The organism is Mycobacterium neglectum, from assembly GCF_002591975.1.
Lineage (GTDB): Bacteria > Actinomycetota > Actinomycetes > Mycobacteriales > Mycobacteriaceae > Mycobacterium > Mycobacterium neglectum.
The window spans coordinates 1-54841 of the sequence record NZ_NVQE01000012.1 but is presented as its reverse complement, the minus strand read 5'-3'; the positions used below and the strand labels follow the sequence as shown (position 1 = coordinate 54841).

Below are 54841 nucleotides of genomic sequence, written 5' to 3'. Positions count from 1 at the left end.
AACCGTTTGGGCCCACATGGGATTGCACCTCGTGTTCGTAAGACTCCCAGTCCGGGTACAGCTTGCCGATAGCGTCGATCGGCACCGGCTCCCGGCCCACGTCGTCGAGAACGGCGTCGACGAGATCGTCGAAACGCTTTGTGCTTCCATAGCGCAGGCGGACCCCGTCGAACCCAATCGTCTGCGGCTCAGATGTGGACATGATTGGCCTCCTCGGTGATGATGTCGTGTGTGTAAGACGCAGGGCTACGGTCGATCCTGAGACTGAGCAGTTCAGGACGGCCGTAATGCCCGCGCGCATCCATCTTCGCTTTCCGTTGATCGATCAGTGAGAAGTCGAGATCGGCGATGACGTCGCCTTCTCCGGAAACTATTGGTTCGGCGAGCAATTCGCCGTGTGGCGATACGATCGCAGTGAACGAGCCCGCCGAAATCGGGCCAATCGGCCCTCCTGTGTCCGTGACGATCTGCGCCTGCTGATCGGCATCGAGCCAGCCGGTGGCGTTGACGACGAAGCTGCCCGACTCCAGCGCGTGATTGCGGACGGCGATCTCCGTCTGCTTGGCGAACAGTGGCCCGCCGAACGAACCGGGCCACATGGCGGAGTGAATCTGCTCCCCGTCCGCGATCAATGCGTATCGGAATAGCGGGTTGTAGTGTTCCCAGCACGCCAGTTGGCCGATTCGTCCGACGGCACTGTCGACCACTTGCAGACCCGAGGCGTCGCCTTGGCCCCAGAGAATTTTCTCGTGATAGGTGGGGGTGAGTTTGCGGCGCCGCTGAAGCAGCGTGCCGTCGGCATCGAACAAGAGTTGCGTGTTGTACAACGTGCCGCCGTCACGTTCGTTGACGCCGATCGAGACCACGACTCCAGCCGACCTGGCCGCATCGGCGATCGCATCCGTCGCCACCGACGGGATGGTCACAGCCTGATCGAGCAGGCGTAGATGCTCCTTGCCGAGTTCGTATGGCGCCTGCAGAAACGTGAAATACGGGTAGTAGGGGACGATCGTCTCCGGGAAGGTCGCGAACTGCACACCGCGGTCGCCGAGTTCGGCGATCTTGGCGACGATCTTCTCGATGGTGCCATCCCTGCTGTAGAGCACCGGACTGATTTGTACCGCTGCTGCTTTGACGACAGTCATGGCGTTCACCTTCCAAAGATTTCGACCTCACTACGTGAAAGCCGCCAAGTCGCAAACCTATTCCTAAGTTTAGTGGCCAATACCTAGGCCCACCTGAGTGTCTTTTGGAATGGCCCAGGAACTGGTGGTGAAAATGGACCGTGATTCAGGCCAATCGCTGGGTAGCGTCGATAGTCAGACACGACTGATCGAGCTCAGATGAAGGAGTGAACGTAATGGCCGAGCGCATCTTTTTGGCAGGGGCCACTGGTGTCGTCGGCAGCCGACTCGTACCACTGTTGGTCGACTCCGGTCACACCGTTGGCGCGATGACGAGATCGGCGGGCAAGGCCCCGCGGCTGTCGTCACTCGGTGCCGAGCCGATCATCTGCGACGTTTTCGACCGGGCCGGCCTGATCGCGGCCGTCAAGTCATTCTCTCCTGACGTGGTTCTGCATGAGCTGACGGACCTGCCCGACGCCTTCGAGGACATCCCGAAGACTCAGCTGCTCAACGCCCGGATCCGCGAAGAGGGCACACGTAACCTCATCGACGCGATCGACGGTTTGAGTCAGGCTCGGATCGTGGCCCAGAGCATTGCGTGGGCAACTGATCCCGGGCCTGGTGCCGATGCGGTTGCCTACCTTGAGGAGGCCGTGCTCGCGGTGGGCGGCGTCGTGCTCCGCTACGGCGCGTTCTATGGGCCTGGCACCTACTATCCGAACGAATTGCCTTCGGCACCAAGGGTGCACATCGATACCGCCGCCGCCCGGACAGTCGAAGCGCTCGACGCACCGACGGGCATTCTGACCATCGTAGACTGATCTGGTGAACGTCTGCGTCTTTCTCTCCGCCGCCGACCTCGACGAGCGATACACGCGGCCGGCCCGCGACTTCGCCGAGCTGCTCGGCAAGGGCGGCCACACTCTGGTATGGGGCGGATCGGATCTGGGATTGATGAAGGTCGTCGCCGACGGCGTGCAGGAAGCGGGCGGACGTATCCGCGGAATATCGGTGGACTTCTTGCGCGAGTGTGCCAGAGAGGACGCCGACGAGATGGTGTTCGCCGCAGACCTCGCCCAGCGGAAGGCGTTGCTGCTGGGGCGTTCCGATGCGATCGTGGTGATGGCCGGGGGACTCGGGACACTCGACGAGGCGACGGACATCATGGAACAGCGCAGGCACGGTCTGCACAACAAACCGGTGGTGCTGCTGAACACGGCGGGTTTCTACAGCGGTCTGGTCCTGCAGCTGCGCCGGATGGAAGAGGAGGGCTTTCTGCCGGTACCCCTCGAGCACCTGGTCTTCGTCACCGACGACGGCGCGCGCGCAATCGCCTATCTGGAGCAGGTCATCGCTACCAACTGAAATGGGTCAGCAGGTCAGCACCATGCAGCCGGCGATCGGGCCACCGCCGGCGGCGGCGACGGCGACCTCGGGCCGCCGCGCGAGCTGACGATCATCCGCCTGCCCGCGCAACTGCAGACACGCCTCGTGCAACAGCCAATAGCCGTGCAGGCGGCCCGCGGACAGTTGCCCGCCATACGTATTCAGGGGTAGCTCACCGTCGAGCGCGATCCGCGTAGCCCCTTCGACGAATGGCCCGGCTTCGCCGTCGCCGCAGAATCCCAGCGCCTCTAGCCACGCGAACGTGAGAAACGTGAAGCCGTCGTAGATTTCGGCGACCTGTACATCAGAAGGCTTGAGGTCGGTGCGCGACCACATCTCGTTTGCGGCTTCACTGGATGCCATCTTCGGGAAGTCGTCGCGATGGAACCATCCGTCCGAGCCGTAGGCGCCGCCGATCGCCTCGACCTTCACCGCGGGATTCGGGCAGTCGGCGGCGTAATCGGCGTGCGAAACGATCAGGGCGACGGCGCCATCGACCGGAACGTCGCAGTCGAAGAGGCCGAACGGCGTCGAAATCGGACGTGAGGTCAGGTAGTCATCCATGGTCATCGGCTCGCGGAAAGCCGCACGAGGGTTGAGACCCGCATTGCGCCTGCTGTTGATTGCGAGCCAGCCCAACTGCTCTTTGGTGGTTCCGTACAGCTCCATATGCCGGCGGCAATGCATCGCGACCCAGTTCGCCGCCGAATACGCGTGGGCTGCCAGCAGCGCGTTGATGTCTTCGAACGGCTTGAGCTTCCGGCGGGTGCCCGGCAGTCGGGGCTCGAGCGGCGGGTCGGCCAGCGGGGCGAGGAGCGGCGAGGCGGAGGACTGCCCGGTCATCGAACCGCCGAGCATCTGCACCGTCCGATAGACCAAGACGTGTCGCGCCCGTTTCTCCGACACGGCGACCAGTGCGGACATGAACGGGGTCAGCACTCCGCCGGTGCCGAAGCCAACGCCGACGTCGGCGGCTTGATTGCCAAGGGCATCAACTACTTCGGAAGGCAACGTGTCGCCGAACGTTGCGATGCCGTCGATGTCGTCGGGGGTCAGGCCGGCGTCGGTGATCGCGGCCCGCACCGCCTCCATGGTCAGGTCCAGGCCCGGGATCCCGGTCTTGCGACCGATCCGGGAGATGCCGAGGCCACTGACAATCGTGTCCTTCTCGAAGTAGCTCATCGACACCCATCCGTCTATTTTTGTAATGACAGCCGATAGGAATGTACTTTGCTACTCATGGCCGACGACGCCCCACCCTCAACGCGGATGCTGCCCGCGCTCGACGATCACAACCGGGCGTTCTGGACTGCGGGAGCCGATGGGCAGCTCAGAGTCCCATTCTGCACCCGGTGCGGGGTGTGGGTTGTTCCCCTGGCCGCCGAATGCCCGGATTGCGACGGCGTGCTGGAATCCCGCGCAGTGTGCGGCCGTGGAACGGTGTTCACGTATACGGTCAATCATCAACCATTCAATCCGGCAGTACCGGTGCCGTATGTGATCGCGATCGTCGAGCTCGAGGAACAAACCGACCTGCGTATTGCATCTAATATCGTTGACTGCGAACCGGACTCGGTCCGTATCGGCCTCCTCGTCGAGGTTCGTTTCGAACGCCAGGAAGTCGGCGATGAAAGCGTCTACATGCCGGTCTTCGCTCCGAGGGTTGACTAGTCTTCCTGCCAAGCTACGAGCGACTTTGTCGCGCATGCTCGGTGCTGATGTAGTAGATGGGCGACACTGTCGCTCATAGCTTGGCAACATCGCATCATGGTTCGGCGAGGTGTCAGGCCGAGGCGGCCAAGGTTTTCCTGTCCTCGTCAGCGAAGGTGTCCTCCAAATGCACCGGCGAGTAGTCGACGTCGATCTCGGCGAGCTCTCGTCCCCGCGCACTGCTGATGGTTCCGAGCCGGCGCATCCCCTTGTCGGTGGCGTACGCGGTGAACTCGTCCATGGTGAAGTTGAAGGGGATCTCGTCGTAGAGGGCGAACGCATCGTCGGTGTTGCGCAGGGCCAACGGAATGAGCTCGGCCATCTGGTTCTCGAACACCGTCCAGTTGGCGTCGTCGGCAGCGACATGGCGTCGACAGGTGAAGGTGCCCCACGCCATATGGCGGCGCTCGTCGTCGCCGATGCGGCGTACCAGTTCCTGCATCCCGGGAAGAATGCCGTTGTCCACGCAAATGCGGTGCCACGCATAGTATCCCGTCAGCGCCATCATTCCCTCGATGACGTGGTTGTACGTCGCCGAGGCTCTGATTTGAGCGGCGGGTGAGGGATCGGTCGCCAGTGCGTTGAGTGATTTCGGAAGCTCTTCGTAGAACATCTGGCGGTAGGACGGCAGGTCGTCCAGATAGGGCTGCAGGTCGCCGGTCAGTCCGACCGCGTCGAGCCACATCCGGAAAACCTGCGTGTGTTTGGCCTCCTCGAACGCGAACTGGGTCAGGTACATCTCGTCGCCGAGGCGGCCTTCGGCGCGCATGGCGGCCATGAAGGGCTGGATGTCCTGGGTCACCGCCTCCTCGCCGGCGATGAACTGAGCGCACAGTCGGGTGGCCCAGTCCCGTTCGAGCTCCGACATGGCTTCCCAGTCGTCCCGGTCGCGCGAGAAATCGATATCGGCGGGATTCCAGAATTTGGCATTGCCCCCGGCGAAGAGCTTCAGCGGGAGGCTGTCCCAGTTGAGGCCGCCGGCGGCGAGTGAATCAGAGCGGTTTCTGTCCATGCGTCCGACTCTAGTGTGAGCGCCGTCACAGTCAATGGGACGTCGAGCGTGCCCGCCATTTTCGGTAGCCATGGTGGGTGGCGAACGCACCGATGACGGCGGTGACGCACCAGATCGCGACCGCCACATACGCCAGCGGGGTGTTCAGGTCCCCGATCGATGCGCCAAGCGCGGTGTAGACGAACGCGCGCGGCGCCGATCCGATGAACGCGCCAATAGCCATCTGCCACAACGGGACCCCGAACGCGCCAAATGCATAGGAGGCGAGTGCGTCCGAGACGCCGGGGATGAAGCGCTGCCCGACGACGGCCCACAATCCCCGTCGCTCGATCAGGCTGTCCAGTCGATCGGCCCGCTCGGTCCCGAGTAGTTCTCGTGCGCTGCTTCGTCCGGCGCGCCTGCCGATGAGGCTGGCGATGACCGCGGTTCCCACGGTCGCGCCCAGTGTCACGAACAGCCCCAGCACCGGCCCGAACAGCACGCCGCTGCCCGCAGCCAGGATCGGTCCGGGCACGAACACGGCGCCGAGCAGCGCGGATGCGACGACATATGCGACGGGCGCAGCGGGACCTGTCGCGGCGACGGCACCCCGCACAGCCTCGACATCGATGACCCTGGCGATCGCGACCAGGTAGAACATGCCCAGCAGGAACGCCACGACCACGGCGAGGCGCACGATGTGGCGCCGCCGCGAGGTGGGTGGGGATCCTTCGATGTCAGACATGCTGAATGCGATTGTGCCTGCTGATGTCCGTTCACTGCCGTTTCAGGGCGGGGAGCACCTCGTCGGTCAGCAGTTGGACCGATTTCCACGCCTCGTCGATCGGCATGGCGCCGACGAGCGGGTGCAGCACCATGTGATCGAGCGGGTTCTCTGTGACGTTGGCGATCAACTGCTCGGGTGACATGAAGCGGTACCGGCCCGCGGCCCTGACGTCGTCGACAGTCTCGATTCTCTCGGTGCCGTGCATGAAGGAGTGCACCTCACCGCCACCCCATCCCGAGTACACGCGGGCTTCCCACAGGTAGTGCTCGCCGAGTTCTGCCCATGCCCGATCCGGGTCCTCGTGCAGGAAGACCATGCCGCGACTGCTGGGTGGCGGCATGACGACGATCGGCGTGTGCCCGGCGTCGGCACACAGTTCGCGGTAGTAATCGGCGAGCTCGGGGAGGTGGCTGGGCAGGTTGAGCGGTAGGCCGTGCCTGGCGGCCCGCCGCGCGGTGGCGCGGACGCTACCGCCGACGAACACGGTCGGGTGAGGGCGGCTGAGCGGGCCGGGGGTGAATTCTGGGGAGGCCCACAGGGACATCACCGTCTCGAGGAGCTCGTCCATCAGGCGTCCGCGGTCGTCGAACGGCGTTCCGAACAACTCGTATTCGACCGGCCGGTATCCCAGCCCGAGCGTGACGATCAACCGTCCGCCACCGATGGTGTCGGCAAGGGCGATGTCCTCGGCGAGTCGCACCGGATGCCACAGCGGTCCGAGTGCGCAGTCGACGCTGGCGACGACGCGTTCGGTGCGGGCCAACAGAACGGCTGCGGTCATGATCGGATTGGAGCTCCAGCCATGCCCGCTCTGGTGGTGCTCGTCGAAGCTGACGGCACTCACACCGCGGGTTTCCGACCAGGAACTGAGTTCCAGTGCGGCCTGTATCCGGTCGCGGCGCGCGGGCGGGTCATCGTGCGGCGCGGCGAAATTGAATCGCAGGATCGCCATCGTCATCGGAACGCCCCGCTCACTGGCTGGTGGACGCGCCGTCGACGACGAACAGCGCACCACTGGTGTAGGAACTCTGCTCGGTGCACAGGAACGCGATCGTGTCCGCGATCTCGGCGGGTGTGCCCAAGCGGCCCAGCGGAATTCGGGCGAGTTCTGCGTCGATGATCTCGGGCACCGTCTGGGCCAGCTCGGTCATGGGGGTGTCGATCACGCCGGGCACCACCGCGTTGACCCTGATGCCGCGCGGCGCCCACTTCACCGCGAGGTTGTGGGTAAGGCTTGCGATGCCGGCTTTCGCCGCGCCGTAGCCGGGCACCATGGTCACCGCCCGAAGCGCCGACAACGACGACAGGAAGACGACGCTGGCGCCGCCGGAAGCCGCCAACGCCCTGCGCAGGCCGACCGTCAAGCGGTACGGCGCCGTGAGGTTGAGCGCCACCGACGCCTCGAAGCCGTCTGGATCGGCCTCGTTCAAACCACCGGGGAAATTCGCCCCCGCATTGTTCACCAACACGTCGAGTGTGGTTGTCGCCGAGACCAACTCGTCGATTGAGCTCGCGTCGGTGAGGATGAGTTGCCGATAGGTCATTCCGGCGAGGTCGGTGTCGTAGTCGCCGGGACCGGCCTTGGTGCCGGTGACGGTCACCGCGGCGCCTGCGTCGCGGAACAGAGTCGCCGTCGCGTGCCCGATTCCGCTGGTTCCTCCGGTGATCAGCGCTTCGGTTCCGGTGAAGTCAAAGGTCGCGCGCGCGGTCATGAGTAGTCTCCGATCTTCTTGGTCAGCCAGGCGGATTCCCAGAAGTTGGTGCTGGCGGCCAGCAGGTTCTGATGCGCGGCCGTAAGCACAGCGCGTGCGCCCGCATGTCCCGAGTCGGCATGGACGACGGCTTCCGCGAGATGGATCGCATGAATCGGTCGGCCCGTGGCGAGGTGTGCCTCGGCCCTTTCCACGATCCGGTCGGGGCCGGCGAGGTCAACGAGGTCGGCGTTGAGTTCCTCGGGGCCGATGTCGTAAAGCTCAGTGGTGGAACGATGGTGGAACCATCCGGAGTAGTTCTCCCAGATCGCCCGCACGTCCCAGGCCACCTTGCCGTAGCCCTGGCCCACTTCGAGTTCGGCAGGCAGGGTGATCTCGCGCATCAAGGTGTGAACGTCCTTACCGGCGTTCATGCCTTCGACGGTCCGGTCGTGGACGTAGGCGATCGCGTCGCGCAGACGGGTCAGTTCGGCGTGGATGCGCTGCGCGCCGTGGATCGGTCCGAAGTGTCCGGTGATCAGGACCTCCGGTCGCAGGTCGCGGACCCGTTCGATGGAGGCGATGGTGGTCAGCGCGTCGCGGTACCGATCTCCGCGCATCGTCACGAAGTTAGGGATGTGACCGAAGACTGGCCCGAAAGTGTTGCCGCACAGGCACACTCCTTCCTCGGGCAGCCAGACGACCATCGAGTCGGTGGTCTCGCCGCCGGGGGTCGCCAGCAGCTCGATGGTGCGCGCTCCGACGGTCAACACGTGCGAGTCGTCCACTTCGATGTCAGCGGACAGTGCGGCTTGGGCCGGGAGGCGACGCCCGAACCGCTGCTGAATCGCGGTGATGCCGCTGGCGAGCTTGTCGGAGAATGCGAAGGCGCTGTTGTTGGCGCGATACGCCAGCAGGCGCTCGTTGTCGTCGCGCCAGTGGCGCCAGTTGGCCTGCGCCACCACCTGAGTTTCATTGTCGCGCATCGTGTCCAGGCCGCCCACATGGTCGTAGTGCCCCTGCGTGACGATGATGAAGCGGATGGGGGAGGAGTCGACGGCGTCGAAATTCGTGCGATGGACCTGGCTTTCGAACCCCATCCCGGTGTTGACCACGACGCGACCTTCCGCGGTGGTCAGCAGATAGGTGTTGGACAGCCCGGGCGAGCACCAGACGCCGGGCGCGACTTCCTCCGCACGTTCGGCCGTGGCCGGTGCCATGGCGTCGGCGCCGGGGCGACTCCGGTAGATCGGTTCTTCACTCACCTAGTGTCCTTCGGGTCGCACGTCGAATCGTTCGAAGTAGAAGGCGAATTGCGAGCGTAGTTCGTCGGGTGACACCCCGAAGTGCCTTTGCAACTCATAGCGCACCGAACCGTGCTTGCCGCGCGGATTGCGGTCCAGATAGCCCTGGAACGCCCTGCGGACCTTGGACGTCAGCTCGACTCCGGCCCGGGCGTAGAGGTCCTCGAGCAGGTCGAACTCGTGGCCGTTGAGATGGTGAAAGCCGATATCCACGCTGCGCTCGGCCGGCACCAGCGCGCGGTCCCGCACACACCCGCGCAGCAGGCGCTCGACGCGGTCGGCCCAGTAGTCGAGCAGCCACTGCGGTTCGATGCTGCGCCGCCGCAGCCGGTCGGAGTACGCCATCATCGTGATCGCGGACTGGATCACCGCGACGGGATCGCGGTGGGTGAAGGCCACGGTGGCGTCGGGGAACGTCGTCATCAGCGGGCCGAGCTGCTCGCAGTGTTGCGGTGACTTCAGCACCCAGGTTCGGGGACCGCGCAGGAACGTCAACGCCTGCAAGACCTTTTTCATGTACCCGTAGTGCCGGGTTTGGTCGAGGCCGAGATAGAAGTCCCGCCAGCCCGGCACGCGGGCATGCCATTCCAGCACGTACCCGGCGAAGTCCAGGTCGAGAATCTCGACCTCTTCTTCGATCGCCTCGGGAAAGCGGTCGTGCATGGCTGCGGTGGCCGGCGCGCTGACCATCATCGCGTCGTGCTCGTTCTTCGCGCGGGTGTACCGGGGGTCGACCCCGTTGACGTCGGGACCCTGGCCCGGAATCGGCAGCGGCTCTTGGCTTTCCCAGTAGGGCAGCGCGCGCCGCCGCGGATCGGCGGCCAGCAGGTTGACCAGGTGCGTCGTCCCTGAGCGCGGCATGCCCACCACGATGAACGGCTTCTCGATCGGAATCGACTCGATCTCGGGATGACGCTTGAGCAGTTCGGTCAGCGACAACCGGTTGCGCAGCAGCCGCACCATGCGTTGGCGCAACGTACCGCGGATCAGTTGGGTCAGTCCGTCGTCGCCGTCGATCGCCGCGGCATAGGCGGCCACGCGATCCCAGAAACCATCATCGGCGGCGAAGTCGTCGACACCCGCCTCGGCGACGGCCTCGTCGACCATCTGCTCGATGCCGAGATCAATGTGGCGCCGCTCGGTGTGCTCGAGAATCTGGCGCTGGACTTCGGTCAGCCGCGGAGCGGTCAGATCGTCGAAGCTGAGCTCTTGAACATCTGAAGCAGTGCCCATCGCCGGTCCTCGGAGGTGATTGCGCGATTCGAATATTCGACATACCGTTCGATATTGTGACGCTGAACGTAGACGCCGGGGGTGACGGCCGTCAAGCGCCCTCCCCGCCGACCGAACGTGTCGTCGCAGTGATGCATCTGTTGGCCGGCGACCCGGCGCGCAGCTTCTCGCTCGCGGACATCTCCCGCCGCCTCGGGATCAGCCGTGCCACGGGTCATGCCATCCTGGCGACCCTCGCTCATCACCGCTGGGTTGTCCGACACGAACCATCGGCGAGCTATTCGTGGGGTCCGGCCATCGGTGCGCTGGCCCGCCCGACGCACGACCGTGAGTTCCGTTCGCTGCTGGAGGGTCTGTCCGAAAGCGTTGGTGCGCAGGTCTTCTTGGCTCGTCGTGAGGGGGCGATGCTGAAGGTGACGGACTCGGTGGGGGATTCGCTTGCCGCGCCGCGTGTCACGGCAGGCCTGCGCATGCCGCTGGTGGCCCCCTTCGGGCGCGATTACGTGGCGTGGGCCGGCGAGCAGGCGATCAAGGCGTGGCTCGCCGGGATCGGTGAACCGTCGACGGCGCTGCGCAAACGCCTGACGTCAGTGCTCGCCCAGGTGCGCGAGCGTGGCTATGTGATCGAACGGCTCAGCCGCGAGTACGTCCGCGTCTATCTGGCCCTGCGCGCGCTGGCCGCCGACGGTGAGCCCGACGAGATCACGGCACGGTTGGCCGGCGCGTTCGCCGACTTGACACTGGTCGACTATCTGCCCGATGAACTCGACGGCAGCGCTGAGCATCAGATCGCGACCATTTCAGTGCCCGTCAGAGACTCCGACGGCGTGGTGTCGATGTCCATCACGGCGGCGCCGTTTCGCGGTCTGAGTGCCAAGGAAATCCGCCAGTTCGGGGCCGCGGTACGTGATGTCGCCCGCCGGATAGAAGAGAGCCGATAGTGTCCGTCGCCATGACCGGTGAGAACGGAGTCCCGCCGATCGACGACTGGAATCGGCTCCTCGACCGTCGAGTCGCGGTCGTCACGGGTGGTGGTGACGGTATCGGCGCAGGCATCGCCCGACTGTTCGCGCAGCACGGGGCACTCGTCGAAGTCGCCGAGGCCGATCGGGAACGTGCGGAACGCATCCGCGACGAAGTGTCCGACGCCGGCGGGTCGATTCGTTGCCACGTCGTCGACGTCACCGCCGACGACGATGTCGCCCGACTGGCCGACGCCGTGCTCTCCGAGCATGGCCGGGTCGACGTGTTGGTCAACAACGTCGGCGACTATCGGCCGCTGGTGCCGTTCCGCGATTCCACGCCGGACTCGTGGCAACAGCAGTACGACATCAACCTTCGGCACGTCTTCTCCGTCACAAGGGCTTTCGTCCCTTCGATGATCGGCGCCCACCGCGGCAGCATCGTCACCGTGCATTCGGTGGAGGGCATGCGCGGCTACCCCAAGGACCCGGTGTACGGGGCGATGAAGGCCGCGGCCGCGCATTTCACCACCTGCTTGGCGGTGGATCTCGGCAGGCATGGCATCCGGGTCAACGGCATCGGCACCGATCTGGCGCAGACGCCGCAGGTCGACTACCTGACCGGGTATGAGGATGTCGATGAGCTATGGGCATCGTGGGCACCCGTTGGCCGGGTCGGCTGGCCCGAGGACCAGGCCCGCGTCGCGCTGTTCCTGGCATCGGATCAGTCCACGTTCGTCACCGGCCACAACATTCCCGTCGACGGCGGGACCAAAGCCGGTGGCGGATGGCTCTTCTCGCCCAGAGAGGGCCGCTTCGTCAACAGATCGAGGAACCTGTGACCACTGCTTCCGATGTTTTCGATGCAACCAAAACCGTCGATGTCTTGGTGGCCGGCAGCGCTGGTGCCCTTGCGGGTGCGTACACCGCCGCCCGCGAGGGACTTTCGGTCGCCATCGTCGAGGCGACCGATCAGTTCGGCGGTACGTTCGCCTACTCAGGCGGCGGGGGAGTGTGGTACCCCTGCAATCCCGTGTTGGTCCGCGCGGGCAGCGACGACACTATCGACGAGGCCCTTCGCTACTACCGCACCGTCGTGGGCGATCGCACTCCGGTCGAACTGCAGGAGACGTATGTGCGCGGGGGTTCGGCGCTGATCGAGTACCTCGAGGCCGACGACCACTTTGCGTTCAAGATCCTGCCGTGGCCGGACTACTACAGTTCGGTTCCTGGTGCGCGCAACGACGGTATGCGCCACACCGTCTGCAAGGGGCTGCCCGGCGACCGCCTCGGGCGATTTCAGGGGCAGGTCCGCGGACCGCTGGACCACGAGCGTCTCGGCGGACCACAGCCGGACTTCCTGACCGGTGGGCGGGCGGTGATCGGTCGCTTCCTGTCGGCGATGGCCGACAACCCGGACGTGGCGGCGTATCTGAACACCAGCCTCGTCGAGCTGGTCGTCGAGGACGGCCGTATCGTCGGCGGGATCGTCGAATGCGAGGGGGAGCGCCGCACGATCAGGGCGCGCCGCGGTGTCCTGCTGGCCGCGGGGGGATTCGAACAGAACGACGAGATGCGCGCCGAATACGGCGTTCCCGGAACGGCGTCCGGGACGATGGGTGCGCCCGGCAACACCGGTCTCGCGCACAAGGCGGCGATCGCCGTCGGCGCGAGCATCGACCTGATGGACCAGGCGTGGTGGTCACCCGGACTTATCCACCCCGACGGCCGCGCGGCGTTCGCCTTGTGCTTCACCGGCGGCATCTTCGTCGACAAGGCCGGGCGCCGGTTCGTCAACGAGTCGGCTGCCTACGACCGGCTTGGCCGCGAGATCTTGAGCGCGATGCGCGATGGCACCGTCGGTACGCCGTACTGGATGGTCTATGACAGCCGCGCGGGTGAACAGCCTCCGGTGATGGCCACCAACGTCTCGTTCTCGCCGACGAGTGAGTACGAGTCGGCAGGACTCTGGGTGCAGGCCGACACCCTGGAGGAGCTTGCCGCCAAGATCGGTGTGCCAGAAGCGAATCTCATCGGAACCGTGCACCGTTTCAACGAATTCGCGCTGCGTGACGAGGACGAGGACTTCGGCCGCGGCCGGGAATCCTTCGATCGGGCGTTCACCGGCGGCGCGTCACCCCTGGTGCCGATCGATACCCCACCATTCCGGGCGGCGGCGTTCGGGACATCGGATCTCGGCACCAAGGGCGGACTGCGCACGGACGTCGATGCGCGGGTGCTCGATGCCGACGATCGGCCGATCCCCGGCCTCTATGCCGCGGGCAACACGATGGCCGCGGTGTCCGGTGAAACCTACCCTGGAGGTGGCAATCCGATCGGGGCGTCGCTGTTGTTCAGTCACCTCGCGGCGCTGCACATGGCGGCATCACGATGAGCGGCGTGCTGGACGGCAAGGTCGCCGTCGTCACCGGGACCAGCCGCGGCGTCGGGGTCGGCATCGCGCACGAACTGCTGCGCGCCGGGGCCACGGTCATCGGTTGTTCACGGTCTGCGCTGGATGCGATACCGGGTACCTCGGACAATGCGGAGTGGACGTCGCGTTCGTCTCAATTGGTGTGCGATCAAGGCGATCTGCACTCGATCGATACTTTCGTCACTGACGTCGTCGACGCCCATGGCCGCCTGGACATTCTGGTCAACAACGCGGGTGGAACCGTCCCCGCTCCGCACGTTGAGGACATTCCGGAACTGGTCTCCAGAATTCAGGGTGCGCCGCGACGTGACGACGACTACGAACGCACGGCGTTGTTCCACCAGTTCGCAATCCAGATGAACCTGATCAGTCCGATGTGGTTCGCGATCCGCGCCAGCCGCCAGATGCTGACCCAGGACGGCACCGGCTGCATCATCAACATCTCCAGCGGTGCGGGTCACCCGGCCGGGTCCCCGACGCTGGTGTCCTACGGCGCGGCCAAGAGCGGGCTGAATCACCTCACGAGGTCGCTCGCGCAGGAATGGGGGCCGAAGATCCGGGTGAACTGTGTTGCGTTGGGGCCCACGATCACCGAGAACTTCCGGTCGTTCGTATTGCCGAAGGATGACCCGACCGGCAGCAAATACTTCGCCGCGGTGCCGATGCGGCGCGGTGGAGAACCCGAGGAGGTCGGACGTGTCTGTGTGTTCCTGGCATCGGGGGCGGCGGACTTCGTCAACGGCACGACGATCGAGGCCGACGGCGGGATGCTGCCGGGTGTTCTGTATGACGCGGGCCTCAAGACGATCACCGATCTGTTGTAAAGGGACGCGTCGAGTCAGTATGCGCCGTCAGTGAGTTGCGCGATCTCATGCAGCAGCGGTTTGGCCGCTGTGCGGATTTCCGTCATCGTCATGGCCCGCACGGGATGGATAGCCAGGACCAGTTGTATGTTGCCCGTTTGGTCGAGGACAGGTGCGGAGATGGTGGCGACGGGACGAGGGGTACGGCTCTTGTTGGCTGAAGACAGTGCCGCCGAAGTGAATTCGACGCGCAATTGATCGATGATCGATCTCATGTTGACCGGTAGCGCGTGCTCGGATAGCGAACCGATGGCATGCGCGGCCTGTGCGAGTGCGGGTGTCATCCAGTCGATGTCGTAACCGCGCTGGCGCGTTTGCGTGAGGACGTCGTACAGCTGGCGGGTCAGTTCTGCGTCGTCGGCGGCAGCACGCTGGATCCAGGCCCGCTGTGCGTCGGGGTTATCCCATGCCGCGAATGCGACTCCGAACGGTGCGGTGTAGGGAATGCGCTCGTTCGGCGTCGCCGAAATCGCACCTCCCCTCGGTTGTTCGAAGGCGGTGATGACGAGATTATCTCCGGCCCGTTCGATGACCGATGTCGGCACGTCGACTGTGGATGCGAGGCGCCGCGCCGCATCGCGGGCCAGATGCGCCACCGGTCGGGCATCGTCCAGTCGGCCGGCGATGAGGGTCAACGCGGGGCCGAGGCTGAACGTCTTTGCGGCGGGATCGCGGTTGACCCAACCGCGATCGGTCAGGGTCTTGAGGATCGCGTGCGCGGTGGCCTGGGAGAGGTCGAGTTCGCGGACCACGTCGGAGAACCGCATCTGCCGGTTGCCGGGCAGGCTGAGCAGCTCGACGACGTCGAGCACTCTCTCGGTGGGGGCCGAATTCGCTCCGCGCAACCTTGACTCCTCGTACCGGGCCTTCTACGGTCATTTCAGAATTTCGAGAACTGTATCTCGAATAATAGAGAAAAGATCTGAATTGCGTGCAGTCGTATTGAGAGGCGGCGAGCTCGAGGTCCGCGATACCGCCGACCCTGTTCCCGGGCAGGGTGACCTTCTGCTGAAGACCCTCGCCACGGCGATCTGCGCCTCTGATGTTCACTTCATGGACCACCCGGAGCTTGCCATCGACGATCCGACCGGACGGTCGCTGTACGACGCCGACCGCGACATCGTGATGGGACACGAATTCGTCGGCGAGGTCGTCGGCCACGGGCCCGGGTGCAGCGATGCGTTTCCGATCGGCGCCCGGGTCACATCGATGCCAATCAGGTTGGTCGACGGCGGCGCAGGGGGACTGCGCATCATCGGGCAGCATCCCGAAGCGCAGGGCAGCTTCGGCGAGCTTCTGGTTGTACCGGAGGCGACGGCCAAGGTCATCGAGGGCTCGGTATCGAGCGATGCCATCGCCGTCGTCGACGCCTTCGCGGTCGGTGAATTCTACGTGCGCGCGTCTCGGCTCGAGGCGGGGGAGATCCCCATCGTCATCGGGGCCGGCGCGATCGGACTGTCCGCGGTGGCTGCGTTGTCCGCCCGCGGCATAGAGCCGATCATCGTGTCCGACTACAAGGCCGATCGGCGTGGGCTCGCCGCATCGAGTTTCGGCGCCCACATCCTGGTCGATCCGGCGCAACGGTCGGTGTTCGACGTCTTCCGCGAGGTGCGCGCGGAACGTCATATGGGTGGCTCAGCGGTGGTGTTCGAATGCGTCGGCGCTCCCGGCCTCATCGACACGATCGTCACGGAGGCCGAGTTCTTCTCCCGGATCTATTGCGCTGGTGGGTGGTACACCGGCGACACTCTCGATATCACCGAGGCCACCCGCAACGGGCTGACTCTGCAGTTCGGCGGCGGCCCCATGCCGCAGGACTGGTACGGCGTGCTCGACGCAATCGTCGAAGGAAAACTTGATCCGTTGCCCAGCGTCGGAAGAATTATCGGTCTCGACGAAGTCCCCGAGGCCCTGGACGAGGCTCGTAAGTCAGCCGGACCGCCGCGCATCGTGGTACATCCGAACGGAGACATCGCATGACCGACAGCGAAGAACTCGTCGACCTGACGATCCGCTACGCCACCGCGATCGACAGCCAGCAATATCAACTTCTCTCAACGGTGTTCACTGCCGACGCCGAACTGGATTACGGGGAGGTCGGCAGGTGGAGAGGCGCGGCGGAGGTCACCGAGTTCATGGATCTCGCCCACGCCGGGGCGGCGAACACGATTCACCGCATGACCAATCAGGTGATCGCCGTCGACGGCGATAATGCGACGGCCCGCACATATGTTGATGCACTGATCCTCGGCCCGGAGGGATCCGGCGTGAATGCAATCGGTTTCTACGACGACGAAGCGGTGCGCACCGCCGACGGTTGGCGGATAAGCAAGCGGACGTTCACCTCGGTTCGGCTCACTATGGTGGGAGCCTGATATGAGTGACTTCGCCGACAAGTACGGACCGTGGGCACTTGTCGTCGGGGCATCTGACGGGTGTGGCGCGCTGTTCGCGGAGCGGCTGGCGCGCGAGGGCCTGCACGTGGTGCTCGTCGCACGCCGCGAGCATGTGCTGCAAGAGGTGGCCGCGGGCATCGCCGAACGGACGGGCGCGGCAACCAAGACACTCGCCGTCGATCTGACCGACTCCGACGCAGCACAGACGATCATCGACGCGACGGCCGACCTCGAGATCGGAATGCTGGTGTACTGCGCGGGTGCAGACCCGAATTATCAACCGTTTCTGTCTAATCCGGTATCCGTCGCTGAGGCGTTGGTACTACGCAACTGTCTGGTCATGATGCGGTTGTGTCACCATTACGCCGGCATGATGGTCGATCGCGGCCGCGGAGGCATCGTCAACTTCAGCTCAGGCGCGGCGCTGGCGGGCGGACCGAATATGGTCGCGTACGGCGCCACCAAGGCCTTCGACATGGTGTTCACCGAAGCGCTGTGGGCTGAACTCCACGACAAGGGCATCGATGTGCTGTGCCTGCTGCTGGGCAAGACCGACACCCCGGCACTGCGGCAGCTCGAACACAGCCGAGGACAGATCGCCTCGCTCGACGACATTCCGCCCGGCGCCATTCCGGCTGGGGAAGTCATCGACGAAGCATTCGGTAATCTCACCAACGGTCCCACGCTCATGGTCGGCGACATGATGCGGATGGCCGGAGAGGTGTTCAAGACGCTCAGTCGCAACGATGCCGTCAAGATGATCATTCAGGCCGGCGCGCAGGCAATGGGATCGGACGGAGACCGCTAGTGCCGTTGTTCACGCTCCGGTTCGACATGAGAGCACCGTCGCTCGGAGCGCCGGCGACCGAACTCTATGCGGCGGCAAGCGAAATGGCGGCGTGGTCGGAGACGCGGGGGTGTGTCGCAGCCGTGTTGTGCGAACACCATTGCGCCGATGACGGCTATCTGCCGTCGCCGCTGCTGCTCGGATCGGCGATCGCCGCCTGTACGAAGCAACTGATGTTGAACCTCGTGATCATCCTGCCGTTCTACGACGTCGCCCGGCTGGCTGAGGACATGTCGGTGCTGGACCACATCAGCGCGGGTCGCGCGAGCTACGTGTTCGGGATCGGTTACCGCCAAGAGGAATTCGATCACTTCGGGCTCTCCTTGTCGGACCGCGGTCGGCTCGCCGATGAGAAGCTCGGCCAACTGCGCCGCCTGCTCTCCGGCGAGGAAGTCATCCACGAAGGTCGGCGGATGAGGGTGACGCCCCAGCCACGCAATCCCGGCGGCCCGATGATGATGTGGGGCGGTGCGAGCCTGGCAGCGGCACGCCGTGCGGGCCGAAACGGTCTGGGTTTATTGGCCAACGGCGCCGTGCCGGGCTTGCGAGACGCCTACGAGGAAGCCTGCCGCCAGAACGGCTACGAACCGGGCTTCGTCCTGATTCCCGAACGTGAAACTGCCACGAATTGCTTTGTGGCAGAAGATGTTGACGCCGCTTGGGACGAGATCGGCAAGTATCTGCTGCACGACGCCCTGGCCTACTCGGAGTGGAATCCTGACAACACGGTGTCCGCCAACATCACGACCGCGAAGACGGTCGATGAGCTACGGGAGTCATCGCGGACGCACGTGATTCTGTCGATGGACGAGGCGGCAAAGCGCGTCGCCGACGGTGAGGTCGTGAATCTTTCACCGCTGTGTGGAGGGATGCCGCCCGAGCTGGCGTGGCGCTATCTGATGCGCTTCGCAGAACTCGGCTAGAGGTCTGTGCCGGAAGGCGTTGACACGGGTGGCAGTGTTGGACCGTTGGATCCACCATGGCCCACCGGGGCGGGCGAAGCGACGGGAAGAAACCGGAGAGACGATGACGACGCGTAAGCCCCAACTCTCGCTGTACCTGGCGACATTCACCGACGCTCCGCAGCACGACTGGCGTGCGACGCTGGATTTGGCACGCTCGATGGATGCGGCGGGAGTGGACCGGCTGGTGGTTTCCGATCACCTTGTGTTCGGCGAGAACCTCGACGCGTACTCCGATCCTTCGATCGGTGGACAGGCGGGTGGTCGGCAGCCGACGGGGCCCGACGGCGCATGGCTTGAACCGCTGACGGTCCTGACCGCTATCGCGGCGACGACCAGCCGCATCAGGCTGGGCACCGCGATACTCCTGGCGGCGCTGCGACGTCCTGCGGTCCTGGCCAAGCAGCTCGCCACACTGGATGTCTTGTCGGAGGGCCGGGTCGACCTCGGGGTCGGAGTCGGTTGGCAGCGTGAAGAGTACGAGGCCGTCGGGCTGTCCTTCGAGGACCGCGGGCGACTGCTAAATCACACGCTCGAGGTCTGCCAGACCTTGTGGAGACAGCAGCGGGCGTCCTATCAATCCGTCGAGCTGACGTTCGACGGCATCCACCAGATGCCCAAGCCGGTGCAGCCAGGCGGTGTTCCGCTGTGGATCAGCGGCACCGTCAACAATGCGGTGGCGCGCAGGATCGCGCACTTCGGAAGCGGCTGGATCCCTTGGGGCCCGGCATATGCGGATCTCCCCGGCGCGATCGGGGCGATGAAGGACAAAGTGCGCGAGTTCGGCGGCGATCCCACGGATCTGCAGGTGCAGGGCGTCTCACGCGTGGCGAAGGCCGACGATGGGTCCATCGACTATGGGGCGTCGGTAGCCGGTGTTCCCGCGCTCGTCGCAGCCGGTGTCACCGATGTCCGGTACCCGGCATCGCTGACCGTTGACCAAGATCGGGCGGTCGAGATTCTGTCGCCGCTCGTGGAGGCGTTTCGCGGTGTGACGCAGTAGGCGATCTGTGAGACTTCACAGTGCGCTCACCGCACGGAAACGCACACAAATCGCTTAGAGGATCTCGTTGATGTCGTTCTTGAGTGCCTCGGCGTCGGTGCCGAACACCGCCTGAACGCTGTTGCCGACCTCTATAACGCCCGCGGCGCCGAGGCTCTTCAGCCGGGCCTGGTCCACCTTGTCCTTATCGGATACGTCCACCCGCAATCGGGTGATGCAGGCATCGACGTTCACAAGATTCTCCCGACCGCCGAACGCGGCGATGATCTGCTCTGCCTTGCCGTCCGCACGGGTGGGTGCGGTGAGCGTCGCCGTCGCACCGTCGGCGGATACCGCCGTCGCCGAATCGGTGCCCTCGCCGAGGTTGGCCTGCTCCTCGGCCTCGAACTCGCTCTCGGGCTCCCGTCCGGGTGTGCGCAGATTCCACTTCGTGATTGCGAACCGGAACAACACGTAATAGACGACGAAGAAGACGACGCCCATACCGATCAGCAGCGGAATGTTCTTCGCTGCCGGCGCGGTGCCATACAGCAGCAGATCGATGAGTCCGGCCGAGAACGAGAATCCCAGGTGTATGTCGAGCAGGTAGGCGATCGCCAGCGACAGCCCGGTCAGCACCGCGTGAATGATGTACAGCGGGAATGCCACGAACATGAACGCGAACTCGAGCGGCTCCGTCACGCCGGTCAGGAACGCGGTCAGCGCCGCGGCGGCCAGAATGCCGACCGCGAGCTTGCGTTGCTTCTTGTTCGCCACGTGGATCATCGCCAGCGCGGCGGCGGGCAGCCCGAACATCAGGATGGGGTAGAAGCCCGAGGTGAGGATGCCCGCCGTCGGATCACCGGCGGCGAACCGGGTCAGTTCGCCGGTGACGGCCTCACCGCCGGGCGGCTGATAGTCGCCGTAGAGGAACCAGATGTAGGAGTTCGGGATGTGGTGCAGGCCGAACGGGATCAGCATGCGGTTGGCGAAGCCATACACAAATGCGCCCAGCGCACCTGCACCGCCGATGAACTCGCCGAGGCTGGTCAGGCCCGCGTCGAAGATCGGATAGAAGTAGCTCATCGCGAAGGCGATGAACAGGCTGGCCAGCGAGACCACGATCGGAACGAATCGCCTGCCTCCGAAGAAACCGAGGTAGGACGGCAACTGGATGGTGTGATAGCGGTCGAACAGCCACGCCGTCACCAGGCCGATCACGATGCCTGCGAACACGCTGTAGTTGATCTGGGCCTGCTCGCCCGCCTTGTCCAGCTCGCCGGCCAGCACGATCGGCGACATGGTCTTGAAGACCGCCTCCATCACCAGGTAGCCGACGACAGCCGACAGTGCGGTGGAACCGTCGGCCTTCCTGGCGAAACCGATCGCCACGCCCACGGCGAACAGCAGCGGCAGGTTGCTGAACAGCGCGTCGCCCGCCGCGCTCATCGCCTTGAAGAAATCGCCGATGACAGGGGTCTCGATCCGGCCAAGCAGGTCGGGCTGGCCGAGCCTGAGCAGGATGCCGGCTGCGGGCAGTACCGCGATCGGCAGCATGAGGCTCTTACCCAGCCGCTGCAACTGCGCGAATCCGGGGAAGCGCAGACCCGACTTCTTCTGTGTACCTGCAGGTTTCGTTGTGCCACTCATATGCGGTGACCTCCTCGCCGTAGCCGACCGAGCCGTCAAAGCTCAGCGGAAGCTTAGAGGAATCGCCGAAGTCCGGGCCCTCTTTCCGGCACGCTCGTATTGTTGGTGCGCACGAGTAGAAGGAGTCTCGACGTGGGTACGACTCAGGTCTTCGCGCCGGTCGGCGGTCGCGCAGTTCCGCTGTCAGACGTTCCCGATCCGGTGTTCTCGGCGGGGATGGTGGGCCACGGCGCCGCTGTCGACCCTCCACACGAGGTAATCGAGGCGGTAGCCCCGGTCAGCGGCAAGCTGTTGAAACTGATGCCGCACGCCTTCATCGTCATGACGCCGGAGAACGTCGGCGTGCTGGTCCACCTCGGGCTGGACACCGTCCAGTTAAAGGGGGACGGCTTCACCACGCATCTGAGCCAGGGCGACGACGTCACCGCGGGCCAGGTGGTCATCACCTATGACGTCGCGTCGGTCGTGGCCAAGGGCCTCAACCCCATCGTTCCGGTGGTCGTGATGGACGAACGCGAAGCGGAAAACATCGTCCCGTCCGAGGCGGTCCTGGAGGGTGCGCAGATTCTTTCCGGGACAGACCTTTTCATCGCGAACAAGTAGCGCGAACAAGTAGATGGAAGTCATCATCCTGCCGGACGCCGAGCATATCGGTGTCGTCGGTGCCGACGCGATAGCCGCCCTGCTTGTCCGAAATCCGGCCGCGGTGGTCGGCCTGGCCACCGGGTCGTCGCCGCTGGCGATCTACGACGAACTGGCGCGCCGCTGCGTCCGCGACCAGCTGTCATTCCGTCAAGCGCGAGGCTTCACCCTCGACGAGTACGTCGGACTGCCCGCCGACCACCCGCAGCGGTACCGCAACGTGATCGACGAGGTATTCGTCTCGAAGGTCGACTTCGCACCCGGTGCCGTCCAGGGGCCCGACGGGCTCGCCGTCGACATCCCGGCCGCGTGCGCAGAGTACGAGGCCGCGATCCGTGACGCGGGTGGCGTCGATCTGCAGATTCTCGGTATCGGCACCGACGGGCACATCGCGTTCAACGAACCCGGTTCCTCACTGGGTTCTCGAACCAGGATCAAGACACTGACCAGGCAGACCAGGATGGACAATGCCCGCTTCTTCGGCGGTGACGTCGACGCGGTGCCGACACATTGCCTGACGCAGGGGCTGGCGACCATCTTGGAGGCCAGGCACCTGGTCCTGGTGGCGACGGGTCGGCAAAAGGCCGAAGCCGTGCACCAACTGGTCGAGGGTCCGGTCAGCGCGCTGTGGCCGGCGACCGTTCTGCAGCTTCATCCGCACGTCACGGTGCTGCTCGACGAGGCGGCGGCGCGACGCCTGCAGCTGGTGGACTACTACCGTGAGACCTACCGCTCGAAACCGGAATGGCAGGGCATCTGAGTGTTACTCACTGCCGAGACCCTGCTGACCGGCCGAGAGTTGTTGCGGCCCGGATGGATTGATGTCTCGAACGGTCTCGTTGATGGGGTCGGTGCCGGTGCAGGGCCTCGACCGGCAGACCGAACTCTCGGCGCGGTGACGGTGGTGCCCGGTTTCGTCGACACACACGTCCATGGTGGGGGAGGGACGAACTTCTCCGCAGCGGTGCGCTCCGATACGGCGACGGCCGTCGACTTCCACCGCAGGCACGGCACCACCACGCTGGTCGCGTCGTTGGTCACTGCGGCCCCTGATGAGTTGCTGCGTCAGGTAACCGGATTGGCCGGTGACGTCCGTGAAGGCCTGATCGACGGGATCCACCTCGAGGGCCCGTGGCTGTCCACGGTGCGGTGCGGTGCGCACCAGCCCACCCTGATGCGGGACCCTGACCCCGCCGAGATCGACCGGGTGCTGGCGGCCGGTGCGGGGACCGTCCGGATGATCACCATCGCGCCGGAACGTCAAGGCGCGCTTGCGGCGATCGAGCGGATCGTCGACGCGGGTGCGGTGGCCGCCGTGGGCCACACCGAGGCGTCGTACGAACAGACGCGCGCGGCGATCGCGGCGGGCGCGACGGCGGGCACCCACCTGTTCAACGCGATGCGCCCGATCAACACCCGCGACCCTGGCCCGGTGATCGCGCTTCTGGAAGACCCCCGCGTCACGGTCGAACTGATCACCGACGGCGTGCACGTTGACCCGGCGCTCTACCGTCACGTTTCGCGCAGTGCGGGACCAGACCGGGTGTCCTTGATCACCGACGCGATCTCCGCCGCCGGAATGAGCGACGGCACATATCATCTCGGTCCGCTTGCGGTGGATGTCGTGGACGGGGTGGCGCACGTCGCCGGAACGCAGACCATCGCGGGTAGCACCGCGACCATGGACCACCAGTTCAGATTCGCCGTGAAGCACAGTGGGCTTGACCGCGACGAGGCGCTGATCGCCGCGGTGCGTCAGGCGTCGATCAACCCGGCCCGCGCGCTCGGTCTTCCGGCCACTGGACTCGCTGCCGGCGGCAGCGCCGATCTGGTGGTCCTCGACGCCGACCTGGCGGTGACCGGGGTATTGCGCCAGGGATCGTGGGTGGTCACCCCGAACAAGTAGCCGCCGCTAGATCCCGCCGTGTTCTCACACCCGGCGAATCGCAGGCCGTGGTGCGAAGCCCCGTACAACATGCGATCGGATGAACTCTGCGACGACTTCGTCGTCGTCCATGTTCAACACCGACGATGGAGTGCTGAACAACGAGAAGAGCATCCGTGCGTACCACTCGCCCGCGGCCGCACCGTCCAGATCCTTGCGCACCTCACCGGTGAGTTTCGCCGCGGCGAGGTACGGCGCGAGAAACTCGGTGCACTCACGTAGGAGGACTGCCGCGTTCTTTGTCAGCAGCAGGCTGACCTCATCGACGTCGAAGTAGTCCTCTGGCTCGATGAACCGCCGCGCATTTGTGACGAAAACGGCTGCGAGAACAAGCTGTTCCTCGAGTGTCGCGCCCTTTCGCATCGCCTTGGCCATCTCGCGGTAGAACTTCTGGGAGGCACCCTCCGCGCAGGCTTCGACGATGGCGGCCTTGTCGCGGAAGTATTCATAGACGGTGCTTCGCGAGACATCGGCCGCCCGCGCTATGTCGACGACTGTCGTCTTGTCCAGACCGTGCCGACGGAAGCAATCGAAGGCGGACTCGATGATGAGTTCGCGCGTGTCGGTCGCTGTAGTCTCGGTGGTCACGGCAGTTCCATCAATCGGCCGGTGACAGTATCAGCGCGCTCGTGGGCACGCCCGTTCCCGACGTCACCAAGACGTTCTGAACGTCTTCGACTTGGTTGTAGGAGGTTCCGCGCACCTGCCGGACACCCTCGGTGATTCCGTTCATTCCGTGGATGTATGCCTCGCCGAGCAGCCCGCCGTTGGTGTTGATCGGCAGTTCGCCGCCGAGGGAGAGCCGCTCGACAGTGGCGAAGTCCTTCGCCTCGCCGCGGGGGCAGAAGCCCAGTTCCTCGAGTTGGGCGAACACGAAGGGTGTGAAGTGGTCGTAGAGGAACGCCGTCTGAATGTCGGCAGGTTTGAGACCTGAGTCGTGCCAGAGTTTTTCGGCGACCACGCCCATCTCGGGTAGACCGGTGATGTCGTTTCGGTAGTAGCTGGTCATCATTTCGCCATCCGCCGCGGCGCCCTGCACTGCTGCGGTGATCACCGCAGGCGGGCGCGGGAGGTCACGTGCCCGCTCGGCGGTGGTGACGACCAATGCGACACCACCGTCGCTCTCTTGGCAGCAATCGAGCAGCCGCAGAACGGGTTCGATGACCCACCGGGAATTCTGGTGATCTTCCAGCGTGATCGGTCGTTCGTAGAACCACGCGTCGGGATTGCGCGCCGCGTGGGCCCTGTCGACGACGGAGATCCTGCCGAAGTCCTCGTTGGTGACCCCGTACGTCGACATGTAGCGTTGGGCATGCAGGGCCACCCACGCCGCGGGAGTCAACAATCCGAACGGTGCGTAATTCGCCATGAACAACGGTGTCTCGGCCGTCGGGCGCGAGGTCGCGCCTCCGAAGCGGAAGCCGGACCGTTCGTTGAATGCGCGATAACACACCACTGCGTTGGCCGTGCCCGTCGCCACCGCCATCGCGGCCTGCACGACGGTGCCTGCCGCCGCACCGCCACCATGGTGCACGCGGTTGAAAAAGGTCAGATCACCGATGCCGACGTTACGGGCGATATCGATTTCGTCGCTCGAATCCATCGTGAACGTGACCATGCCGTCGACATCACCGGGTTGCAGGCCGGCGTCATCGATCGCGGCTTTGACTGCTTCACAGGCGAGTTGGAGTTCGCTGCGACCGGATTCCTTCGAGAACTCGGTCTGTCCGATGCCGACTATTGCCGCCCTGCCGCTCAAGCTCACGTTTCCACCCTCTTTTCGAGCAAGCTGATCGTCGCTGTTCCGGACACGTGGTCACCAAGGCTGTTCGAACCCTTGAACGCGATGTCGACCAGGCCCTCGCCGTCGGCACCAGCCGACGTGCCGGTGACGGCGCCGGTGAAGCGGAGCGGATCGTTGGGGAAGGAGGGCACGCCAAGGCGGATGGAGAGCTTCTTCACCATCGCCTCGGGTCCCGCCCAGTCGGTGACGAACTTCGTGCACAACCCATTGGTGGTCAGGATGTTCATGAACATGTTCGGCGACCCCTGCTGCTTCGCGAACTCGGGGTCGTGGTGCACCGGCATGAAGTCGCGCGACGCGATCGCACCCGCCACGATCACGGTAGCCGTGACCGGGACCTCCATCGCAGTGACCTCGTCGCCGGCGTTGATGTCGCGCCAGTCCAGGGTGGTGCGAGATAGCCGAGAATGCTGGGATTTTGGCGTGGCCATGGATCTCCTTCGTCAGTACGCAGCGCCGAGGCGCGCCAGCTGGTGGGTGGCCGAACCGAGCGTGAGCTCGGTGTGTTTGGCCCACAGGAAGTAGCGGAACAGCGGATACGTGGTGTCGATGCCGATTCCGCCGTGGACCTGCTGGGCGGTCGCCGCGACCCGTGCGCCTGCTTCTGCCGCCCAGAACTTCGCGATGCCCGCCTCGCGGGCTGCCTGCCGGCCCTGCCCGAGGAGCCAGGCGGCGTGCCACGTTGTCCAGCGGATCGCCTCGACGTCGATGAACGCGTCGGCCATGCGTTGCTGTACAGCCTGGAAACTCCCGATCGGTCGCCCGAACTGCTCGCGTTCGGTGGTGTATGCCGCCGCCATCCGCAATGCCCGCTCCGCGACGCCGAGCTGAATGGCGCATAACCCGACCAGCCCACGGGTGTACATCGACTCCACCGTGTCGCGGCCGTCACCGCGAATTCGGTTCTCATCGGAAACGGTTGCACCATCGAGGAATACATCACCGTGGGGCTCGCCGTTAGTTGTGTCGGTGGACCGAATCTCGACACCGTCGGCATTCGTGTCGAGCAGGAAGACGCCGACGTCGCCGTCGTTGATCGTGGCAGGGATCAGCATCGTATCCGCGAGCTGAGCAGCGGGCACCAGCTCCTTGGCTCCATCCAGCCGCCAGGCATCGCCGTCGCGCCGCGCCGTCGTTATCGGCGCAGTCGGATCGGAGCGCCCCGGCTCGGCCAACCCGGCAGTCAGTAAGCGCTCGCCGGTGACGACGTCGGGCAGGAACCGCCTGCATTGGCCGTCGTCGCCGTACCGCGCGATGGTATCGGCGCCGAGCAGCAGGGTGGCGTAGAGCGGCACGGGCGCCACGCTTGCGCCCACCTCTGCGAGCAGCATCGCTAGTTCGAGGAAGCCGTGGCCGGTGCCGCCGACGTTCTCGGGCAACGCAATTCCCAGCAGGTCTGCTTTGGCGAGCTCGCTCCACAGCTTCGCGTCGTGGCGAATGTAGCCGGCCTCGAGCTCCGTAAGTCGCTCGGGAGTGGTTCGGCGCTCGAACAGTTCACGAGCGACTTTCGCGATCGTTTCCTGCTCTTCGGAGAACGTGAAATCCATGTGACTACGACCCGTCTACCGTGCCGGACGGAACTGGTGCAGGACGAGTTCTCCGCCGTCGAGGGTGTCGAATGTCTGATAGAACACTTCAACCGGCATACCGACTTCGACGTCGTCGGGGGCGATCTCGCACAGGTTCGACACCAGCCGCACACCGTCGTCGAGCTCGACGAGCACGACGATGTACGGGTACTCCATCAGCGGCATCGGTGGATGTTGCGGCATCACGTAGCTGTAGACGGTGCCCCGGCCGGAGGATTCGAGGGTGTTCCATTCAAGTGAGTTGCATCGCGGGCACATCGGGCGAGCGGGTTGACGCAACTCCTGGCAGCCTTTGCACCGCTGGATCAGCAGCTTGTGATCGCGGACGCCGTTCCAGAAGAACTCGTTGTCGGGGCTGATTGCGGGTGCGAGTCGTGTCGCCATCAGGCGCCGGCCGTTCCGGCGGGGGTCCCGGCCTTGAATCGGAAGACCCGGAATCTCTGACGGCCCAGTACTTCACCATCCTGGTCGGTGTAGGTGGACAACCAGGTGATGAAATGCCCCGTGCCGAGGGCGGTCTTCTTCTCGTCGGAGATGTCTTCGAAGACCTGTGTCACCGAGATGACGTCGCCGAGACGGGGATAGCGTTCGATTTCGAACTCCGAGTTGGTCGCGACGATGCCTTTGAATCCGGCTTCTTCGATGAAGGCCGCGGGGTTGTGGCCCATCTCCATCGGAACGCCGCCGCGTTCGGCGATGCCCTCGATCTTGGGCGCGGGCATCGTCCACGTCTGCAGCATGACAGGCGGTGACACTATGCCGCCGAACCTCGAGTTGTCCGCGAACTCAGCGTCGAGATAGGCGGGGTTCATGTCGTCGAGTGCATGCGCCCAGTGCCGGATCATCGGCTGGTTCACCGGATCCGGCGCGACTGTGGGCTTTCCGGAACCGCCGGTCGGCTGGCCGATGAGGGCATCGAGTTTCTGACGGAACTCGCCGTCTGTCGTTGTCGCTTCTTCGCGCAAGCGCTCGTCAGTCACTTCGCATCCCCGTTCTGGTTGGCCCGAAGGTCACGTGGTGCCCGCGGCATGAAAAGCCCAGCCATCGCGATGATGTCGCGTTGAAGCTCGTTGGCGCCGCCACCGAAGGTGTTGATCACCGCAATCCGGTACGCCGATTCGAGTGCGCCCCGCAGAGGCGCATCCCCGCCCTTGCGGGTCCCGTTGCGGTCGACGATCTCGAGCAGTTCCCTGGCCACTTGTTGGGTCAGCTCCGTGCCGAACACCTTGACCGCCGACGCCTCGCCCATGCCGAGTACGCCGATTGACATCGCGGCGTTCACGCGCAGGTTCATGATTTTGTAGGCGGCGACCTGGGCCTCGACGCGGGCCAGCGCCAGCCGTACCCACGGCTGGTCGACGACGCGCCCGCCGTCGACTTCGGTGGTCTGGGCCCAGTGCAGCGTTTTCTCGAACAACGGCTCGAGCGCACCCATGTTCCCCAGCGCGGCGCGCTCGAAGTTGAGCTGCGTGGTGATCAGTCGCCACCCCTCGTTCTCGCCGGCGACGATCGAATCGGCGGGTACCCGGACGTCGTCATAGAACGTGTAGAAGGTGGACACTCCCGGCATGGTGTGCAGCGGCTTGCAGGAGAATCCTGGCGACGATGTCGGCACGATGAAGATCGAGATGCCCTTGTGTTTCTTGACACTGGGGTCTGTGCGCGCCGCGAGCCAGATGTAGTCGGCGTATGCGGCGCCGCTGGTGAACATCTTCTGACCGTTGATGACGAAGTCATCGCCGTCGCGCACGGCAGTGGTGCGCAGTGACGCGAGGTCACTGCCGGCGGACGGCTCGGAATAGCCGATGGCGAACTCTACGGTGCCGTCCAGGATCGACGGAAGGAATCTCTGCTTCTGTTCGTCGGTGCCGCAGGACGCCAGCGTGGGGCCCACGGTATTCAGCGTCACCAGCGGGATGGGTGCGCTGACCCGCTGCGCCTCTTCAAAGAAGATGAACTGCTCGAGCGCGGTAAAGCCGCGACCGCCATATTCTTTGGGCCAGCCGACACCCAGCAGGTTCGCGGCGCCGAGCGCCCGCACGCAATCCTTGACCGCGGTGCCGCCCTCCATTCGACCCGCCACCGCCGCGACGCGCTCGGGTGTCATCACCGCCTCGAGCGACGCGCGGATTTCGGAGCGCAGTTGCTTCTGTTCGGGTGTGAAGTCCAGATGCACGTCTCAGCGCCCCGTTCCGAGCCGCACGGGCATGCGTTTGACGCCGGGAACCATGGTCGCCCTCATTCGATCAACGTCACCGACCAGCTCGAGCTCCGGATAACTGCCGAGCAGCACTTCGAAGAAGACCCGTGCTTCGAGCCGCGCCAGTTGAGCCCCGACGCACGAGTGCTCTCCACAGCCAAAGGCAATGTGTGGGTTAGGATTACGGACGATATTGAACTCCTCTGCGTCGGCCCCGAAGATCTCCTCGTCGCGGTTGGCCGAGCCGTAGAGCATCACGACGGTGTCGCCTGCGCGGATATGCTGCCCGCGGATCTCGACGTCGACCGTCGCGGTCCGCGCCATGTGGGTCACCGGGCTGCACCAGCGCAACATTTCCTCCACCGCGCCGGGAATCAGCGCCGGATCCTTGACGAGCTGCGCGCAGATGTCCGGATGCTCGATGAGCGCCAACGTGCCAAGTGCGATCAGGTTGCGGGTCGTTTCGTTGCCGGCCACGAGCAAGAGGAATGCGAAGTTCAGCAGGTCGTCATCGGTCAACCGCACCCCGTCGACCTCGGCCGTGGTCAGCACCGACAGCATGTCGTTCTGCGGTTCGGTCCGTCTGGCGGCGATCAGCTGCTGGAAGTACTCGAATAGCTCCCCGATCGCGACCATCGAGTCGAGCTCGATCTCGGGATCGGCGTTTCCGGTGCATGCGTCTGACCACCGGCGAAACCTCTCCCAGTCGTCGGGCGGAGCGCCGAGCAGTTCGGCGATCATCCGGGTCGGCAACGGTGCCGCAAGAGTCTCGGCGAACTCCACGGTGGAATCGGCGCGGATGTCGGCGAGGACGCCGTAGACGATCTGGCGCACCTTGGGTTCGAGGATCGCGACGTGCCGTCGGGTGAACCCCGTGTTGATCAGCTTGCGAAGCTGCCTGTGTCGCGGAGGATCGGTGAAGATGAGGTTCCCCTCCTGTACCGGGTTGGGAATCCCGGGGTCGGGGATGGTGATGCCCTTGGTCGACGAGAACTTTTCCGGGTTCGTGGACACATACCTGATGTCCTCGTACTTCAGCAGCGCCCAGAATTTGGTGACGTCGTTCCAGCTGACCGGATCTGTTGCGCGCAGTTCCTTGTAGGCCGGGTAGGGGTCGCCGATGAAGAAGTCCGGTGAGTGCAGAGGGACTTCGGTACGCAAGGCGGCCTCCCTCGGTGTGATCAGACAGATCGATACAATATGTCCGATTCTCCATAGGTCTACCTTGACGACGCTGTAGCTGTCAATGCCGATGATCTGTTGAAATTCAACCGAGTTGGACCTCGATGATTGACGGGCGTGTCCGACAGGTGTACACCAAGTGTTGACCCACTGACCCAGTGAGGAAACAATATGGCCGACGCGCGTCCACTCCTCGATTCATATGCGCTATACGTCGACGGCCGGTGGGTCGAGCCCGAAAGCGGTCGCTACGACGACATCTCGCCGGCGACGGAGGCGGTGATCGCCGAGGCCCCGGACGCCGGCATCGCCGACGTTGACGCCGCGATCTCAGCTGCGCGACGAGCGTTTGACTCCGGGCCGTGGGCCAACGCTTCGACCGAGGAACGGGCGCGATGCCTCAATCAGTTGGGCAATGCGCTCATGGAGCGTGCAGACGAGTTCTTCGCGCTGTCGCAGGCGGAGTGGGGCTGTACAGCCAACGAGCGCATGATCCAGATCGACGGTCCAGCCTTCATGGCGATGAACACGGCCGAACTCGCACTGCAACTCGACGACACGCCGATCAGTCCGTTCGGGGCGGCCGGAACGACCCTGCTTCGTCACGAACCCGAGGGTGTCGTGTCGATCCTGACACCGTGGAACTTCCCGCACAGCCTCAACGTGATGAAGGTCAGCCGGGCGTTGGCCGCCGGTAACACCGTCGTGCTCAAGCCATCACCCCTCACACCGCTCGCCGGCCTCGCGCTCGCACGAATCATCGATGAACACACCGATATTCCGCCCGGGGTGGTCAACGTCGTCACCCCGAGTGGGATCGAGGCGAGCAAGCTACTGACGACCGACCCCCGCGTCGATATGGTCAGTTTCACTGGGAGTTCCGTCGTCGGCCGTGAGGTGATGGCCGCCGCGAGCGGCACCATGAAGCGAATTCTGCTCGAGTGCGGCGGCAAGTCGGCGGGGATCTTCCTCGACGATGCCGAGGTGACAGACGAACTGCTGGAACGGTTCTTTTTCGACGGCTGCTCGCTTCACGCCGGGCAGGCGTGCATCCTGCAGAGCCGCCTCTTGCTGCCGGACACACTCCACGACGAGGTCGTCGACAGGTTGGTCGAGTTGGCCCGGAGCGTAAAGGTCGGTGACCCAACGGATCCCGACGTGCAGATGGGCCCCCTCATCAGTCGTACTCAACTGGAGAGGGTGCAGGCGCATGTGGGTGCCGCGGTCGAAAGGGGCGCAACTCTCGTCGCCGGTGGCCGACGCCCGTCCGGTCTCGACAAGGGATTCTACTTCGAGCCGACAATCCTGACCGGTGTCACCCCGGACTCGGTGATCGCCCAGGAAGAGGTGTTCGGGCCGGTGTTGACGGTTCTGCGCTACCGCGATGACGACGACGCGGTCGCGATCGCCAACAATTCGCAGTACGGACTCTCCGGTGCGGTGTGGGGCGGCGACGTGGAGCGCGCCGTCGCAGTCGCACGCCGCGTCCGCACCGGGCAGATCGCCGTAAACGGCTGCATTCCAGGCGATGCGCCGTTCGGTGGCTTCAAACAGAGCGGACTGGGCCGCGAAGGTGGCGGACTACCAGGCCTCTACAGCTATATGGAACAGAAGGCCATCGGAATTCCGGCGTGATGGCGGTGCTGGAGGGGCTGCGCGTCGTCGAGATCGCCGGGGATATCGCGGGACCGTACTGCACGAAACTACTCGTCGATCTCGGCGCCGAGGTCGCGAAGATCGAGCCGCCGGCCGGAGACTCTATGCGGCTCTGGGGACCGTTCCCCGCAGGGATGCCCGACCTGAACAAGTCGGGACTCTTCGAGTATCTGAATGCCGGAAAGCGTGGATTCACAGTCGATCTCGACAGCGATACGTCTCCGGCTTTGGCGTTGATCTCACAGGCACACCTGCTGGTGGACGGACTGCGTCCGGGAACGCTCGATCGGGTAGGCCTCGGCAAGGATGCGCTGGCGGCACTCAACCCCGACCTGGTGGTTGTCCGCATCTCCGATTTTGGGCAGAACGGACCGATGCGTGACCGCGATGCCACGCCCTTGACCGTGCAGGCGGCTTCGGGCTGGGTCAACAGCAGAGATCCGGATCGGCCGCCGGTACAGGCCGGCGGACGGATATCCGAGTACGTCGCCGGCGGATACGGCGCCCTCGCTGCCCTCACCGCATTGAGATCCTCACCTGGCCCGTTCATCGAGGTGGATGTGTCGGTACTCGAGTCGCTGTTGTCGACACTCCCGTATCCCATGTTGCTGGCCGAGAAGATGCGCAGCCTCGGGATGTCGGCGAACACACGCTCGGCACCGATGATGGGCATTGTCCGCGCTGCGGATGGCTGGGTGGGAATCAACTGTCTGACAGGACAACACTGGCTGGACGCGTGCGCGATGCTCGGGTTACCCGAATACGGCGAACAGCAGATCGAGATCATGCTCGGAGGACCCGAGCGTGCCGAGTTCTACGAGAAGGCGCAACCGTGGCTCTCGGAGCACACAGTCGGAGAAATAGTCGAACTGAGCCAAGCGATGCGCATTCCCGCATCGCCAGTCAACGATGGCGCCACGGTCCTGGACTGCACTCAATACCTCGAGCGGCAATTCTTCGTCGCTGCCGGCGGTGCGGACTGGTCATTCCGTAGGCCCGGGGCTCCGTTCCGGCTGTCGAAGTCCCCGGCGCTGTCCCCCCGGCCCGCACCTCGTATGGGTTCTCGACCGTCCGGCGCGCCGAGTTCATCGGCGTTCACTCGCGTAGAAACGGAACTATCCAAGCCCTTTGCAGACATCAAAGTGCTTGATCTGACCACGTTCTGGGCAGGCGCCTATCTGACGTGTTACCTCGGCGCGTACGGCGCCGAGATCGTGAAGGTGGAATCCATCCAGCGGCCCGACGGGTTCCGCTATTCGGGTGCTTGGGCGCACGAGGGTGATCGTTGGTACGAGCGCGGCGGACTCTGGCAGGCCACCAATCTCAACAAGCGCGACATCACCCTCGATCTTGCGTCCGAGCAAGGTCGCGACCTCGTCCGCCGGCTGGTTCGGCAAGCCGACGTCGTCGTGGAGAACTTCTCGCCGCGGGTGATCGAACACTTCGGGCTCGATTACGAGTCGCTGGTCGAACTGAAGCGGGATGTGATCCTCGTGCGGATGCCCGGATTCGGCCTGCATGGGCCGTGGCGCGAATACGTCGGATGGGCACTCAATTTCGAGCAGACATCGGGCATGGCAGCTGTCACGGGATACGCAGACGGTCCGCCCTGCACCCTGCAGGGGCCCGCCGACCCGATCGTCGGGGTGCACGCGGGCGTCGCGCTGCTGGCCGCGCTCGAGCACCGCCGCCGCACCGGAGAGGGACAGCTCGTCGAGATCGCGCAGATCGAGGTGGCGGCGTGCGTGACAGCCGAACCTGTCATCGAGTACACGATGAACGGGATCGTTCAGACGCGCAACGGCAACCGGCACCGCGGCCTCGTGCAGGGTGTCTACCCGACCGCCGTCGATGACGACTGGGTGGCGTTGTCGGTGCGCGATGACTCCGACTGGGAGCAGTTGGCCGCGGCGATGGGTCGGCCCGACCTCATCGCCGATGCCCGCTTCGATTCGGCGGACAGGCGGGAACACTCACATGACGGCTTCGACGACGTCGTTACGGACTGGACGCGAACACGCACCGCTACCCAGATCGTCGAGGATCTCAGCGCACGACATGTGCCGGCAGAGAGGGTGATGACAGCGGATCGGATGTACGACATCGCACAACTAGACGAACGTCACTACTACGAAGAGTTCGAGAACCCGGTGACTGGTCGGCATCGTTATCCAGGCTGGCCGTTCACGATGACGCCCGGACCGGCGCGTCATCACCGGTTCGCATCACCGACACTCGGGCAGCACAACGACGAGATTCTGCGTGGTCTGGGTCTATCGGATGAGGAGATCGAGAACCTGCGAACACGACGGGTGATCGGTGAGACAGCGCTCAACACATAACGCCTACCTTGGCGCCACCTGCGACCAGTAGCGAAATTCCCGCTCGGTCAACTCGTTCGACGTGATCGCACCGAAGGCAGCGGCGTCGCGCATAAACCGCGCCTGCGCTTCGGGCAGTGCGTCGGGGCCCTCGAGCCGGAAACAACTCGGCGCCAGCGGACCGAACAGCAGTGCCCTACGCAGGTCCGGCCAGTTATCCAAGTGCGGTTCCACCCTCGCGGCGCGGGCAAAGGTCAGCGCCGCCAGATTCATCCGCGTCTTCTGCGACGTTCCGCGCCGCGTGCGGTAGTCGGCGATCGCGCTTCTTTGTTCGGCTTTGCCCGGCGGGGGTATCGCGCCGCCCCAGGTGTATGCGATCCAGCGGGCCTGAAGTTCCAGCGGCACAAAGTATCCGCCGGACTGATCCCACATGCCGACGATCGCCAAACCCGGTAGGTCTGGATGGAACGTGTAGCGGTCCGCGTCCAGATGCACCGCGTCGAGGTCCAATGTCGCGCGGATGTCGTCGTCGAGAAACGGCAGATCCAGTGCGAATCCGGTGCCGAAAAGGATTCCGTCGAACTCTTCGGTATGGCCATCGGCGAAGCTCAGCTGCGTGCCGCTGACCGACGTCATCCACGGCCGCACCGTGATTCGGCCTTCGGCCACCAGCGGCAGATAGCCCTGGTTGAGCGTGACCCCTGCGGCGAACAGAGAGGGGTCCGGCGCCGGTGCGCCGTATTGTTCGGGACTTCCGTTGGCCTCCAACACGATCTCTTTAAGCTGACGTTCGATCTCAGCGGATGGGAGCGCCTCGTTCGCCACGGTTCCGTATCGCGTGAATATTCTGTGGTCGGACGGAACTCCCGCGGCGAATTTCGGAAGTACATACCGTTGGCGCCGCTGGGTCACCACCACACGCGCAGCGCCGAGTTGTGCCAGCTCGGTGGCGATGTCCAGAGCGCTGACCGCGCACCCCGCCACCAGAACACGCTTGCCGGCATAGGGTTTCGCGCCCCGGTAGTGGAACGTCGAAATGATGCCGGCTGAGCCGGTGAACGAACCGATGCCTGGCACGGCCGGTATCGCGGGGGACCTGAATCTGCCGGTGGCGACCACCACCCGGTCGAATGCCTCGTCGGTCCCGTCGCACGTCACCTGCCACCTGTCGCCGACGCGGGCGAGGTGGTCCACTCGTCCGAACCGGATCCGGGTTCGCAGACCGAACATGTCGGCGTATCGGTCCAAATAAGCGAGAACGTCGTGGTTCGACAGAAAGGCAAGATCGCCTTCGTGCTCGAGATCGCTGAACGCCGTCAGCACCCGGCTGGTGTTGGTGTACATCGCCGGCCACACTCCGCTGTGGCCACGCTGCCCGGTCCACTGCCCACCCAGCGCAGAGCCTTGCTCGAAGATCGTCGGCTCGAAACCTTGTGAACGCAGCCACCGCGCCGTGACGAGTCCGCCGGGCCCGGCACCGATCACTGCGACGGTCTGTGTCATTGCGCCGGACGCCGCGCGACGGCACCACCGGAGTCGACGATCTCGCCTTCGACTGCCTCGACGAGTTCCAGCGCAGTCTCGCGGCGGGTGAGTCTGTTGAAAACGGCTTCGGTGGAAGAGTTTTCCATGCGTTAGGGCTGCGGGTACGGCGCCCAGCGCTTGTCGAAGGCCGCCTTCCGCACTCTGAGCTGCTCGGCACGATCCTGCTGGGTGATGAAGGCGATCGTGCTGTCCTCTCGTAGCTCTTCGTGTGTCATCACCCGCTGATCGAGGATGCGCGGTTGATTCGGCGAGTTCGGGTCGAGATCCTGGAACCGGATGGCAAGCGTGCCCTGGTTCAGGCCGCTCGTCGAAATCCAGTTTGCTGCAAGCGGATCCGTCGGCGAGATCACGACAGTATAGGTGCCGGTGCCGACACCGTTCTCGTCGACGTTTTCGCGCGCCTGCTCGATGTTCAGGCTGGCCGGCTCGTCCCAATAGTTGTCGGTGGTCGTCCAGATGTTGTAGGTCGGGACGACGAAGTACTTGGCATCGCCGGGGTCGATGGTCAGCACAAGGGCCTGCCCGTCCTCGAGCTGGAAGTGCCCGTTGCTCTGCTTCTGATTGGCCAGGAACTCCGCATTGCTGGCCGGTTGGCTGACGGTGTTGACGGGGCGCGCCTCGCCGGTCTCCGGATCGGTGGTCGCCAGCGCCATGTACTTGGCCTGCTCGCCGCCCCTGACGATCAGGATCGCTGCGGTGATGACGCCGCGCAGCAGCGGCGGCTCGAACGGCAGCGGCGGAATCAGCGATACCAATGTGGTTAGCAGGGGATTTCCGGCCACGAAGTTGCCGAGGAAGGCAAACCCTCCGAGCTGGGCGAACAGACTGTTAGGCGGCCCGCCGACCCGCTCGATGGACAGGCTCATCGGAGTTTCGGAATTCCAGTCGCCCAACGTGTCGCGTGCCGCGATGATCGTGGAGCCGTTCGTCAGCTGAAGGTGATTCGGTCGTCCGTTGGCCGGTTGCCTGCTGACGGTGATGACGAAGTTCCCATTTTCGTCGACTTCGAAGTTGTCGTCGACGGTCAGCACCGTGGATGTCGTTCCTGCCAAACCTTCCAGCACACTGAAGGTGATGTTGGAAGGCCGTGCATCAAGGTTGTCCCAGTCGTGGATCTGGCCCCGGATTTCGTATTCCGACGCACCGTTGACGCCCGCGAAGCGGTAGATGGTGTCCGGGTTGTCGTAGAGGATGCGGGATCCGGGAACGTTCTGGCCGAACCAGATATGCGGTGGGGCCACCTGGGTGACGAATTTCGGTGTCATGGAGTTCAGCAACTGCTGCTGGAACGCGGCGCCCATCGCGTACTCGTTGACTGCCGCGTCGAGAGCCGCCATGTTCTCCGCGTCCACCCCATTGGGCCCGTACAGATTGTGGGCGGCCGACAGAAACTGCTGCCGCAAAACGAGTTTCATGATTGCCACCGGCAGCGAGTTCACGGTCCGGGCGGCGATTCTCTCAGCGGCCAGCTGTTCCGGCGTCGCCAGCGGACTGACCTCGGTAATTGCGACGTCCTCGGCCACCAATGCTGCGGTTGGCTTCGCGGCAGCCGAGACAAGCGGCGAAACGGTGTGCCCGAGCTCCCTGCGCACCCAACCCAGCATCGCCCATGCCATTGGAGGTTGCGGTGGTGCGACCGGGCCGCTCGCTGCCTGCGGCCCGAAACCCAACACGGACAGGACCGTGCTCACCACACCACCGATGTCGGTGGTGACGGTGGCCGCGGGGGAGGTCACTGGCGTCGTGTCTGTTTTGTCTTGCGCCACGATCGAGGCGAACGTCGTTTCGCTCGGTGTGGGCGGCGGATCGGCAGCCGCAATGCGCATCTCGTCGTCGGTTGCGGTTTCGTCGGTGTCCGTCGATGTGACCGCCGACCGTGAGGCGGAGATCGGTTGTGGTTGCGACGTGGCCATACCGCGGGTCAGGGTGTGAAGGTCGCGACCGTAGCGCGTCTTGAACGTGTGGGCTCTGTTGTTCGGCGTGGCTTCGATGTCGTCGTCGTTCGTCGACTCCTCTTCCTTCTCCGCGTCCTCGTCCTCGTCGTCCTCGTCGTCCTCGTCGTCCTCGTCGTCCTCGTCGTCCTCGTCGTCCTCGTCGTCCTCGTCGTCCTCGTCGTCCTCGTCGTCCTCGTCGTCCTCGTCGTCCTCGTCGTCCTCGTTGTCCCCGTCCTCGCCCGCGTCCTCGTTGTCCCCGTCCTCGCCCGCGTCCTCGTCGTCCGCGTCGTCCTCGTCGTCCTCGTCGGTGTTGGCGCCCTCGGTCGATGGCGTGTTGCCGGTCGAACCCGACCCCGTGCCCGAGCCACCTGCCGAGCCGGCATTCGACGTTCCCGTCGCCCCGTCCTGTGCCCACGCGATGCCCGGACTGTTGGCGATGGCGGCACCGATCCCCAGCGCGACTGCGAGTGCGCCGACCCTGCCGATGAAGCGTCCGTAACCAGTCGGCGTCGTTGCCAAGGACTTCGTAGTCAAGGAAGGACCTTCCGTAAATCCGCTGAAGGGGAGCTTCAGCCGTTGCTCGACGGTATGGCGGTCCGGCGGTTTCCGCACGCACTTTCAGTTGTTTGCGGGGGATGGAGGCTTCCCCCGAAAGATCGATTCATGTACCGTTTGGTACATGATTACCGATTGCGGCGTCGACATCGACGCACCGGCGACTGTCGTCTGGGATGTCTTCAGTGATGTCGAGCGCTGGCCCGAATGGACCGCCTCGGTCACCAGCCTGGTCGCGCTCGACGGACCCGGCATTGCGGTGGGCAAGCGTTTCGAGCTCAAACAGCCGCGGATGCCCAAGCTCGTCTGGGAGGTCACCGATGTCGAACCGGGCAGGTCATGGACCTGGGTGCAGCGCTCACCCGGTGGGCTGACCAAGGCCAGCCACGACATCGAGCCGCTGTCAGATCAGCGCGCGCGAGTCCGTCAGCAGATCGACCAGGGCGGCCCTATCGGTGCGCTCGTCGGACTGGCGATGCGATCGATGACCCGTCGATACCTGGACTTGGAGGCCGCGGGCCTGAAAGCCCGAAGCGAACATATGCACCACCTCGATGGCCCGCCCTCCTGATCTCGAGCGGCGCCAGGAACTGCTCGACGCGGTGGTCGAGGAGTTCGCTGTACGAGGGATCGGCGACCGATCGCTTCGGGATGTGGCGGCTGCGGTCGGGACGAGCCACCGGATGCTGCTGCACCATTTCGGCTCACGCAACGAACTGCTGCTGGCGATAGTCGGTGAGGTCGAGCGCCGTCAGATGTCGATGATGCGGGAACTGCCGACCGACCCGGCCGATGCGATTGCCGCGATGTGGGCCAACCTGCGCCGGCCCGAGTTGCGCCCGTTTGAGCGCCTGTTCTTCGAGTGCTACGCGCGCGGCGTGCAGGGTGAGCAGCCCTTCGCGGGGATGCTGCCCGGTGCCGTGGACACCTGGCTGGTCAACGGCACCGGGCCGGTGACGGACCCCGCGACCATGAGACTCGGCCTGGCCGTGGCTCGCGGACTGCTGCTCGACCTGGTCGCCACCGACGATCACGATGGTGTCGATGCGGCGGCGGCAGCGTTCGTCGAACTGGTTCGCCGAGCAGGCGTTTAGACGTCGGTCGACGGCGGGTAGCCCAATACGGTCTGGGGGTCGGATTGACCAGCGCGTCCGTGTGTGGCGGGCGATCGAAGGAGTCGACCTGATGAATGTCAAGAAAAGCCTCGTCACGGTGATATGTGCTGGCGCTCTCGTCGGCGGTGCACTCGGGATTGGTGCGGGTGTTGCCAACGGGGACCCGAAATGGCCGGGCCCGCCGGGTCCGCCGTGGCCGCCGGTGCCTGGTCCCGGAGTGAACGTCGGAGTACCGGGCAACCCGTTGCCACCAGGGCAGCGCGGCCTTCCGCCGCCAGGGCATCGCGTCATCGTGCCGGTGTGGGCGCCGCCGGCACCGCCGCCGCCGTACTGGGCGCCTTGGCTGCCAGTTGAGTGGAACAGCGAGTTGAACGCCTGGGGCGTGCATTGGGATGGCGGGTTCAGGACGGCTCCGTTCTGATGACACAGTTCTGATGACACGTACGCGGTCGCCCCGTCCCCAGGGCGGGGCGACCGTGCGTATTGACCAGCGCGTCGCTAGTCCTCGCTGCTCTGCCGCTCGCCGATGAATGCCCGCAGTCGTGAATCGTCGGAGGTGAACCGGTCCATCTCTTCGCCGCCATCACAGCGCAACAGGGCGACCGTCAGAGTGTCGCCGCGCCGCGCGACCACTTCCCATACGGCACCGGAGTCCTGCCAGCGCGTCAGTTCTGCGACCCGGTCGACGTCCATCCGTCCACGATTCCACGGTGCGGCGTGAGACGAACGCCCGATGTGGGTAAGACCTGAGTTGTGACGGTCGTTCTCGCATTGCGCTGTGCCGACGGGGTCGTGATGGCGTCGGACTCCCAGATCACCGATCCCGTGCGCGGCGTGAGCTATCCGGCGCAGAAGCTGCACGCACTCGGCAAGAACGCCTCATGGGGTGGGAGCGGCTCCCGGGCTGTGCTGTTCGACCTCGAGCAGATCTTCGACGCCGAGGCGGACGCGATCGTCGAAGCGACCGACGTCGGGCATGCTCTGCAACAACGAGTCGTTCCGGTCCTCCAACAGCACTACAGCAGCTTCATCTCCGACGTGCCCGGCGGCAAGCCCGGCGCGACGCCGTCGACGTACATGCTGGCCGCCGGCTACTCCAACGGGAAACCCTTCATCGTCGACATCGATCCGCATGGCTTGATCGGGCACCACGAAGAGACGGGCTTCCAGGCCGTCGGCAGCGGTTCGCCGATGGCCCAACAGGCCTACGCACTGCTCGCGCATTTCCAGATGGCCAAGCGCAGCGTCGACTACGGGGTGGTGGCCGCCCTGCGGGTGCTCGACACACTGGACACATCGTCGCCGAGCGTCGGCGGTCCCATGGACATCTGTCGTATCACGCCGGATGAGGCCCGGCACTTCGACGAGAACGACGTCGCACGTGTCCGCGAGCGCGTGGGCCGATGGATTGAGTTGGAGCAGAAAGCAATCGACGAACTGTTCGAATGACCCGCGACAGCGATCTCGCGCGACTGGGATTGCACGCCCTCGGCGACCAGTGCGCTGAGCACGGCCGCGACCGCAGTGAGCTGCGCGTGACGGTGGCGCTGCGCGCCCTGCATCTCGACGACATCGTCCCACTGGCGGACCTCGGAGTCGATGAACTCGTCATCGTCGATGGGCCGCCCGAAGACCCCCATGCCGCGGCCGACTGGGTCGCGGCGCTGGCAGATCACTGGCTTTCAGCGGTGCCTTAGCCAGGAGGGTGAGGTAGGTAAACCTACCCTCAGTTGCTCCGGTAGGCTCGGCGGTCGATGACCGAGATTGACCGGGCCCCATCACCCGTCTTGCCCCGCGAGCTGACATCGATATCCGACGAGGTCCGCGCGGTGGGCGCGCCGCCGACGCCTACCCTGGGCGAACCCTATGGCGTCCGCCTCGTCGATGCTGCAACCGACGCGGAGATGGTGTCGGAGTGGATGAACCGCCGGCACCTGGTGGAGTCATGGGAGTACGCCTGGCCGCCGGAGCGCTGGCAGCGTTACCTGCAAGCCCAACTCGACGGCGAATACTCCCGGCCGTTCATCGGTAGTTTCCGCGGCCAGCCGTTCGTCTATGTCGAGCTGTACCGAGCGGCGAAAGACTCGATTGCTCCGTGTTATGACGCAGATCCGTACGACATCGGTCTGCACGCAGCAATCGCGGAGATGCGGTTCGTCAACCGCGGAATCGCGCCGATCATGTTGCCTCGCTTGGTTGCCAACATCTTCGAGCTCGAACCTCGTTGCCGTCGCATCATGTTCGACCCGGACCACCGAAACAGCGGAGCGCGGGCCGTCTGCGAATACGCCGGTGCTGTTTTCCTCGGTGAGCACGACATGTCCAATCGGCGAATGGCGTTGTACGCGCTGCCCCGTTCGCCGTCGGACGCACCCGACATCGGCTAGCGTTCCGTGCCATGAAGAAGGCTGTGCTGTGGGTGCTCGGCGTCGTGGTTGTGCTCGCCATTGTCGGGTTCACGGCCGGACCGTGGATCTATCGCGAGTTCATCGCCGGTGAAGCCGACGCCGAGCTGACGCTGCCCGGCCAGACGGCGGCGGCGACCACAGATGTCAATGGGACGTGGACCGTGGTGCCGGGACCGGACGACGCCGCCGCGCGCACACAGGCGGGTTATCGCGTTGACGAGATCCTGCGTGGCTCACCGCTGACCGTCAACGGCCGGACACCGAATGTCACTGGCGAGGCGGTGGTGGCTGCGTCGAAGCTGGAGTCGGCGACGTTCACCGTCGACGTGGCATCGATCACCTCCCCGGAGAGCTCACGCGACAACCAGTTTCGCGGCGAGGACATTCTCGACACCGCCAAGTTCCCGACCGCCGAGGTGCGCGTCACCCAGCCGGTCGACGTCGCATCCGTGCCGGACAGCGGCGCATCGGTGACGCTGGATGTCCCCGTGAGCTTGACGGTCAAGGGCGCCTCACGCGACGTGACCGCGAAGGTCGACGTTCAACGCTCCGGCGACACCATCGTTGCCGCCGGTTCTGTCCCGGTCACCTGGACTGACTTCAACGTCACGCCACCAGATTTCGCAGGGTTCGTGACTGTCGAGCCCACGGGCACGATCGAGTTCCTGGTCAACCTCGCCAAGAAGTAGGTCACCTGCTTTCGGCGCGAGCTGGGCCCACGCGAAGCTGGGGAACGCTTATGTACCCGACACGCCGGTAAAGCTGGACATTTGCGTCTGTTCGCGGTGGAGCTGCGCGCGTGAGCCCTAGGGGAGCTGGTTGAACTCGGCGTAGCCGTCGTAGTCCGGCTTCATCGCCGCCGCGACCAACTCCCACAGCACCTCGTCGGTGCCGCCGCCGACGCGCGCCAGCTTCATATCCCGCCACCACCTGCCCAGCGGCGTCTCATCCACGAGGTAGCCCGAGCCGCCGAAGATGTGCATGCACTCGTTGAGCACCTCTTCGCCGAGGCGCGCCGCGTTGACCTTCATGGCCGCGGCGGCGCGGAGGTCCAGCTTGCCCGTCGCGGCGATACCGTCGAGTGCGTAGCGCAACATGTCGACGCGGGCCTGCAGGTCGGCGATGCGCAACCGCAGTGCCTGATGCTCGTACAACGTATGGCCGAACTGGCGGCGAGTCATCATGCGCGCCAGCGTGATCCCGATGACCCGCTGAGCCGACGTCGACACGAGGCCGGCCACCGACATCCGCTCCTGCGCCAGTCCCCAGGAGATCGCGGCCAGGCCGATGCCCGCGCGGGCGACCAGCGCGTCGGCGGGCACCCAGGTGTCGATGTGCACGGCAGCGGTGTCCAACGGTCCGGCGCCGACTTTTCGGTACTGCGGCTGAATCTCGCACTGCGTCAGTGGGACGGCGATGACGACCACGCTGCCGTGCTTGCTGTTCGGGTCATGGTCGACGTTGCGCGCCACCGCCATGACGTAGTCGGCGACGGGGGACAGCGAGACGAACTTCTTGATGCCCTTGACCTCGAAGCCGTCCCGCACGGAGCGAACCTCGGTGCCGACGATCTGCAGGTCGGATCCGCCCGACTGCTCGGAGGCGCCGATGCACAACACCGCCTCGCCGCGGATGGCCTGCTCGGCGATGTTGCGCAGATAGTCCGACTTGCCGAAGCGGCGCAGGATCGCGATCGCCGAGTCATGCAAACCCACACCGACGCCGACGCCCGCCGATCCCAACACACCGAGCTTGCGAGCCAACGCGATGACCTTGGCGACATCGGAGTTCTGCTGGCCTGCCGGCCATTTGGCGGCGAAAACGCCTGACTCACCCAGGTATTCGATGAGCTTTCGGGGGAAGCGTTCGGTTTCTTCGGCCTCAGCCGTCCACTTCGTGACTCGGTCATCGAAGACCCGGTCGAGCAGGTCGCTGTAGTCCTCCGCCGGAGGAGCGTCTGCCGATTCCGTCATCGGCTGGCCCCCTCCAGGTTGCGCTTGACCTCCAACCGGCGCAGCTTGCCCGATGACGTCCGGGGTAGCGCACCAGGTTTCACGAACACGACATCGGCGGGCACCACGCCGCATTCCGATGCCACCCGTGCCACGACGGCACTGCGCGCCGCGAGTTCGTCATCACCCTTGAACTCCGCGGTGATGATGAGCCGGGGCCGTGCGGTTGCCTCACCCGTACCGATCGCCACTACGCAACCGTCCCGCACGCCGTCGATCTGGCTGGCGATCCGTTCGATCTCGTTGGGGAACACGTTGCGCCCCGCGACGGTGATGAGTTCCTTTGCGCGGCCACAGACGACGAGTCCTTCGTCGGTGATGTACCCGAGATCTCCAGTGGGCAGCCACTCCTGGGGATTGATCGGCGCTTCGCCGACGTAGCCGTTCATCAGTGACGTGCCGCGGATCTCGATTTCGCCGACCTCGCGACCGGTCACCTCGGTGGCGTGAGGCTGCTCGGTGTTCACCCTGAGCTCCATCCCGTCGATCGGATGGCCGAGAACCGCGAAACGCCGAGTGGACTCACCAGCGTCAGTCGTGACGGCGACCTCGTCAATTCGAAGACCGTTGAATGGTTCGGGAATCGTTACAGCACAGGTGGATTCGGCCAGTCCGTAGGATGGGGAAAGTGAGTTCGGGTTGAAGCCGAACCGGGCCATCTCAGCGGAGAAGCGGGCATACCCGTCGCAGTCGACGGGTTCTCCGCCGTTGAGCGTGTAGCCGAGGTTGCTCAGATTGAGACCCGACAGGCCGCTGGCGTATTTGCCGATGATGTTGAACGCCATATTGGGCGCCGCGGTCATCGTCGCCTCGCTCTCATGGAGCCAGTTCAACCAGCCGAACGGGTTGCCGGCGAAGGCCTTTGTGGGCGCTTGCCAAAGGTCTGCCTGGGCCAGCGTGGATACCAGCATGACGGCCAAGCCCATGTCGTGGTAGATCGGCAACCAGCTTTGTAGGCGACTTTTTTCATCGATGTTGACGCGTGCGATCAGTCCGCGGAGATTGGCCAATTCGGCTGCCGGTGAAATCTGTGCTGTGCGTGGAGTTCCCGTCGACCCCGCGGTACCTTGCAGGATCGCGACCTCCGCGGTCAGCGGTCCTTCGAAAGTGGTTGAACGATGGGCGTGGGCGACGTCGCCGAGATCGTGGACGACGATCCCGTTGGCGTTCTCACGCAACAGTTCCAACTCTGTGCCGTTACTGAAGACCGTTGTCACTCCGATGCTGCGGAACCGGTCAAGGGTCGTCTGAGACCATTGCCGCGGATCAGCACGACGGATGGGCCCGGGCAGGATCGACAGCGCTGCCCCCGCGAAGAACGTGCCCGGAATGGCGGCGAGGAATTCCACGGTCGGCTCGCCGACGAGGCCGACGGCCGTCGATCCGTCGTCGACGATGCGGTCGGCGACGTTCTCCGACCGCGCGTGGACCTCCTGCCAGGGGTGGCGGACCCACCTATCGTTGTCGGGATCGAGCACCGCAAGCTTGGTTGGGGCGCCCCGCATCGCCGCCGACAGCGCCGCAGCCAGCACGGTCACGAGTTCGGCTGGCCCGCGGGCACCTTAGCGAGGATGGCCGCTTCGAGGTCGCCGACGGTATCGCAGCTGAGCAGGTCCTCTTCGGACAGCGCGACGCCGAGTTTGTCCTCGATGGCCACCATGCCGACCGCGAACGCCACCGAGTCGAGTCCGACGTCGTCGATCAGTCTGGATTCTCTGGTGACCCGGCGAATATCGACATTCATGTCTTCGCTCAGGATCTCGGTGAGAGCCGCGCTCACCGCTTCAGGATTAGACGAGGTCACGGCGTGCGACGGTACACGGGAATCCGAAGTGAGGCTAGCCTTACCTGTCGACCAGGGTGGTGCTTGTGACATCGATCTCGCGATACGCGCTGCTAGAGCGGTACAGTCACCGCAGTGGTGATGGATCTCGCCCGAGCCTCTCGCTCGAACCGCCGACTGGCTGATAGTTCCTACCGTCGTAGCGATGGGTAGGGATGCCACATGACCGCCGATCAGCCGGAAGCCGACGATCAGGATGACGATGCCGGCGCGGGACGCTCAACGGGTGCTGCCGACCCGCATGCCGAGTTGCTCACCGATCCCGACGCTCCGGCCAAACCCTTACGGCCACTGCACTTGCGCCCATCGGCCATGGCCTGGATCTTCGCCGGAGGTATCGCTGGGACGGCGCTGCGCTATTACATCGAGAAGGCCCTGCCGCACGACGGCGCATCGTGGCCGTGGGCGACCTTCATGATCAACCTCGCCGGCGCATTCGTGCTTGGCGGCTTGCTGGAGGGACTCGCGCGGCTCGGTGAGGACTCAGGATGGCGCCGCCGCGCCCGCCTGTGTGCCGGGACCGGGTTCTGTGGGGCTTTCACCACCTACAGCGCCTTCGCCTTGGAGATCGTGCTGTTGGGCCGAAACGGCCATCTCGGAACCGCCGTCAGTTACGGCGTGTTCAGCGTGCTGGGCGGCGTGCTCACCGCCTGGCTCGGCATCGTGGTCACGGCGAGCGTGCACCGCCGGAGGGCACGCGCATGATTCCGATTCTGACCTTCCTCGCGGGAGCCTCGGGTGCGGTCACTCGGTTCCTGCTCGACGCATGGACAAAACAGCGGTGGCGGTCACCGTTTCCGTTGGCCACCGTCGTCATCAACGTCACGGGGTCGCTACTCATCGGCGTTCTTGCCGGGGTCGTGATCTTCGGAGGCCAGTCCAGCGCCTGGCAGACCGTGCTGGGTACCGGATTCTGCGGCGGCTACACGACTTTCAGCACCGCCAGCTTCGAAACCGTGCGGCTCGTTCAACAGGGCCGGCGAACGCTGGCGTTGCTCAACGCGGTCGTCTCCTTGGTGATGTCGGTCGCCGCCTGCGCGGCTGGACTCGCCCTGGTGTGGGCGCTCTGATGGTCGTTTACGGAAGGGGGTAGCCCGAGATGGACAACACTGACGAACCGTCCACGCGGTCCTCCGCGGAGTTGGTGGTCGGCTGGGACGGCCAACCCGCGAGCGTCGCAGCGTTGCGTTATGCGATCGGCCTTGCTCGACGCTTGGATGCACATCTGCATGTCGCGCATATCGCCGACTTCGCTGATCTGCCCGTCGATCCGGACGCATGGGACTATGAGCAGCAGTTGCGCGCCACCCTCGAATCCCACGCCGTTCAGGCACGGGGCATGCTGAATGAACTCGACGCGAACTGGACGTACCACCCCATGCACGGACGTCCACCCGACGTCCTCGCCGACCTGGCCGAGGAGGTCAATGCGGTGATGATCGTGCTGGGTGCACCCCGGGGCGGCATGCACTCGTTCATCGAGACTTTCGCCGGACAGTCGGTCGCGTATCAGGTGACGCGCAAACACGGCAGAGCCGTGCTCCTCGTTCCCGACGCTGCGCCCGAATAACGGAGTCAGAGATGGCGCAGCACGTTTATCTCGTCCGTCATGGAGAGACATCCCTTAACGCCGATGGGCGGCTCCGCGGTCTCGCCGATCCTGAACTGAACGAAATCGGTGCGGGCCAAGCGGGCGCGGTCGCGGTCGCGCTCGCGGGAGTCGGTGCCGATGTCGTGGTGTCGAGTCCCCTTCGGCGCGCAGTCCACACAGCAGCAGCCATCGCGCGTCATGTGGGAGTCACGCACCAGATTGACGATCGCTTCAACGATCGCGACTACGGGCAATGGACGGGTGCGGTGAAATCAGAGGTCATCGCCCAGTGGGGCAGTGTCGACGCAGCTCCTGGAGTCGAGCCGACGGAGGCCGTGTTGTCCCGGTCTGGGCCGGCGCTCGACGAGTGGGGCGCGTGGGCGCAGTCGCGGCATAAGGCAGTGGTCGTCGTGACCCACGACGCGGTTATCCGGCCACTGCTCGCGCGCGTCGCTCCGAGCCTCCCGGCGGTGTCCGTGCCCACGGGCTCCTACCAAGTGCTGCGGTACGACTCCGGAATCTGGTCGGTCGAACTGACCGATCAGCAGGCGCCACTTCTCAAGTAGTCGGTGCGACGAACTGTTGCCGTCGACCTGAATTCTTTGGCGTCACGTCGGTGCGTCGCGCGGAACCGGAGCAGAATCGACTCCATGGCCAATCCCCGCGCCGGTCAACCGGCACAACCCGAAGACCTCATCGATGTGGCGCACGTGGTCACGGCCTATTACACCGTGGAACCCGATCCCGACAACGTCGATCAACAGGTGGCGTTCGGCACCTCGGGCCATCGGGGCTCCAGCCTCGACGCGGCATTCAACGAGGCGCACATCCATGCCACGACCCAGGCCATCGTCGAGTATCGGCACGCGCAGGGCACCACTGGCCCGCTGTTCATCGGCCGTGATACCCATGCGCTCTCGGAACCGGCATGGGAGTCGGCGCTCGAAGTGCTCGCTGCCAATGATGTAGTGGCGATGATCGATTCCACGGACGGCTACACGCCGACGCCAGCGGTCAGCCACGCCATCCTGGCGTTCAACCGCGGCCGCAACCGCGATCTGGCCGACGGGATCGTGGTCACGCCCTCGCACAACCCGCCGCGCGACGGTGGGTTCAAGTACAACCCGCCAAATGGCGGGCCTGCCGATACCGATGCCACCGGGGCGATCGCTAAACGGGCCAACGAACTGCTGCGGAACAAACTCGAGGGCGTGAAACGTGTGCCGTTGGCACGCGCGGCCGAACACGCGGAGCGGCACGACTACCTCAATGCCTACATCGACGACCTGCCCAACGTCGTCGACCTGCACGCGATCAGCGCCGAGGGGATCCGCATCGGAGCCGATCCGCTAGGCGGCGCGAGCGTCGACTACTGGGGCGCGATCGCCGAGCGACACAATCTGAACTTGACCGTGGTCAATCCTTACGTCGACGCGACGTGGCGGTTCATGACGCTGGACACCGACGGCAAGATCCGGATGGATTGCAGTTCGCCCAACGCGATGGCGTCGTTGATCGCCAACCGGGATAGTTACCAGATCGCTACCGGAAACGACGCCGACTCCGACAGACACGGCATTGTGACACCCGATGGCGGACTGCTGAATCCGAACCACTACCTGGCCGTCGCGATCGAGTACCTCTACTCCAACCGGCCAGACTGGCCCGCGTCCACAGCGGTCGGCAAGACCGCGGTCAGTTCGTCGATCATCGACCGGGTGGTTGCCGGGTTGGGACGCAAACTGGTCGAGGTGCCGGTGGGCTTCAAATGGTTCGTCGACGGATTGCTCAGCGGCACCATCGGTTTCGGCGGCGAGGAAAGCGCCGGGGCGTCATTCCTGCGACATGACGGCTCGGTGTGGACCACGGACAAGGACGGCATCATCCTGGCGCTGTTGGCGTCGGAGATCTTGGCGAAGACAGGTTCGACTCCGTCGCAGCGATACGACGCGATCGCCGAAAAGTACGGTGCGCCAACGTATGCGCGTATCGACGCGCCTGCCAATCGTGAGCAGAAGGCCCGGCTCGCCAAACTGTCTGCTGACCAGGTGAGCGCCACCGAGTTGGCTGGCGAGGCGATCACGGCCAAGCTGACCAGCGCACCTGGCAACGGCGCATCGCTGGGCGGCCTGAAGGTGACGACGGAGAATGCGTGGTTCGCGGCGCGCCCGTCGGGCACCGAGGATGTGTACAAGATCTACGCCGAGTCATTCCGCGGACCGGAGCATCTTGGGCAGGTGCAGGAAGAGGCCAAGGAAGTGGTGAATAAAGTCATCGCGTGAGCTCTGACGCGGAGAGGGACTGTTCGACAGACAGTTCTGGCCAGGGTGGTAGGCCAAAGCTTCCGCGTGAGGTCTGGCTGCTGGTCTCGGCCAATGTCGTGGTCGCCTTCGGATACGGCGTCGTCTCTCCGGTGTTGCCCGAATATGCCCGCCACTTCGGCGTCAGCATCAGCGCGGCCACGTTCGTCATCACGGCATTCGCGGTAATGCGGCTGGTCGCCGCGCCGCCGGCGGGCTGGCTGGTGCAGCGATTGGGGGAGCGCCGGGTCTACATCAACGGCCTGCTGATCGTCGCGGTGTCCACCGCCGTGTGCGCCTTCGCGCAGACCTATTGGCAGCTGCTGCTGTTCCGGTCCCTGGGCGGGCTCGGGTCGGCAATGTTCTCGGTGTCATCGCTCGCGCTGATGATCAGGATTTCGCCACCGGACGCCCGCGGTCGCGTTGCCGGACTGTTCTCGTCGGGATTTCTGATCGGATCGGTCGGTGGGCCAGTTCTCGGTAGCGTCACGGCCGGGCTGGGTCTGGCCGCACCGTTCGCGATTTATGGGGCCGCGCTGCTCGTCGCCGCTGGTGTGGTGTTCTTCAGCCTGCGGGGCAGCACGGTGGCTCCGTCAGATGAAGCCGCCGGGCCTCCCGTCTCGCTGCGCGAGGTATTGCGGCACCGCGCCTACCTTGCCGCGTTGTTGTCCAATTTCGCGACTGGATGGGCGGCGTTCGGGCTGCGGATCGCGCTCGTGCCGCTCTTCATCGTCGACGTGCTCGGCCGTAGCACCGGCGTGGCCGGCCTGGCGCTTGCGACGTTCGCCATCGGCAATGTCTCGGTGGTCATCCCCAGCGGCTATCTGTCCGACCGCATCGGACGGCGCAAGCTGCTCATCGTTGGACTGATGGCCGCGGCTGTGTCGACGAGCCTGCTCGGGGTGACATCGTCACTCGTGATCTTCTTGGTGACCGCGTACGTGTCGGGTGCGGCGACGGGCATCTTTATCTCACCGCAGCAGGCCGCTGTGGCCGACATCGTCGGGAATCAGTCCCGGGGCGGGGCTCCGGTGGCCGTCTTCCAGATGATGGTCGACGTGGGGTCGATCGGCGGGTCGCTGATCGTCGGCATGATCGCCCAGCACGCGTCGTTCGGTTGGGCCTTCGCCGTCAGCGGCGCGGTCCTCTTCATTGCGGCGATCGGTTGGATATTCGCGCCCGAGACTTACGACCAGCCGCCAGCTGGGCACACACCGGCGCGTCCGCTAGGGCCGGAGGCGGCCGGCGAAGTGCCCTGACCTGCGATTTTGATGGCCTACCGCAGGTGGTGTAACTTCGATGAGCACAACAAGGGGCTATGGCGCAGTTGGTAGCGCACCACACTGGCAGTGTGGGGGTCAGGGGTTCGAATCCCCTTAGCTCCACTTAGATGGCGCGGCCCTGCTTGAGCATGGCCAGTGTGCGCGCTGGCACCGGCAGGTCCCGCGCACTGCGGTCAGTCTTGACGATGGTGTCGCGTCCGTTGACATCGACGCGCGCCTGCCGGATCCGCAGCGCTCCGGGTTCAAGCTCAATGTCCGACCAACGCAGCCCGCCGACCTCCTCGCAGCGCAGGCCCAGCAGTGTCAGCGCGAAGAACCCGCCGAGTCGGTGCGCGGCGACGTGGTCGAGCTTCTGCACGTGCACCGCCCCGAATACTCGATGGTTGTACGGGCGTGCCACCCTCTCCGACTACTACGCTTCCGGGCCTGCCGCGGCAATGGAATTAGAACGACGGCAAGCCCAACCTAGGACGGGCGTCAACGCTACGGGGTTCGGTGCGGCGGGATCGAGGTACTCCGTTGATCTGTGTTTGTCACTGCCCGATGACGCAGCTGTCGAGGCGCGACCAATCGTACCGGCGGTCGGACCTGTGGCATCACCGGAAGGCCGGTAGTGCGTTTCAACAGCGTTCGAAGCTTGTGCCGATCGCGCGGGTCTGCGTAGCCGTCGATCCAATCGAGAACGCGTGCCGCAAGGGAAGGGGCGAGAAGACCCGGCGCAGGATCACACTCGTGTAGGAGCGAAGTGAGAACATCGCTCACTGCACCGGCGCCAAGGGCAGCAAAAATGGCGACACGTCGACTTCGAGGAAGTGCGGGCGCCAGCGCGTCTGCCAGGTCCCAAGCCAGGTTGACCACGTCGCCCTGCCTCATCTCGGTCTCTTTCGCGTCAATTCACGACAATGCCGAGCTTCTCGTTGTGACACCAAGCTTGACTGACTCACCCGTTTGCTACGGACTGTCGAATACTCATGCGCGTTCTTCTGCAGTGGAATTCGAGGCACGAGTCGGCCGGACGCGCTCGACTTGCACAGCCACGCCGTTCAGATGCGACATGCCCGATATTCTCTCGGCCGTCTCTATCCTGGTTGAGGTCAACACGTTGTAGTTCACGCCGGGCTTGGCATTTGCATGCGACCAGCCACCTCCGGCGTGGCCCCAACCGTGCGGCAGCACAACTGTGCCGGCCACGACATCGTCTGTGACCTCGACCTCGACTACCACCTCGCCATCCTCCGAAAACACCCGAGCGCGGTCCGCGTTCGCGAGGCCGCGCGCTTCGGCGTCCCCCGGGTTGATTAGCAGCGGTGACATCGTGTGGTTGTTAGGGACATTGTGCATCCAGGAGTTGTGGGACCGAAGCTCGCGCCGACCGATAATCTTTATTGGATAGCGAGGATTGAGTGGCGGACTCTGGAGAAGGCGACGCATCTCTGATTCCATTTCTTCGTGGCCGAGGTGGACCTTGCGGTCCGGGTGGCCGATCTTGTCGTGGGCGATTCCGGTGCGGATCGCATCGCCGAGGACTAGACCGTGGGGGTGGGCAAGGATCTTCTTCATGTTTAATCCGTTGCGCCGTAATCCAAACAAGTCACCTTGAGGACTTATCCGAACCAATAGATCAACCACTTGCATCGGGGTTGGGCGTATCAACGTCATCAAGGCAAGCCATCGGAGCCACGACAGCGTGAACGGACCGTCCCTCAATCCGATGCGGCGGGTGAGGTCTTGGTAGAACAGGTATTCCTCTCGGCATTGTCCCGGCGGTTCTACTACGCGCTGTGTGGCCTGGACAAACGGAGTCGCGGCCCATTGCAAGTTTGATACTGGCATGTCGGCGCGCTCGAGAAACGTTGTGCCGGGCAGTATGTAGTCGGCGTACTTCGATGTCTCGGTGATGTATAGATCCAGGCAAACCAACAAATCAAGGGAACGTAACGACTCTTCGACGTCGCCCGCCCCCGGTGTGGACAACGCAACGTTTCCCGCTCCGACGATGAGGGCCCGCAGCTGGCCCTCGCCGGGTGTAGTGATTTCGTGCGGCATGACGACCGATGGTGAAAAGTTGGCGATACGAGGCAACCCGCCTACGCGCGTCGCCTGGCCAGAAGCGTCAACCATTCCGAAACGCTCACCTAGTTCGACGATACTGACTGGAGGATCGCCAAAGCACGAGCCGCCGGGGTGATCCAAGTTTCCAGTGATGACGTTAAGGGCATCTGCGAAGAAATTGACGAGAGTTCCGAACGTACCGGTGCATACACCCGTACGTGTGTAGACGACTGCACTGGGCGCCATCGCGAAATCCCTTGCCAAACGCCGAATGTCGTCGGCAGGGACACCGGTATGCTCAGCAGCCACCTCGGCCGATACTGGCACGCACATTTCACGGAGTCGGTCCGATCCTGTAGTCAATGCCTCAATCGATTGCCCGTCCTCCCATCCTTGACGGAACACCTCGCCCAGAAGTGCTGCCAGGAGCCACCCGTCAGTGTCAGCGCGAATTGGTAAATGCTCAAAGGCTTTTGCGGTCTCAGTGCGTCGCGGGTCGACCACTACAACTCGGCCGCCGCGCCGGACAACGTCGGACAGCTGTTCACGGACACGGCCCGCCGTCCACAGCGACCCTTTGGACAAAAGTGGATTCGCTCCGAACATCAACATGAAATCTGTTCGCTTGGCGTCGGGGAACGGGACTAACAACGGCGTGCCATAGAGGTAAGCACTCGCAGCCAGGCGAGTATTCGTGTCCTGTGACCCGGCTGAGTAAGCATGCGGAGAGCCAAGAGCGTCGAGAAATCCCGCGAACCAGTACATGTGACCACTGTGCATTCCGCCGGGATTACCCAAGTAACCTCCGATGCTTGACGGGCCGTAGGTCTTGATGATTCGCTTGGTACGAGATGCGATGTCACGCATCGCCTCATCCCACGAACACTCTTCGAATTCGCCGGGTCCGCCGACCCGGCGTAGGGGTGTCGTCACTCGATCTGGGTCGTGCTGGATGTGCTGCATCGACACACCCTTCGGACACACGAATCCTCTAGAGACTGGATTGTCCTTATCTCCTTTGATGTCTGTGACTTGACGGTCGGTGACGGAGACAATTAATCCGCATAACGGCTCACAGATTCGGCAGAATGTTGTGTGTTGGGTGGTTCCGGCGGCGCCAACTATTTTGTCATCGCCCGAAGCGCAATCGTCGATCGGGAGGTCTTGCGCCTTAACTCGTGAGGGAATTTGTCTCTTGAGCTTCACAGGCATCTCAACTTCGATCAGGTGTTGTGGACATGACGGAGGGACAAGTAGATGCCTGGCCCGGCGGTCGGTAGCGTCGGCAATGCCAAGAACTCTGGGACGCAAAGCTTCTGCTTGCGTTTCGATTGTTGGGCCAACGCTCAACACGGTCAATGGTGAGCATTCGTTCATTCGAAAGTTCGACTAAACCAGGTCGAAACCGAATGGAGCATGTCCCGAGTCGCGTGGAATTTGGGTGACGATCCACGATGAACTCTAGGCGGCGGCACCGACAGATTTGGTGTCGGCGCCGGTGTCGGGGTGAGCGTGTCGGCGCAGGGCGTCGACGAGCTG

58 protein-coding genes, 1 tRNA gene and 1 riboswitch (1 of these 60 cut by a window edge) are annotated in these 54841 nt (G+C 64.6%); of the genes, 31 read left to right on the top strand and 28 right to left on the bottom strand.

Annotation, left to right across the window (positions count from 1 at the left end; all coding sequences use genetic code 11):
* Both CSQ99_RS11990 and CSQ99_RS11985 read right to left on the bottom strand, forming a co-directional pair.
* Positions 1–202, bottom strand: the start of a protein-coding gene (locus CSQ99_RS11990) for a DUF302 domain-containing protein (RefSeq protein ID WP_099039270.1). It extends 311 nt beyond the left edge of the window; the window shows 202 of its 513 coding nt (coding positions 1–202); the start codon lies at positions 200–202; its stop codon lies beyond the left edge, outside the window.
* Positions 189–1145 (bottom strand): nitrilase-related carbon-nitrogen hydrolase, encoded by a 957-nt coding sequence (locus CSQ99_RS11985; protein ID WP_099039269.1) that lies wholly within the window; start codon positions 1143–1145, stop codon positions 189–191. Before CSQ99_RS11985 ends, CSQ99_RS11990 begins: the two co-directional genes overlap by 14 nt.
* A 215-nt stretch (positions 1146–1360) precedes the next feature.
* Here CSQ99_RS11985 and CSQ99_RS11980 point away from each other — a divergent pair, with 215 nt between their 5' ends.
* Both CSQ99_RS11980 and CSQ99_RS11975 read left to right on the top strand, forming a co-directional pair.
* A complete protein-coding gene (locus CSQ99_RS11980) occupies positions 1361–1948 on the top strand; it encodes an SDR family oxidoreductase (RefSeq protein ID WP_099039268.1) in 588 nt (195 codons plus the stop codon).
* A 4-nt stretch (positions 1949–1952) separates the two neighbouring features.
* On the top strand, positions 1953–2492 hold the full coding sequence (locus CSQ99_RS11975) for an LOG family protein (RefSeq protein WP_099039267.1): 540 nt from the start codon (positions 1953–1955) through the stop codon (positions 2490–2492).
* 6 nt (positions 2493–2498) lie between these two features.
* On the opposite strand, the gene CSQ99_RS11970 is transcribed toward CSQ99_RS11975, so the two are convergent.
* On the bottom strand, positions 2499–3695 hold the full coding sequence (locus CSQ99_RS11970) for a thiolase family protein (RefSeq protein WP_099039266.1): 1197 nt from the start codon (positions 3693–3695) through the stop codon (positions 2499–2501).
* Positions 3696–3782: 87 nt separating this feature from the next.
* On the opposite strand from CSQ99_RS11970, the gene CSQ99_RS11965 reads away from it, so the two are divergent.
* Positions 3783–4184: a Zn-ribbon domain-containing OB-fold protein gene (locus CSQ99_RS11965; protein ID WP_245908869.1), complete on the top strand. Its 402-nt coding sequence runs from the start codon at positions 3783–3785 to the stop codon at positions 4182–4184.
* Between the two features lie 112 nt (positions 4185–4296).
* On the opposite strand, the gene CSQ99_RS11960 is transcribed toward CSQ99_RS11965, so the two are convergent.
* From CSQ99_RS11960 to CSQ99_RS11935, 6 genes are read right to left on the bottom strand one after another with little or no spacing between them, the layout of a single operon-like run.
* Positions 4297–5235 (bottom strand): R2-like ligand-binding oxidase, encoded by a 939-nt coding sequence (locus tag CSQ99_RS11960; protein WP_099039264.1) that lies wholly within the window; start codon positions 5233–5235, stop codon positions 4297–4299.
* A 31-nt stretch (positions 5236–5266) separates the two neighbouring features.
* The gene (locus CSQ99_RS11955) at positions 5267–5959 is read right to left on the bottom strand and encodes a TVP38/TMEM64 family protein (RefSeq protein ID WP_099039263.1); all 693 of its coding nucleotides are present in this window, start codon (positions 5957–5959) and stop codon (positions 5267–5269) included.
* Between the two features lie 31 nt (positions 5960–5990).
* Complete coding sequence (locus CSQ99_RS11950; RefSeq protein WP_099039262.1) at positions 5991–6959, bottom strand: LLM class flavin-dependent oxidoreductase; 969 nt, start codon at positions 6957–6959, stop codon at positions 5991–5993.
* A 13-nt stretch (positions 6960–6972) separates the two neighbouring features.
* Positions 6973–7713 (bottom strand): SDR family NAD(P)-dependent oxidoreductase, encoded by a 741-nt coding sequence (locus CSQ99_RS11945; protein ID WP_099039261.1) that lies wholly within the window; start codon positions 7711–7713, stop codon positions 6973–6975.
* Positions 7710–8912, bottom strand: a complete 1203-nt coding sequence (locus CSQ99_RS11940) for an alkyl sulfatase dimerization domain-containing protein (RefSeq protein ID WP_099039344.1) — start codon at positions 8910–8912, stop codon at positions 7710–7712. Before CSQ99_RS11940 ends, CSQ99_RS11945 begins: the two co-directional genes overlap by 4 nt.
* Positions 8913–8957: 45 nt before the next feature.
* Positions 8958–10229, bottom strand: a complete 1272-nt coding sequence (locus tag CSQ99_RS11935) for a sulfotransferase family protein (protein WP_099039260.1) — start codon at positions 10227–10229, stop codon at positions 8958–8960.
* 56 nt (positions 10230–10285) lie between these two features.
* Between CSQ99_RS11935 and CSQ99_RS11930 the strand changes: the two genes are divergently transcribed.
* From CSQ99_RS11930 to CSQ99_RS11915, 4 genes are read left to right on the top strand one after another with little or no spacing between them, the layout of a single operon-like run.
* On the top strand, positions 10286–11170 hold the full coding sequence (locus tag CSQ99_RS11930) for a helix-turn-helix domain-containing protein (RefSeq protein WP_099039259.1): 885 nt from the start codon (positions 10286–10288) through the stop codon (positions 11168–11170).
* Positions 11171–11181: 11 nt separating this feature from the next.
* Positions 11182–12033: an SDR family NAD(P)-dependent oxidoreductase gene (locus tag CSQ99_RS11925; RefSeq protein WP_099039343.1), complete on the top strand. Its 852-nt coding sequence runs from the start codon at positions 11182–11184 to the stop codon at positions 12031–12033.
* Positions 11979–13586 (top strand): FAD-binding protein, encoded by a 1608-nt coding sequence (locus CSQ99_RS11920; RefSeq protein WP_245908868.1) that lies wholly within the window; start codon positions 11979–11981, stop codon positions 13584–13586. Before CSQ99_RS11925 ends, CSQ99_RS11920 begins: the two co-directional genes overlap by 55 nt.
* Positions 13583–14449 carry an SDR family NAD(P)-dependent oxidoreductase gene (locus CSQ99_RS11915; protein ID WP_099039257.1) on the top strand — a complete coding sequence of 289 codons (867 nt, stop codon included), beginning with the start codon at positions 13583–13585 and terminating at the stop codon, positions 14447–14449. Before CSQ99_RS11920 ends, CSQ99_RS11915 begins: the two co-directional genes overlap by 4 nt.
* Positions 14450–14463: 14 nt before the next feature.
* Here CSQ99_RS11915 and CSQ99_RS11910 read toward each other — a convergent pair whose 3' ends face one another.
* A complete protein-coding gene (locus CSQ99_RS11910; RefSeq protein ID WP_099039256.1) occupies positions 14464–15333 on the bottom strand; it encodes a helix-turn-helix domain-containing protein in 870 nt (289 codons plus the stop codon).
* Positions 15334–15415: 82 nt separating this feature from the next.
* Between CSQ99_RS11910 and CSQ99_RS11905 the strand changes: the two genes are divergently transcribed.
* The 5 genes from CSQ99_RS11905 (at position 15416) to CSQ99_RS11885 (ending at position 19696) form a co-directional block, all read left to right on the top strand.
* The gene (locus CSQ99_RS11905) at positions 15416–16468 is read left to right on the top strand and encodes a zinc-binding dehydrogenase (protein ID WP_099039255.1); all 1053 of its coding nucleotides are present in this window, start codon (positions 15416–15418) and stop codon (positions 16466–16468) included.
* Positions 16465–16863 carry a nuclear transport factor 2 family protein gene (locus tag CSQ99_RS11900; protein WP_099039254.1) on the top strand — a complete coding sequence of 133 codons (399 nt, stop codon included), beginning with the start codon at positions 16465–16467 and terminating at the stop codon, positions 16861–16863. Before CSQ99_RS11905 ends, CSQ99_RS11900 begins: the two co-directional genes overlap by 4 nt.
* Position 16864: 1 nt before the next feature.
* Positions 16865–17692, top strand: a complete 828-nt coding sequence (locus CSQ99_RS11895; protein WP_099039253.1) for an SDR family NAD(P)-dependent oxidoreductase — start codon at positions 16865–16867, stop codon at positions 17690–17692.
* 5 nt (positions 17693–17697) lie between these two features.
* The gene (locus CSQ99_RS11890; RefSeq protein ID WP_099039342.1) at positions 17698–18654 is read left to right on the top strand and encodes an LLM class flavin-dependent oxidoreductase; all 957 of its coding nucleotides are present in this window, start codon (positions 17698–17700) and stop codon (positions 18652–18654) included.
* Positions 18655–18757: 103 nt separating this feature from the next.
* Positions 18758–19696, top strand: a complete 939-nt coding sequence (locus tag CSQ99_RS11885) for a TIGR03619 family F420-dependent LLM class oxidoreductase (RefSeq protein ID WP_099039252.1) — start codon at positions 18758–18760, stop codon at positions 19694–19696.
* A 54-nt stretch (positions 19697–19750) separates the two neighbouring features.
* On the opposite strand, the gene CSQ99_RS11880 is transcribed toward CSQ99_RS11885, so the two are convergent.
* Positions 19751–21325: a PTS transporter subunit EIIC gene (locus CSQ99_RS11880; protein WP_099039251.1), complete on the bottom strand. Its 1575-nt coding sequence runs from the start codon at positions 21323–21325 to the stop codon at positions 19751–19753.
* A 132-nt stretch (positions 21326–21457) separates the two neighbouring features.
* On the opposite strand from CSQ99_RS11880, the gene CSQ99_RS11875 reads away from it, so the two are divergent.
* The 3 genes from CSQ99_RS11875 to nagA are packed head-to-tail and all read left to right on the top strand — an operon-like array spanning position 21458 to position 23873.
* A complete protein-coding gene (locus CSQ99_RS11875) occupies positions 21458–21928 on the top strand; it encodes a PTS sugar transporter subunit IIA (protein ID WP_099039250.1) in 471 nt (156 codons plus the stop codon).
* Between the two features lie 13 nt (positions 21929–21941).
* Positions 21942–22727 (top strand): glucosamine-6-phosphate deaminase, encoded by a 786-nt coding sequence (nagB, locus tag CSQ99_RS11870; protein ID WP_099039249.1) that lies wholly within the window; start codon positions 21942–21944, stop codon positions 22725–22727.
* On the top strand, positions 22728–23873 hold the full coding sequence (nagA, locus tag CSQ99_RS11865; RefSeq protein ID WP_099039248.1) for an N-acetylglucosamine-6-phosphate deacetylase: 1146 nt from the start codon (positions 22728–22730) through the stop codon (positions 23871–23873). It abuts the gene before it with no gap.
* A gap of 24 nt (positions 23874–23897) precedes the next feature.
* Here the strand turns inward: nagA and CSQ99_RS11860 are convergent, their stop codons facing one another.
* From CSQ99_RS11860 to CSQ99_RS11825, 8 genes are read right to left on the bottom strand one after another with little or no spacing between them, the layout of a single operon-like run.
* On the bottom strand, positions 23898–24500 hold the full coding sequence (locus tag CSQ99_RS11860; RefSeq protein WP_099039247.1) for a TetR/AcrR family transcriptional regulator: 603 nt from the start codon (positions 24498–24500) through the stop codon (positions 23898–23900).
* Positions 24501–24510: 10 nt separating this feature from the next.
* Entirely contained in the window at positions 24511–25677 is a 1167-nt protein-coding gene (locus CSQ99_RS11855) for a lipid-transfer protein (protein WP_099039246.1), read from the bottom strand.
* A complete protein-coding gene (locus tag CSQ99_RS11850; protein ID WP_099039245.1) occupies positions 25674–26147 on the bottom strand; it encodes a MaoC family dehydratase in 474 nt (157 codons plus the stop codon). Before CSQ99_RS11850 ends, CSQ99_RS11855 begins: the two co-directional genes overlap by 4 nt.
* Before the next feature lie 12 nt (positions 26148–26159).
* Positions 26160–27263: an acyl-CoA dehydrogenase family protein gene (locus CSQ99_RS11845; RefSeq protein ID WP_099039244.1), complete on the bottom strand. Its 1104-nt coding sequence runs from the start codon at positions 27261–27263 to the stop codon at positions 26160–26162.
* Between the two features lie 15 nt (positions 27264–27278).
* Positions 27279–27689 (bottom strand): Zn-ribbon domain-containing OB-fold protein, encoded by a 411-nt coding sequence (locus CSQ99_RS11840; protein WP_099039243.1) that lies wholly within the window; start codon positions 27687–27689, stop codon positions 27279–27281.
* On the bottom strand, positions 27689–28285 hold the full coding sequence (locus CSQ99_RS11835; RefSeq protein ID WP_099039242.1) for an FAS1-like dehydratase domain-containing protein: 597 nt from the start codon (positions 28283–28285) through the stop codon (positions 27689–27691). Before CSQ99_RS11835 ends, CSQ99_RS11840 begins: the two co-directional genes overlap by 1 nt.
* Positions 28282–29481: an acyl-CoA dehydrogenase family protein gene (locus CSQ99_RS11830; RefSeq protein WP_099039241.1), complete on the bottom strand. Its 1200-nt coding sequence runs from the start codon at positions 29479–29481 to the stop codon at positions 28282–28284. Before CSQ99_RS11830 ends, CSQ99_RS11835 begins: the two co-directional genes overlap by 4 nt.
* Before the next feature lie 3 nt (positions 29482–29484).
* Positions 29485–30648 carry a cytochrome P450 gene (locus CSQ99_RS11825; RefSeq protein ID WP_176560991.1) on the bottom strand — a complete coding sequence of 388 codons (1164 nt, stop codon included), beginning with the start codon at positions 30646–30648 and terminating at the stop codon, positions 29485–29487.
* Between the two features lie 210 nt (positions 30649–30858).
* Here CSQ99_RS11825 and CSQ99_RS11820 point away from each other — a divergent pair, with 210 nt between their 5' ends.
* Entirely contained in the window at positions 30859–32322 is a 1464-nt protein-coding gene (locus CSQ99_RS11820; RefSeq protein WP_099039239.1) for an aldehyde dehydrogenase family protein, read from the top strand.
* On the top strand, positions 32322–34685 hold the full coding sequence (locus tag CSQ99_RS11815) for a CaiB/BaiF CoA transferase family protein (RefSeq protein ID WP_425437815.1): 2364 nt from the start codon (positions 32322–32324) through the stop codon (positions 34683–34685). The genes CSQ99_RS11820 and CSQ99_RS11815 overlap by 1 nt, the downstream gene beginning before the upstream one ends.
* A 3-nt stretch (positions 34686–34688) precedes the next feature.
* Here the strand turns inward: CSQ99_RS11815 and CSQ99_RS11810 are convergent, their stop codons facing one another.
* Genes CSQ99_RS11810 through CSQ99_RS30955 form a run of 3 tightly spaced genes read right to left on the bottom strand, consistent with a single transcriptional unit; the run spans position 34689 to position 38677 of the window.
* The gene (locus CSQ99_RS11810) at positions 34689–36167 is read right to left on the bottom strand and encodes a flavin-containing monooxygenase (RefSeq protein WP_099039237.1); all 1479 of its coding nucleotides are present in this window, start codon (positions 36165–36167) and stop codon (positions 34689–34691) included.
* Positions 36164–36295, bottom strand: coding sequence for a hypothetical protein (locus CSQ99_RS31680; RefSeq protein WP_281258467.1), 132 nt, complete (start codon positions 36293–36295; stop codon positions 36164–36166). The genes CSQ99_RS11810 and CSQ99_RS31680 overlap by 4 nt, the downstream gene beginning before the upstream one ends.
* A 3-nt stretch (positions 36296–36298) precedes the next feature.
* Entirely contained in the window at positions 36299–38677 is a 2379-nt protein-coding gene (locus CSQ99_RS30955; protein WP_176560985.1) for a hypothetical protein, read from the bottom strand.
* Between the two features lie 145 nt (positions 38678–38822).
* On the opposite strand from CSQ99_RS30955, the gene CSQ99_RS11795 reads away from it, so the two are divergent.
* From CSQ99_RS11795 to CSQ99_RS11785, 3 genes are all read left to right on the top strand, one after another.
* Positions 38823–39269 (top strand): SRPBCC family protein, encoded by a 447-nt coding sequence (locus CSQ99_RS11795; RefSeq protein ID WP_099039235.1) that lies wholly within the window; start codon positions 38823–38825, stop codon positions 39267–39269.
* A complete protein-coding gene (locus tag CSQ99_RS11790; protein ID WP_099039234.1) occupies positions 39253–39792 on the top strand; it encodes a TetR/AcrR family transcriptional regulator in 540 nt (179 codons plus the stop codon). Before CSQ99_RS11795 ends, CSQ99_RS11790 begins: the two co-directional genes overlap by 17 nt.
* A 91-nt stretch (positions 39793–39883) precedes the next feature.
* Entirely contained in the window at positions 39884–40234 is a 351-nt protein-coding gene (locus CSQ99_RS11785; protein ID WP_099039341.1) for a hypothetical protein, read from the top strand.
* A gap of 77 nt (positions 40235–40311) precedes the next feature.
* Here CSQ99_RS11785 and CSQ99_RS11780 read toward each other — a convergent pair whose 3' ends face one another.
* The gene (locus CSQ99_RS11780) at positions 40312–40506 is read right to left on the bottom strand and encodes a hypothetical protein (RefSeq protein ID WP_099039233.1); all 195 of its coding nucleotides are present in this window, start codon (positions 40504–40506) and stop codon (positions 40312–40314) included.
* Positions 40507–40566: 60 nt separating this feature from the next.
* Here CSQ99_RS11780 and CSQ99_RS11775 point away from each other — a divergent pair, with 60 nt between their 5' ends.
* Genes CSQ99_RS11775 through CSQ99_RS11760 form a run of 4 tightly spaced genes read left to right on the top strand, consistent with a single transcriptional unit; the run spans position 40567 to position 42910 of the window.
* The gene (locus CSQ99_RS11775; RefSeq protein ID WP_099039232.1) at positions 40567–41262 is read left to right on the top strand and encodes an Ntn hydrolase family protein; all 696 of its coding nucleotides are present in this window, start codon (positions 40567–40569) and stop codon (positions 41260–41262) included.
* The gene (locus tag CSQ99_RS11770) at positions 41259–41510 is read left to right on the top strand and encodes a hypothetical protein (protein WP_099039231.1); all 252 of its coding nucleotides are present in this window, start codon (positions 41259–41261) and stop codon (positions 41508–41510) included. Before CSQ99_RS11775 ends, CSQ99_RS11770 begins: the two co-directional genes overlap by 4 nt.
* A 57-nt stretch (positions 41511–41567) precedes the next feature.
* Entirely contained in the window at positions 41568–42200 is a 633-nt protein-coding gene (locus CSQ99_RS11765; protein WP_099039230.1) for a GNAT family N-acetyltransferase, read from the top strand.
* Between the two features lie 11 nt (positions 42201–42211).
* Complete coding sequence (locus tag CSQ99_RS11760; protein WP_099039229.1) at positions 42212–42910, top strand: YceI family protein; 699 nt, start codon at positions 42212–42214, stop codon at positions 42908–42910.
* Between the two features lie 117 nt (positions 42911–43027).
* Here CSQ99_RS11760 and mbtN read toward each other — a convergent pair whose 3' ends face one another.
* From mbtN to CSQ99_RS11745, 3 genes are read right to left on the bottom strand one after another with little or no spacing between them, the layout of a single operon-like run.
* Positions 43028–44194, bottom strand: a complete 1167-nt coding sequence (gene mbtN, locus CSQ99_RS11755) for a mycobactin biosynthesis acyl-ACP dehydrogenase MbtN (RefSeq protein WP_099039228.1) — start codon at positions 44192–44194, stop codon at positions 43028–43030.
* On the bottom strand, positions 44191–45762 hold the full coding sequence (gene mbtM, locus CSQ99_RS11750) for a long-chain-fatty acid--ACP ligase MbtM (protein ID WP_176560990.1): 1572 nt from the start codon (positions 45760–45762) through the stop codon (positions 44191–44193). The genes mbtN and mbtM overlap by 4 nt, the downstream gene beginning before the upstream one ends.
* Positions 45763–45767: 5 nt before the next feature.
* Positions 45768–46037 carry an acyl carrier protein gene (locus CSQ99_RS11745; RefSeq protein ID WP_099039226.1) on the bottom strand — a complete coding sequence of 90 codons (270 nt, stop codon included), beginning with the start codon at positions 46035–46037 and terminating at the stop codon, positions 45768–45770.
* A 107-nt stretch (positions 46038–46144) separates the two neighbouring features.
* Positions 46145–46217: riboswitch (Fluoride riboswitch) on the top strand.
* A 21-nt stretch (positions 46218–46238) separates the two neighbouring features.
* Between CSQ99_RS11745 and crcB (CSQ99_RS11740) the strand changes: the two genes are divergently transcribed.
* The 7 genes from crcB (CSQ99_RS11740) (at position 46239) to CSQ99_RS11710 (ending at position 51352) form a co-directional block, all read left to right on the top strand.
* Positions 46239–46781 carry a fluoride efflux transporter CrcB gene (crcB, locus tag CSQ99_RS11740; RefSeq protein ID WP_099039225.1) on the top strand — a complete coding sequence of 181 codons (543 nt, stop codon included), beginning with the start codon at positions 46239–46241 and terminating at the stop codon, positions 46779–46781.
* Entirely contained in the window at positions 46778–47146 is a 369-nt protein-coding gene (crcB, locus tag CSQ99_RS11735; RefSeq protein ID WP_099039224.1) for a fluoride efflux transporter CrcB, read from the top strand. The genes crcB (CSQ99_RS11740) and crcB (CSQ99_RS11735) overlap by 4 nt, the downstream gene beginning before the upstream one ends.
* A gap of 29 nt (positions 47147–47175) precedes the next feature.
* Positions 47176–47646 (top strand): universal stress protein, encoded by a 471-nt coding sequence (locus CSQ99_RS11730; RefSeq protein WP_099039223.1) that lies wholly within the window; start codon positions 47176–47178, stop codon positions 47644–47646.
* Between the two features lie 11 nt (positions 47647–47657).
* The gene (locus tag CSQ99_RS11725) at positions 47658–48233 is read left to right on the top strand and encodes a histidine phosphatase family protein (protein ID WP_099039222.1); all 576 of its coding nucleotides are present in this window, start codon (positions 47658–47660) and stop codon (positions 48231–48233) included.
* 84 nt (positions 48234–48317) lie between these two features.
* On the top strand, positions 48318–49949 hold the full coding sequence (gene pgm, locus CSQ99_RS11720) for a phosphoglucomutase (alpha-D-glucose-1,6-bisphosphate-dependent) (RefSeq protein WP_099039221.1): 1632 nt from the start codon (positions 48318–48320) through the stop codon (positions 49947–49949).
* Positions 49946–51226, top strand: a complete 1281-nt coding sequence (locus CSQ99_RS11715) for an MFS transporter (protein ID WP_099039220.1) — start codon at positions 49946–49948, stop codon at positions 51224–51226. Before pgm ends, CSQ99_RS11715 begins: the two co-directional genes overlap by 4 nt.
* A 53-nt stretch (positions 51227–51279) precedes the next feature.
* Positions 51280–51352: transfer RNA gene (locus CSQ99_RS11710), tRNA-Ala, on the top strand.
* Position 51353: 1 nt separating this feature from the next.
* On the opposite strand, the gene CSQ99_RS11705 is transcribed toward CSQ99_RS11710, so the two are convergent.
* Both CSQ99_RS11705 and CSQ99_RS11695 read right to left on the bottom strand, forming a co-directional pair.
* Positions 51354–51650, bottom strand: a complete 297-nt coding sequence (locus CSQ99_RS11705) for a site-specific integrase (protein WP_245908867.1) — start codon at positions 51648–51650, stop codon at positions 51354–51356.
* Between the two features lie 569 nt (positions 51651–52219).
* Positions 52220–54508, bottom strand: a complete 2289-nt coding sequence (locus CSQ99_RS11695) for a molybdopterin-dependent oxidoreductase (RefSeq protein WP_176560984.1) — start codon at positions 54506–54508, stop codon at positions 52220–52222.
* Positions 54509–54841: the final 333 nt, after the last annotated feature.

Bases quoted from the DNA above. Each gene is read 5' to 3' on its own strand.
- CSQ99_RS11985 (WP_099039269.1), bottom strand. From the start codon at position 1,145: ATGACTGTCGTCAAAGCAGCAGCGGTACAAATCAGTCCGGTGCTCTAC.
- CSQ99_RS11980 (WP_099039268.1), top strand. From the start codon at position 1,361: ATGGCCGAGCGCATCTTTTTGGCAGGGGCCACTGGTGTCGTCGGCAGC.
- CSQ99_RS11970 (WP_099039266.1), bottom strand. From the start codon at position 3,695: ATGAGCTACTTCGAGAAGGACACGATTGTCAGTGGCCTCGGCATCTCC.
- CSQ99_RS11965 (WP_245908869.1), top strand. From the start codon at position 3,783: ATGCTGCCCGCGCTCGACGATCACAACCGGGCGTTCTGGACTGCGGGA.
- CSQ99_RS11960 (WP_099039264.1), bottom strand. From the start codon at position 5,235: ATGGACAGAAACCGCTCTGATTCACTCGCCGCCGGCGGCCTCAACTGG.
- CSQ99_RS11955 (WP_099039263.1), bottom strand. From the start codon at position 5,959: ATGTCTGACATCGAAGGATCCCCACCCACCTCGCGGCGGCGCCACATC.
- CSQ99_RS11950 (WP_099039262.1), bottom strand. From the start codon at position 6,959: ATGACGATGGCGATCCTGCGATTCAATTTCGCCGCGCCGCACGATGAC.
- CSQ99_RS11945 (WP_099039261.1), bottom strand. From the start codon at position 7,713: ATGACCGCGCGCGCGACCTTTGACTTCACCGGAACCGAAGCGCTGATC.
- CSQ99_RS11940 (WP_099039344.1), bottom strand. From the start codon at position 8,912: ATGGCACCGGCCACGGCCGAACGTGCGGAGGAAGTCGCGCCCGGCGTC.
- CSQ99_RS11935 (WP_099039260.1), bottom strand. From the start codon at position 10,229: ATGGGCACTGCTTCAGATGTTCAAGAGCTCAGCTTCGACGATCTGACC.
- CSQ99_RS11925 (WP_099039343.1), top strand. From the start codon at position 11,182: ATGACCGGTGAGAACGGAGTCCCGCCGATCGACGACTGGAATCGGCTC.
- CSQ99_RS11920 (WP_245908868.1), top strand. From the start codon at position 11,979: ATGGCTCTTCTCGCCCAGAGAGGGCCGCTTCGTCAACAGATCGAGGAA.
- CSQ99_RS11915 (WP_099039257.1), top strand. From the start codon at position 13,583: ATGAGCGGCGTGCTGGACGGCAAGGTCGCCGTCGTCACCGGGACCAGC.
- CSQ99_RS11900 (WP_099039254.1), top strand. From the start codon at position 16,465: ATGACCGACAGCGAAGAACTCGTCGACCTGACGATCCGCTACGCCACC.
- CSQ99_RS11895 (WP_099039253.1), top strand. From the start codon at position 16,865: ATGAGTGACTTCGCCGACAAGTACGGACCGTGGGCACTTGTCGTCGGG.
- CSQ99_RS11885 (WP_099039252.1), top strand. From the start codon at position 18,758: ATGACGACGCGTAAGCCCCAACTCTCGCTGTACCTGGCGACATTCACC.
- CSQ99_RS11880 (WP_099039251.1), bottom strand. From the start codon at position 21,325: ATGAGTGGCACAACGAAACCTGCAGGTACACAGAAGAAGTCGGGTCTG.
- nagB (WP_099039249.1), top strand. From the start codon at position 21,942: ATGGAAGTCATCATCCTGCCGGACGCCGAGCATATCGGTGTCGTCGGT.
- CSQ99_RS11850 (WP_099039245.1), bottom strand. From the start codon at position 26,147: ATGGCCACGCCAAAATCCCAGCATTCTCGGCTATCTCGCACCACCCTG.
- CSQ99_RS11845 (WP_099039244.1), bottom strand. From the start codon at position 27,263: ATGGATTTCACGTTCTCCGAAGAGCAGGAAACGATCGCGAAAGTCGCT.
- CSQ99_RS11840 (WP_099039243.1), bottom strand. From the start codon at position 27,689: ATGGCGACACGACTCGCACCCGCAATCAGCCCCGACAACGAGTTCTTC.
- CSQ99_RS11820 (WP_099039239.1), top strand. From the start codon at position 30,859: ATGGCCGACGCGCGTCCACTCCTCGATTCATATGCGCTATACGTCGAC.
- CSQ99_RS11815 (WP_425437815.1), top strand. From the start codon at position 32,322: ATGGCGGTGCTGGAGGGGCTGCGCGTCGTCGAGATCGCCGGGGATATC.
- CSQ99_RS11810 (WP_099039237.1), bottom strand. From the start codon at position 36,167: ATGACACAGACCGTCGCAGTGATCGGTGCCGGGCCCGGCGGACTCGTC.
- CSQ99_RS31680 (WP_281258467.1), bottom strand. From the start codon at position 36,295: ATGGAAAACTCTTCCACCGAAGCCGTTTTCAACAGACTCACCCGCCGC.
- CSQ99_RS11795 (WP_099039235.1), top strand. From the start codon at position 38,823: ATGATTACCGATTGCGGCGTCGACATCGACGCACCGGCGACTGTCGTC.
- CSQ99_RS11790 (WP_099039234.1), top strand. From the start codon at position 39,253: ATGGCCCGCCCTCCTGATCTCGAGCGGCGCCAGGAACTGCTCGACGCG.
- CSQ99_RS11785 (WP_099039341.1), top strand. From the start codon at position 39,884: ATGAATGTCAAGAAAAGCCTCGTCACGGTGATATGTGCTGGCGCTCTC.
- CSQ99_RS11780 (WP_099039233.1), bottom strand. From the start codon at position 40,506: ATGGACGTCGACCGGGTCGCAGAACTGACGCGCTGGCAGGACTCCGGT.
- CSQ99_RS11770 (WP_099039231.1), top strand. From the start codon at position 41,259: ATGACCCGCGACAGCGATCTCGCGCGACTGGGATTGCACGCCCTCGGC.
- CSQ99_RS11765 (WP_099039230.1), top strand. From the start codon at position 41,568: ATGACCGAGATTGACCGGGCCCCATCACCCGTCTTGCCCCGCGAGCTG.
- CSQ99_RS11760 (WP_099039229.1), top strand. From the start codon at position 42,212: ATGAAGAAGGCTGTGCTGTGGGTGCTCGGCGTCGTGGTTGTGCTCGCC.
- mbtN (WP_099039228.1), bottom strand. From the start codon at position 44,194: ATGACGGAATCGGCAGACGCTCCTCCGGCGGAGGACTACAGCGACCTG.
- crcB (WP_099039225.1), top strand. From the start codon at position 46,239: ATGACCGCCGATCAGCCGGAAGCCGACGATCAGGATGACGATGCCGGC.
- crcB (WP_099039224.1), top strand. From the start codon at position 46,778: ATGATTCCGATTCTGACCTTCCTCGCGGGAGCCTCGGGTGCGGTCACT.
- CSQ99_RS11730 (WP_099039223.1), top strand. From the start codon at position 47,176: ATGGACAACACTGACGAACCGTCCACGCGGTCCTCCGCGGAGTTGGTG.
- CSQ99_RS11725 (WP_099039222.1), top strand. From the start codon at position 47,658: ATGGCGCAGCACGTTTATCTCGTCCGTCATGGAGAGACATCCCTTAAC.
- pgm (WP_099039221.1), top strand. From the start codon at position 48,318: ATGGCCAATCCCCGCGCCGGTCAACCGGCACAACCCGAAGACCTCATC.